Below are 57,671 nucleotides of genomic sequence, written 5' to 3'. Positions count from 1 at the left end.
CACTCAATTTGGCCCGCTTGAGGGCTTCGCCATACCAATGATCGAATTGGAAACGCACAGCAGCGGGGTTGAACTTATCACATTCCAATCCAGCACCAGCTCCACCGGTTACGTTTTTATGTCCGGTGGAAGTGTGGCCTATGCGTAGAATGGTCCAGTCACCTTTGGGAGCTTTCCATTTAAGGTGGCCATGGGTATCAATTCTGGTTGTCAGGTCAATGATCTGATCCTGAGCAATAGCCAGATCGGAATTGGTTATAGCATGGTCTGTATTGACATTAGTAGGAACTGCATTAGTAATTGAATTGCTTGTATTGGTATGAGCAGGAACTGTACTGGTAATTGAATTGCTTGTATTGGTATTAGCAGGAACTTTACTGGTAATAGAATTGCTTGTATTGGTATGAGCAGGAACTTTACTGGTAATAGAATTGCTTGTATTGGTATGAGTAGGAACTTTACTGGTAATAGAATTGCTTGTATTGGTATGAGTAGGAATTTTACTGGTAATAGAATTGCCTATATTGATATTAGCAGGAACTTTACTGGTAATAGAATTGCTTGTATTGGTATTAGAATTGCCTGTATTGATATTAGCAGGAATTTTACTGGTAATAGAATTGCTTGTACTGGTATGAGCAGGAACTGTACTGGCAACTGTGTTGCTAATGCGCCAAACAGCCCCACTTTTTCCTTCATACTGATCAATGCGTGGTTGATTAGATAAATGAATCCCTGTAATCTTCAGACTTTGCTTCCACTTCGCATTATCCAGATCTTCCGCACCGGGTTCTGAACCTGCTTTGTTATAATCAAAACGGAAATAACGACTGGTAGTCACCGGAATAGAATAAGTATGATCTGCATGTGAGTCCAGCCAGCCATGGCGCGGCGCTGTCATTTGCAATACTTCATGGAATTGTGTACCATCTTCACTTACAGAAAGTTTCAGGCGCTGTGCCTGATAGTTATTGCCACGAATAGTAATAGAGCGGCAGGTAAATGGCGCGGCATAAGTATATTGAATCCAACAGGGATCAGTACTTTTCACATTCTCCTTATTCTCTTTACTGGAAAGGATCTGCGCATTTACATTGGGAAGACTTGTAGTAACTACCGGAGTCGATTTATCTTCTTTGATAAAAGGAAAAGCCAGTACGGCAATATCTTCATAATACCCCTCATTCGTAGCAGGTTGCGACAAGATGCCATTGAAATCCCCATTTACCTCAGTAGTTGTCCACACTACTTTTTGCATACTGAGCGCCGGTGTAATCCAGGGTCCCCCTCCTACTGCAAATCCATCACAGAAGTGCATACCTAATTGCAAACCGAGACTATCCGCCTGCTGTGAAGCATAATGCACCAGATCCCACCATGCTGGTGACAATTGCTCTGCTACAGGTGTATAAGTACTTTTTCCATTGATGGGCATAAGATAAGCCCCTCCTAAACCCGCTTCTTTCATAGCTACCAGATCCGCATGAATACCGGGTTGAGATACCGCTGCATACATCCAGTACCAAAATACCCATGGTTTGGCATTTTCCTGTGCATGCACAGATGTGCTCAATAATAAAAGGCAACAAATAAATATCCTACGCATGGAATATTGATTTCAGATAAGCCGCATTTGCGCTAAAGTTCTTTTTTACATTCTTTGGGTCGTTTGCATCACGGGAGCGTTCTATTACTAACCATCCACTCCAGCCCATATCGTCCAGCGTTTTCTTCACTGCCGGCATATTGATCTTTGGATCATTCTCCAGCCATACCCCATCTGTATTGGTACAATGGATCTGGCAGATACGATGCCGGCCCAGCGTAATTAGTTCCTGTGGTAAATCACGCCCCTCCTTTATCGCATTAGAGAAGTTGAAATAGCTTTGAATATGCTTTGAATTGATCTCGTCTAATAACTTCACCTCTTCAGCAGCTGACAACGCTGTTTCTATACCGATAATCACACCCGCCTTTTTTGCTTTTGCACCCGCTTCTTTGAGTCGCTGTATTATTTGTGGGCGTAATGCAGGATGTTGTACCAGGTCACCTTTTACACCAAGTGGCAGAAAGGCGATCTTTACTTTCATCGCCACCATGGTATCAATACAATCCTGCACCAGGTCAGGTGTTTCTGGTCTTTCTGCAAAAGATTGTGCATAAAAACCTGACATAGCAATTGAGCTGATGGCAATGTTCAGTTCTTTTGCTTTGTCCAGGAACTGCTGACGGGTAGCCGCATCCCTGAGTTTATTGTCGAATGCAGGACGGTCACCCAATCCTCCCATGTCGAGCTCCAACCCATCAGCACCAATTTCTTTGGTCAACTGAAAGGCACCCAGTTTCTGGCGTTTCAGGATCATCCAGTCACATACAGAGATACGATAACGTGGTTCTTTCCACACGCCTGCGGGTGAAGGAGACCTTAAGTCTTTTGCTATGAGTGAAGGTGAAATTAAGTCTTCGCCCGCGAGCGAACGAGGCATTAAATCTCCAGCAGGCAATGAATGGGGTACCAGGATTCTTGCCGCGCGTGAACGTGGCATAAAAACGCCTGCTACCAGTAATGCCGATTGCGCTATAAACCTGCGTTTGCTGTTTTCCAAATGTCGCTATTTATGGGTGTAAGTGCCAGTTGCCGGGGATCAATCTTCACATACCTGATCCTTTGCCGGCGCCATGTGTATACAATGTGAATATATCCGTCTGATGATTGGATAACTGCGGGATAAGAGTACTGGCTCACCGGTGAATCTTCCAGCACTAAAGCGGCAGACCAGTGAATACCATCCTCACTCAAAGACACATTCAGCGGTGTACGCTTTCCTTTGCCAGCACCTTTTGGTGTACTGACATGGTTATACACTATCAGCTGACGACCGTCCTGCAATGTGACGGCATCTGTGCCTGAGTTATTATTGGGCAAAGTGTTTAATGAAAGCGGGGACCATGTTTTGCCACTATCCAGTGACCATGATTGCACGATATTACCTCCTTTGTTGCGGCAAAGAATCTGCATTTTGCCATCACCATATTGCAGTATACTGGGCTGAATAGCATTGATGGTACTGTTTTTTTTCAAAGGCCCAATCATCGTCCAGGTTTTACCTGTATCGGTCGTCACTTCAAAGTGAATGTTCCATCCATGACCTTCTGTACTACTGGGGCAAAGGAGTTTTCCATCCGGCAATAAGACGGGTTTATTCTTTACAGGGCCTAAGAAACCATCAGGTAATTGTCTGGCAGCAGACCAACTAATACCACCATCTTTAGAGGTTTTCATGTATCCTTTCCACCCTCCTACATTAGGCCCCACTTTGTAAAACAACAATAGATCTCCACCCGGCATCTGGAATAATACAGGATTCCAGCAGGCATAGCGCAATGTATCGTTTTGTATACCATTCGCTACCTCTACAGGGACCGTCCATTTACAGGCAACCTGACGGCTTACCCAGATGCCGACATCCGGGTTTCGTTCTTTGGTACCACCAAACCATGCAGCTACAAGGCCTTTGCTGGTTTCAGCAATAGTAGCTGCGTGTGATTCAGGGAATGGTGCAGTGGTGAAAATGTCTTCATCTATGACGATGCCTTTCTTCCAGCGATCAGGTTGGGATACATGGATAGTGTAATCACCAGATCCGATTTCATACACGAGGCGGTCATTTTCTGCTTTGATGAATTTTGCATCATTGCCTAAACCATTTATTTGCACCTGTTCATTGGCAGGCAAATAGATCGTAGCAGTGGTATTCGAAGGGATGGTGAATTGCCAGTCAAAAGCTTCAGTAGTTTTTTTCCAATGTGAACGGATGAGACCATGCATTGATTGGTAACTGGCATTTACCTCTTCCAAACCGGGCACAGGTTGCGGATTCATTATTATGTGTTTGAACCCGTTTTCACCTTTTATACCAGCAAGGCTTTGATAGAACCAAACAATTAAATCTCCTAACAGCATGATGTGATTCTGGGAGTTCATGTTTGGAGCAGCTTTATCCCCATTCCATAATTCCCATATGGTAGTGGCGCCCTGATTAATCATGTATCCCCAGCCGGGATAGTCCCTATCAGCAGCAATCAGATAAGCCAGATCAGGACGTCCGTTTTCTGTGAGCGCACGCATCAGGAATTGGGTACCGATCACGCCAGTGGAGAGGTGATCACCTTGCTGATGGATAGTATCGACGATGTTTTTAAATACCTGCTGACGCTCATTTTCTGGCACCATATCGAAATATAGCGGGAGCAAATTGGCAGTCAGGGTATTGTTGGTATTGTTGCCATTTCTAAATTGCCGATTGAATGATTTTTTTACCTGAGCCGCCTGTTGTGCAAATAAAGCCTGATCTGCCGGGTAGTGTAAAATACCTGCAAAGGTATCCATGACCGTGAGCAGGTGATAATACATAGCTGTAGCGATCAGTTTACCATCGGTTGGTGTAGGCGCACACCAGTCACCATACTTATCCTTCGTCATGATGCCATCTACAAAATACTTTTCACGCATGTAGGTGAGCCAGCGTTCCATAGAAGGATAATGTTTACGCATGGGCGCCACATCACCAAACTGGTCGTAGAGATAACCAGCAATAAGAATATAAGCAGCCGGCCATGTCATATTATCAGAATAATACCGCCAATAGGCCGGCGCTACGTCAGGGATTGCACCGGCTTCAGTTTGTGCATCTTCTATATCATCCAGCCATTTCGCATACAACTTACTATTGTCAAAGATGAAACTCTCGCCCAGGGCGCCGGTGGTCCTGTCTCCTAACCATGGCATCCTTTCATTGCGCTGCGGGCAATCGACCGGCATACCTTTGTAGTTGGAACGAATTCCCCATACAGCATTCTGGTATATTTGATTGAGGGTAGGATCAGACGTTTCAAATGTACCAATGGTAGTCAGGTCATCATTGATCACCTGCCCTTCTATACCTTCAGGTAGTACACCACTGATTTCCACATAGCGAAAGCCATGGTACACAAAGGTCGGATGCCATGTTTCAACGCCGCCGCCTTTGAGGGTATAGATATCCGTAACCTTTGCATCACGGAGATTAGCGACGTACAGACTTCCATCTTTCTGCAAACTTTCTGCAAAGCGCATGGTCACCTGTTGGCCGCGCAGCCCCTTTACTTTTATCTGTAACCAACCTGCAAAGTTCTGGCCCATATCTACGATCCATTTATCGCGCAGGGGCTTTATTGAGACGGGTTTAATGATGTCTGTAATACGTTGTGGTTCATTGAGCTGAGCCATGAGTTTGCCACCGGGTGCAGGTACGATATCCACTGCCTGCCAGTTCCGGGCTTTGAACCCGGGTTTACTCCAACCCGGCATTTCCTTTCCTGCATCGTATTCTTCTCCGTCGTATTCATTGTTGGTACGGATAGGACCATCTGCTGTTAACTGCCAGCTTTTATCACTGGCAATGATTTGCTTTTTGCCATTATCATATTCCAATTCTAATTGTAGTAATAAGCGGGGATACCCGAAAGTATTAATCTTGGCAGGTTTGTAGTTTTGACGCATGGTGAAATAACGGCCATTACCAAGGGTTACACCAATCGCATTATCACCTTTATGCACAAGACTTGTTACATCATAGGTATTGTATCGCACTGTCTTTCTATAATCAGTCGGCGATTGTGCTAATACCTGCGTACCAATACGATCACCATTCATAAAGCCCTCATACAAACCGGGACCAGCAATATATAAGGTAGCCTTCCTAACATGCTGCTGACTAGTAAACTCCTTTCTGTAATGCCGGGCAGAAAGCCTTGAAAACTGTGTATGCGCACTATCCCACGCAAAAGAAGTATCCACCCCAATCCATTTCCCCTTCCAGTCATTTGCCAACAACAATCCCATACTCCAATGACCCGGCTTACTCCATTCACTTTCTCCCTTATTTGTCCAGACTTTCACTTTCCAATAGCAGTCCTGACGGCTTCGCAAACGCTTACCCTTGTAAATTACCTGAATAGATCGATCACTCACCACCCGCCCTGAATTCCATAGGTCACCTTCATTCTTCGCTAACTTTTCAGGTGTAGAAGCTACCAATATCTGGTAAGCCGTCTGCATTACAGCATGCTCCTCCCCTTGTATCTCCCAGCTCATCCCCGGCTGCGCAACATCTATCCCAACAGGATTTTCCAGCGTTTCACAACGCAGATGGAATAATAATATCAGCAACAATGCATGCATTACAATACTTTCGTTTTAAGTGAATGGATATGATAAATTGCAGTATTAGATGCTACACTGTTTCCATCCGGCAGATCCGTATCTACATCAGCAGGAGTATCTGCATCCGGGAAATGACGGGGCTCCCCTGTACGGAATACGATTCCGGCTACCGCATCTATCGGTGCAAAACTCAAACTGGTCAATACATCTTTTCCATTTACATTCACGGTGTAAAACCGATTGGCAGTATTGACAGTAAGACGAACATGATATACAGAATCAGGTGCATATTTGAGAAAGTTTTTATAGCGTGCACCCGACTTTGCTTTCAATGTGCTATCTGCATCAAAGATGAGGCGAATGCTCCCTGTACCTTTTTTATCTACTAACTCAATCTGCAACTGACCATAATTATTTTGCTTTGGGGTGACAGTAAAAGAAACCTCTAATTGAGATGCAGGCGTGATCACCTTTTCTGCTTTTGCATAATCAAAAGGATCTTTATCAGAAAGCGTGATATGCTCCCCATCAATAGTCACGGGTGCCCATAAAGGACTGTATGTATTCCACGAGGAATCAGAAGCATCTGTCGTAACCGGCACAGGTATAGCCGTCACCCATATATCCTCCTTGTTCATACTATAAGTCACCCATACTTTGCCATCCTTAGGCGTACCATTACCTTCCTCTATTCCCCGTACATACTGTGGCCCATAAGATTTATAATTCCCTCCATAGCGCATAGGCGGTACTTCTCCATTTACCAGTAATAAGTTTTTATAATCAAGCCCATCATCACTCACAGATACGGCCAGCGGCCATCTGTATTCAGAAGGATTGTATACCGTCACATACCTGCCATCAGCAGTACTTTGTCCCCATATCTTCGCATTACTATTCACAAAACCCGGTGCACGGGCCACTGCAGACCATGTTTTGCCTTCATCTTTACTAATAGCAGAGAGCGCATTTTTCCACAATCCCACCACATCATGGTTAGGCAGGTGGTAATAACAAAATGCTTTATAGTTTTTTTGTAAGGGGATTAACGGATCATCTCTATCAGCTTCCTCATTCCACTGCATCATCATGAGTGGCGTAGCCATCAGCTCATTGCATGCCGCTATAAATGCCTTGTCTTTGCTGGTAGTGTATGCAGGATAAGACGTGTTACCACTATTCCAGCCCTTGTTATAATGTAGGAAACAGATAGGTCCATATTTACCATCAGGCAGTATTTCTCTCACCACTCTGCCTATTCCTTTGCCATCATTAGGATCATCTTTTGCATCCAGGCAAATGCCATAGTAACCCAATACCAGTAAGTGATTGCTCTTTGATACATAGAACCCCATCCGCTGATGCATGACTGCATACAGATTACGAGCGACCCCGGGATGGCCTTCTTTCGAAGTGCCATCCGGGATCTTATAGGGGGGAAATATAACCAATGGTTCCGACCAGGCCTGTCCATCTTTGGAGGTCACGAGCAGCGTACGGCCCGGAGGTACGCTTTCGCCGATACTATCGCTCAGGTATTCCAGGTAAAACTGGTTATTCCAGTAAGCCAGCATGGGGGCATGGTTGTAAGTCCAGCCACCATTACTACGATTGGCCCGCATCACCTGTATGTTGTGCACACCTGTAGCGGGTTGTAACTGCCCGTGGTGGTAATCAACATTCACCAGTGTACTACCGGAATAATGTACTTTGTCTTGTGCCAGCACAGTTGTTGTACACAATAAAATCGCGATCAGTATCCTCATAATCATTAATATTTAATAGCCAGCATTCTGCCCAAATTCAGCTCCATTCGTTAATGCATCTATCTGTGTTTGTGGCACCGGGCGCAGCCGATGGAATTCCTTTACCTGCGTTACATCCGGATTGTAGGTATGAATACGGTCCACCAGTTTACCGGTACGTTTCAGATCAAACCAGCGAACGTGTTCCCCTGCCAGTTCTCTCGCTCTTTCATCGAGAATGAAATCGAGCGTCACATCACTCGCAGTGATCTGCATAGCAGCTGTATAATCCACAGGTGTTTTCTTAGCCGCTCTCGTTCTCAATACATTGATATAAGCAGCAGCAGCGTTATTATCGCCCAACTGTAAAGCGGCTTCCGCACCGATCAGGTACATCTCTGCCAGCCGGATCACCAATACATCCAGGAAGCCCGGTTGCGCATTGGCCGCGGAACGGGTAATAGGGTCCATGAACTTCTTCAATGGCACATAATCATTTCCCACTTTGATGGTTCCATTCGTATTGTACACGCTATCACGATCTATGACGAGGTAAGGACGGGTGCTCTTGTCTGACACTGAATGTTTAGTGATATACATTGCGGTATCCACACCAACGACCATTGTTCGCCCTACCAGCGATGGATCTTTGCCATAATTCTTCACATCTGTTTCTGTCCAGGTATATGCTTTGTTACAAATCCACACTGTCTGAAAAGAACCCTCGAAACGACTATCCTTTTCGTCATCATAGAAATCCAACAGCGCACGGGTAGGCATAAAGTAACGGGTACCATCTCTGCCATAATCCATACTCTGCTGCAAACCGGGTTTAGAGCTGTAAGTTGTGAGGAACCACATATGCAGACGGTTTGCATTTTGATCATAGTCCAATGAATAGGTCAGCGAATTACTGATCGTATACAATGCTTCTTTGTTCTGCTTATTGTTTTTAGGATTGAAAACATCCGCATAGTTATCCCACAATGCTACACCAAATTCACCTTTGCGGGAAATGATCTCATCCACAGCAGCTTTTGCTTTTTTGAAATATTCCTGCTGTTCACCACCTGTGTAATAATACGCGCAGGCAAGGTTTGCACGTGCCAGCATGGCCAGTGCAGATTTTTGTGTAGCCCTGCTGTATTCTGCACCATAACTTACAGGCAGGTGCTTTGCTGCATAGTCCAGGTCACTGAGAATGAGTTTATAAAAGTCTTTGACATCGCTACGGGTAGCAGTTACGATAGCATCGTTTGTTTCAGTTGTAGACAGGATCACACCACCCCATTGTTCTACTACATGGTAGTAATAGAATGCGCGGAGGTAGCGCAACTCCCCTTCCCGCTGATTGCGCATCACCGTGTCTGTAAAACCTGCATTGCCAATACGGTTGATGCCTGCATTACAGATATTGATAGCTTTGTACATGTTTCCCCAGGTAGTAATGTTAGGATTGCCTTTGCTGGGAATAAAGTTCTCATATCGCATCAGCTCATTGGCATAATTAGCACGCCCTGAGTTGAACCAGAGATCCGTTCCCATTTCGCCCATCCATTCTCCATTATCTTTTCCATACCAGGCACGTTGTTCTGAATAGGCGGAATTCACGACAGTGATAAATCCTTCCGGGCTGGACCAGATCGCATCGGCAGTAATGCCCGAAGGATTGTATTCATCGAGGCTACAGGCTGTAATACCTGTGAGCATTAATATGACGAGTAAATAGTTTTTCATTTGTTTTGGTTTAGAAATCCACATTTAACCCAACTACTACCTGTTTGCTCAGTGGAGATGATTCTGCGCCACCTCTTTCCGGGTCATAATATTTCAGCAGGTGGCTACGTGCCTTTGTGAAAATATTAGCGGCAGTGGCATACACACGCAGGTTATCTATAGACAGCCTGCTACTCACGGCATGTGGCAATGTGTATCCAAGTGTGATATTCTTCACCTTGAAATATGACCCGTCTATATAGAGCATGGATTGATAACCGGCATAGTCACTGAATTTGGTGCTTTTCTTAGGACGGGGATAATCGTTGGTTGGGTTTTCCGGTGTCCAGTAGTTCACAAAAGCAGGGCCTCCATTTTCTCCACCTGCATTATAGCGACCCAGGAATTCACCATAGATCATTTGTCCCCAGCGGGCGACAACGAATATTCCCAGGTCAAAGGCGCGGTAGTTAAATGTATGCTGCCAGCCGATAGACCATTTAGGTACAGGAGAGCCTAAGTACTTGCGGTCCGCGTTATTAATAACACTATCCCGGTTCACGTCTGCCAGTTTAATGGAGCCGGGTTTAAAAGCAGTACCACCCATGGTGAGTGCAGCAGCTTTGTCCGCTTCGTTCGTCTGCCAGATACCTAGCTTCTGGTAAGTATAAAATGAATGAACAGGATGGCCCAGCAGCAGGGAATTCGTTTCCTTATCAATTATATCTTTATTCCCTACCAGACTGTTGATTCGTTCCCTGTTCGTTGTGAACGTGATGGTGGATGTCCATTTGAAATGTTTGTGGGCAATATTCACCGTGTTCAATGCGATTTCTATTCCCTTATTGTTTGTAGAACCGATATTCTGGTATACATATGATACACCTGTGGATACAGGCAGGGTTCTGAGTAATAACAGTTTGGTTGTTTTTGTATTGTACGCATCGATGCTGGCATTGATCCGGCTATTGAGAAAAGACATATCCAGTCCTACGTTTGTAGTGGCAGAGAGCTCCCAACCAAGGTTGGTATTGCCAATAGTGGAATTGAACACATATCCGGATGCAGGCACCTCGCCGAACGAGATATTGTTTGCCTGAGTGAGACCTGATTGCGTACCGTATTCAGAGATAGCGGAGTTACCTGCTACACCATATGTCACTCTCAGCTTCAGGTCATCGAGGTTACGTGCATTGCGCATGAATGGTTCATCACTTAGTCTCCAACCTGCAGAGACAGAAGGGAATCCAGCCCACTTATGTCCTACGGCCAACCGGGAAGCACCATCCATTCTTTCACTGAACTGAAACAGGTAGCGACCCTTATAGCTATAATTGATCCTCGCTGCATAAGACATAGTAGCAGAACCCTTGTAAGTAGACTGGAGTTTTCTACTGGTAGCTTCTGTTGCGTCCAGGTTATAAAAGAGTTGTGTGCCCAATACCTGCTTCACACCTGATGCACTGCTGGTGTCGGCATCCTTGTGGGTATAACTGCTCAGGGCTGTGATGGTAATGGCATGGTCGCCTTTATTCAGGTTGTAAGTAAGCACATTGTCCCAGTTGTAGAAACGGGTATTGCCATTGGTGATGGAGGTATAACTGGTGGCATCACCTGCCCTGTTCAGAGAGGTTGCTGCCTGGAAAATACCGTCCCTGTTAAAGCTGAGGAAGGTGCCGAAATTAGAGCGGAAAGTCAGTCCTTTAACCGGCGTGACATCCAGGTAGCCATTCATGAACACCGTCGCACCGATGGTCTGATCCGTAGCCACTTCCGGCCCCCTGTCATCAGTAAGCGGAGAAATCGTATTGGTATTCCCTGCTACCGGATAGACGTTTACATTACCATATGCATCGTAAGGTACACCCAGTGGGGTGGTAGACAAGGCGACGCTCATAGGATCCTTCCGTTTGTTGAGGGAAGTATAATTGATCTGGCTCTGGATACCGGCTTTCGCAAAGCGGGAGATCTCCTGATCCAGGTTCAATCGTACAGAATAGCGGGTGAGATTCGTATACTTCAGTGCACCATTTTCCCTGTAGTAACCGAAAGACATAAAGGCTTTGGTTTTGTCAGTGCCGCCGCTGACGGATACGGAATGACTCTGCTGGGTACTGTTGTGCATCAGGAGGTCTACCCAGTTGACCCATTGCCCCTTCTGAATAGCATCGTACTCACCCTGGTTGGCAAAGATGGTGGCATCGTCAGGTAAGGTTTCACCGGGATTGAGGCTGGCTCTCCATGCTTCTCTTCTCAGCTGCAAATAGCTTTCGCCCATACGGGGAGCCGGGTATTGTGTATATCCGTTCGCACCATAGTAACCATTGTAGGATACTTTTGTTTTGCCGGGTTTTCCTTTTTTAGTAGTGATGATGACTACCCCATTTGCACCCTGTGAACCATAGATGGCAGTGGCAGAGGCGTCTTTTAATACTTCCACGCTTTCGATGTCTGAAGGATTCAGGTAAGACATACTGCCTCCCTGCAATCCATCAATAATGTACAATGGACCATTACCGCCGGCAATAGAGCGGGTGCCCCTGATGAGCACATCTGCACCGGCGCCGGGTGCGCCACTGCTGCGAGTAATGTCCATACCGGGTACCCTACCCTGCAGGGATTCCAGCGGATTGGCCACAGGCGCCTGCATAATCACATCTTTTTTGATGGTGTATACAGCGCCGGTGAGATCTCTTTTCTTAACAACGCCATACCCGATTACGACGGTTTCATTCAGGTCGCGCACCTTCATGGAATCGGGTGGATGATGTGTGGTGTCTTGTGCGTACGTGACCGCACAACAAATGGTCAGGAGGATGGTGAGGGATACTCGCATTTTATTTGGTTTGGGCTAAAAGTCCTTTCAGGACCTTTTTCGTGGTTTTGAATATGGTGCCGTGTTTATGTCCGGTTGGCAGTGAGACTTTGGCTGAGATATCGGTAAATCTTTTGAAATCGATTGTTTTTATTGCGCCGTAATGGTGTGTGCCATAGTTATCGTAATAAATAAGCCATTCCTTCCCTACTTTGGTTGCGGATGGACCTTCAGTCAGTTTATCTGTAAAAGGCGCTGAAATCGCCTGATATGGACCTGTAGCATGCTCACTGAAGGCAACCTTAATATCCCTTTCATGGCGTGTGTTGTCTTTTACCACCAGCACATACCTGTGGTTCGCTTCTTTTACGATCGTACCGTCTATCACACTGTAGCCAGGGTCAAAGAAGAGCTTTGCAGGTGAAAAGGTCACGAAATCCCGGGTGGTGGTATAATACAGCCGGTGGTTGTTGTTTTCTTCTTCGGTGCCTTTGGGAAAACGACTGGGAATGGTGGTACTCCAGATGATGAGGAACTGGTTATTTTCATCATCATAAAAGAGTTCTGGCGCCCAGACATTTACAGCTGTGGGTTCATGTTCCATCACGGGTATATATCGTTCGTCTGACCAATGGATCAGGTCTTTGGAGCTCGCATAGCCAAAGCCTTTGTCACCTTTCCAGGCACTGGTCCAAACAAGGTGAAATATGCCATCAGGGCCTTGCTGAATACTGGGGTCCCGCATGTTCTTTCCTCCTATTGCAGGTGTAAGGAATGAGCCGGGAATGTCCGTCCAGTTATAGCCATTGTGGCTATATAACAAATGAAGTCCATCCAGGCCGGGCTCCCGGAAAGATGTGAAGAGGTACACATCCTTTCCGGAGCGGCAGGCCATACAGATAATAAGTAGTAACAATATAGGTCGCATAACAAGTGGAATCAGATGTAATTTTCAGCTGGAAGCATTGAATTCTTTAAGACCTGTCTAAAATCAATACCCAGTCATTTCCTTCTTCTTCCTTACCGGGTGGGTCAAAGACTTTCACGCCTTTGTTTGGAAATGTGCCTATCCGGGAGGTATACCCGGTGCGTGGATCATACCACGATGCTTTGATATAACCCGCTTCAATCTTTCCTAACTGTACAGGAATACTGCGACCAGTAGCCGTATAATAGAAGGCATATGTCTTTCCTCTTGTTGCCAGAATACGCTGATGCTGCGTACCCGTATCCTTTGCCAGCAATGACTGATCAGGTACACGATCAAAGTAAGAACGGGAGAGCAATAATTGTTTCAGGTATTTCATCTGACCCGCACCCGGTGCATTGAGTGCATCTGTATACACTTCTCTTACACCATATACACCTTTCTCTTTTGCTTTGTGAAACTGTATTACTGAATTATGTCCATAAGTAAACCCGGCACCACCGGCAAATACAGACCAGTAGGCATAACGACGCACATCCTTATCTGACCAGTAAGGTTCTTTCGGATCATGCAATCCCTGTGGAATACTTTCGTAGGATGGTTCTCCATCCAATACTGGTTTTGCAGGCGTACGTTTATAATCTGCCTGTACATACCTGAAATTATCTTCGCCGTATTTTCTTTTTGTCGTATCCTGGTTATAGCGCTGGTGGCCGGACTGAAACATATTAAAATTCAGCCAGGCTGCATGATGGAACCAGTCGGAAGATTGGGCACGGCCTCTCGGATGAAAGGTCATCAGGTGTACGGAGTCTTCTTTGTGCAGGGTATTGCCAATAGCATTCCATACCGCAGAAGAATCACTGCCTTTGATATCGCCACCATTCAGCCAGATAATGTTCTTTTTATCATGAAAACGGGTAGCGAGGAAATGGGCATAAGTAGCAGCAGCGGCTGGTGACACCTTGCCTTCTTTGACAGGCGAACCCCATACCGGCACCAATGCCAGGTAGAGTCCTTTGGCCGCAGCTTTGTCAACGACAGTTGCTACGAAATCGAAGTACTTTTTCTGAGGTTCAGCAATATTGTTTTTCAACAATGCGGAATCTCCTTTTTGATTCACGGCGGCCAGCTTTGGCAACAGCATCACCTGGATCACATTGAATCCTTTATGCTGGCGATCGGCCAGATAATGATCTACCTCCGACTCATTCAGGTTGGTGAACAATAACCAACCAGTATCTCCTAACCAGAAGAAAGGCTGCCCATCAGATGTCTGAAAAAAGTGCCCGTCCTTTGAGACCTTCAGTGTCAGGGTTTTACTTTGCCCGTAAGTGAGGAACGGGAGTAATAATACGTATAACAGTGTATTCCATTTCATGCTTAAACTATTTGTGGCTTATCCATAACACAGCGGGAGACTGTTGTGGGTTATGGAATTTAAAGCTACTGATCTTTTTGTTACTGATCAGGTGTCCATCCTTTGCATTTATCCAGCGGGCAGTGCCCTTTACACCTGCATCTACTGTTATTTCTGCAGTTGTATTACAGTAAATGATGTATTCGTTTGCCGTATTCTTCAGCGCCATTGCACCGGGTATATCTACAGGTTGCATATCAGCAGCGGCTGTTAAGAAACCGGGCACCTCTATTACAGGAATATCCGGCAGGGAGCCTCCTGCCATCAATACCGCCCACCCAAAACGATCGTAACTGTCTGCTGAGTAAATGACTGCTTTCTCAGGATATTTTCCCCTGTATTCACGCACTGCTTTGTACACCATTTCTTCACTGGACTTTTTAGGTTTTAGCAACCGTGCGTGCTGACGGGGGGCCAGGTTCTGCCCACCCTGTGGAGCATATGCATTACCATCCTGCTGATAATGCCAGTAGCGAATATCTATCAGGTCAATAACATGTGAATAAGCAGGATTTTGCAGAATGGAATCCTGTACATCCTTTGTTGTGCTGAGACCTATGATACAGGAGGATGCATGTTCCTTTTTATACGCATCAATGGTATTAGCCCAGAATTGCACAAAGTGCAAAGGCCCGGTAAACTCTGCACCTATCAGTTGTATCACATTGCTGTAGTTACGCAGACTCTCCATACACTGCCGAATGTAGGCCTGATGCAAGGCACGACGTACCGGATGAGTCGTATCATAAAACTGTGCAGCCATGAAGATGCGCTTGCCACCTGCATATGGTGGTGGTTCCGGAAAACCTGTATTATTCACATTATTCCCAGGGCGCCATGGAAAATCTGCATAGTGCGCACCGGCTTCGATAATATTGTGCTGGAAGTAATTTTCGTGAATCAATACCATGCCTTTGGATGCAAACTGTTGTAAACGGGTCCAGTACCAGGTATTGTATTTGGTGATATCATATTTGCTGAGTCCATCCCATGCTGTGCCTTCACCACTGCGTGCAAAAGGCTGTTCATAGAATGGAGGCCATACATCGCCATCTATGCGCAATACCCGTTCATGATCATCTCTTCTTCTCTCATACCAGAGACCGTAATTGTGATCAAAAGCAATGATGTTCTTTTGTTGCATCCAGTTGACTACGCTATCCAGGTCATCTGTAAAACCAGTACCGGTGCGGCCGGGTACAAAACGGGTGAGTGCAGCTACGGCTTCTCTTGCATCTTCAGGACGGATACCACCCCGCCACCAGGGTTCTTCATGACGGCCTCCCGTAAGTAGCTGGTTATTTTTTAGTATTCTTCCATTTTGAATGTGGATAACATCAGCATTGGCACGCACCAATTCATTTTTTTTGACAGGCGCTACCTTAATTCCTTTTGTATTGACTTCGATCGTTTTTTGTTTTGTGATCCATTCCAGTAATGTTAATGCCGGCTCCTTTGACTGCGCAATCAGTTCCGCCGCCTGCTGGGGTGATGGACTACTTGAAGCCTCCGATGTAGCAGGCATTAACCTCGCTCTATCCGATACATCCTTACCCAACCGGTCTGCCAGCTGTGCATAATACAAACTACGTGGATTGATGTATTCATTGGAACTATTCCAATACCCATTGCCCTGAAACTGTGCCCAGGCGCCAAATGACCAGTTCATGGCCCCGGGTGGTGCAGGACAAATGATCTTTGCAGCCGCACATTGCCAGAGCATACTATTCGCTGCTGACCAGCCAGCACCCTGTCCATCCTGCCCTCTATCCGGAAAACCCAATGCCTGCCCTGTCACCTGCACATTATCCAGCAATACGCCGGAGGCCCAGCTATCTAATGTACCGCTATAACTAAACGGCATCCAGGATTCACATTGTACAAATGCATTAGGCCCACCTGCACAATAGCCTACTCCAAAATCATGATAGCCATATTGTGCATAGATGCGCTGAAAAAGCGTTTGCTGACCGGCAGTAAAAAAGGTATTCCTGCGCTGCCCCCCAATTTCACTCACAGGGGCTAATGAGATACAATCTTCTACCGTAATACGACCCGCAGTTTCCCATATGGCCACTGCTGAACCGGCAAAATGTTCAAATGAGACCTGTCTGACCCAGCTATCTGTCGCATTTTCGATGGTAATACCCATCCAGCGATGATCTTCGTCTTTGGGTCGTTTTTCATCAACAGCAGATATACAACGGAGTTTTTCCACCCCCACATGTGTAATCTGCCCCGGCCATTGGTAAGCCGTAATGGTAGCAATCCCGTAGGTCGTATCCAGTGCCGTGGTCAAAGGTGCATCCAGTGTGACCTGATTGCCATGAACAGCCAGTACTTTGCGATCCCAGTGAATCACGCGCTCGTTAGGCTTCCAGCCCAAGGCCGTAATGCCTCCGCCAAAATGTTCCGTACCTAATTGTGCGATCCATGCTTTTGTACAGGGACGGCTGATTTCCACCCTATCTCCTGTTTTGAAAACAGATTGTGCTACCGTAATCGTAGTTGCATTCACAGGCACATAGGCATCGATGATATTTATAGTTGTACTGTAGTGCTTATTATTCACACCAGCGACGCGAATGAGTGGTGCACGGTCTGTACCTGCTCCCAGCAAAATGGTTTCAGGCCCACTGCCTCTCAGTACAACATTCCCAGTATTGATGTGCAAAGAGCCAAACACCTGATAAGTACCTTTTTCAAGTAACACAGCACCACCACCAGCAGCTACCTGATCGATCGCTGCCTGTATATCACCACCTACAGGTACCACTATCCGTGCAGGCACATCCGGAATCGTACTATCCCCACCCATATATCCACAATAGGAATAGTCAGGTATACGATTGCCTAAGGCGTCTGGTGTATACACCAGACGCCCTTCTTTACTCACCGATACCGGTGGTTGTATTTTTTGCTGTGCCGTTGCTGTAAGAGACATACAACATGCCAGCATCCATAAGATCTTATTTTTCATTCCTACGTTTCTTCCAGTCTGCTTCCGCTTTTTTCATATCAATACCGGATGCTGATAAATAGTTATTGATCCTACCTTTGTACTTACCGAATACTGCATGTTTTTGTTCAGATGTACCTGCATCCATTGCATTTTCACGGGCTTCTATCAGCCATGTCATGATCTGTTGCTGTTGCGCAGGTGTCAGGTTAGGCAGCATATCCAGGTAAGCATTGTAAGTGACAGGCAGTATGCTGTAAGTCATACCATCCTTTACTTTTGTGACCTGTTCAGTCGTTAATACGGAAGACAGTCTGGACAGGTAGTGCTGGTGCAGCTCACGCATGAGCACTGTATCTTTTTTACCTTCGTTATCTTTGATATCTATATATTGTTGTGCAATAATTGACTGTACCTGATCATTCTTTGAATCATCATCAATACCCAGTGTAGATACGATCTTTGCGACACGCTCATTGATGATCATGGTATAAGGTTTCTTATCACCTTTAATATCATTTAGAAAATCTTCGATATTGGTATAGCCATCACCATTTTTATCTTTCACTGCATCGCTGGCATCTTTTGGATTCAGCCCATGTTTGATTTCCCACTCATCAGGGATACCATCACCATCGGCATCCTTGTAAGGTTTGCCTTTGTATTCAGGATAACCACCTACCTGTGCAATGTCATAGATAATGCCCTGTTTGTAAGAATCCGGCGCCAGTCTGCGCTTAATGTATTCACTACCAATTTTAGACTCGGTATTGTCTTTGTAAATGATCTTACCGGTACGCACCTGTTCTACCACTCTTTTATCCACAGGATCACGCACAGGCAGCGTAGCGCCTGCATTGTCCAATACATACTGATAAGCATCGTTCGCAGAAAGGATCGTCATCTTTGGCATCGGTGCGGGATGATCTACTTTCATATCTACCATGTATTGGCCTGCATTTGGCAGGTCTTCTACCTGTACACCGCCATCCCAGTTGTTTTTGGTGATATTATCATAACCTTCCATGATATTGCCGGTTACGTATGTTCTGCCAAACTGCTGGTATTTCAGTTTGCTACGGCCGGATTCTGGCTTAATAATACGGTGACCTACATTCTCATCTCCTGGCGTAACAGGACCCGGTTTGAAATAGTTATTGATGATATTGAACTGTGAACGATAATCGCCACCATCTACAGTACGATGTTTCCAGTTGAATACTACGTTATTCACAAAATTGAACACACTGAACCAACCTACTGAAGGGTTACGTCCTGCATTACAAGCCCAGAGGTTGCGGATGAAAGCACAGTTTTCACCACCCAGTGTACTACCAAAAGCATGATTGTATGTATCCAATGCTTCGGAGGATATACAGTTCTGAATAGTGATGTTGATAGTTGGCAATTTTTCTTCCTGATAACCTTCTCCCGGGTTGTACATATGCCGGTACAGGGAGATGTTTTCATCCAGGCCCCAGCTGGCAGAGCAATGGTCAATGATGATGTTGCCCACAGGATTTCCACCCAGTGCATCATCCCGACGGCCTACGGTTGTTTCGCCTCTGCGAAAGCGCATGTAGCGGATCACCACATCATGGGTGTCGATCCAGAAGCTTTCGCCTGCTACACAAACTCCATCACCGGGGGCTGTCTGGCCGGCAATGGTGATATAGGGCGCCCGAAGGATAATGGGGGTCTTCAAGTGGATGATACCAGCTACGTTGAATATCACGGTACGTGCGCCACCCTGCTCACAGGCATCACGCAGTGTACCGGGTCCATCGTCTGCCAGACTTGTTACTACATATACTTTACCGCCACGACCGCCAAAGGTGTATGCACCACCACCCTCAGCTCCGGGGAAAGCGGGGATGCTTGCCTGTGGCAGGTCAGTAGGCCGGGAAGCATATGGAATATAAGGTTTGCCATTGCGCGCTTCCTGTGTCACAATGGGTAATGCTTTCTGCCACATGTCGTCTGCATGTTTCTTTGCACCATCAAGCATGGAATCACTTACCTGCTGTACAGCTTTTGGTATGGTTGGATATTGAGCAAATGCATGATGCCCGAAACAAATTGCTGCCAGTATGAAATACTTTTTCATCGGTTATTTAATTTCAGATTATTCGTAAGGATTAAAGGTGCCGCTGTTCCATCCTTGTGTCTGTTCCAGCGATGGGTTCCGTTGTATATTTGAAGTAGGTATACCGTAAAAATAATAATTCGAAGGATAATTTATAGGCTGCTGAGTATCCAGGTTACCCACTGTTGCTGTAAAATAAGTGGTATAGTCAGTGCCATTGATATCCAGCTTATCGCGCAGCATGATGCCTTCGCTGTCTGTTTTTTCAAGGATCGCTACGGTGTAAGGTGCTTTTACGGCAATCGTGAGTACCTTTCTTGTAGTGCCATTTAGTTTGTCGAAGAGTTTATTGCGGCGCATGTCATCGTAACGTTTGCCTTCGAAGGCCAGTTCTATACGGCGCTCATTCAGGATCACCGTGCGCTGTGCATCCTGTGACAAACCTGTTTGTAAACCATACATGTTATCTGACCCGGGATTGATACCTGCTCTTTTGCGTAGCGCGATCAGCATATCGTAGGCTTCCTGAGTACGACCGGTGGCATTGGCGCATTCTGCAAGGTTCAGCATCACTTCGCCCAGTCGCAATTCTATCCAGTCCGTTTTGCCCAGTTTGGTATTATCCTTTATGGTAGCCGTATTACAATTCTTGCGGCAATAGAAACCCGTTACACAGGGTTTACTTTTATCATCAGTCATACCTGTGTAGTTCCATTGTCTGCGGTTGGTTTTATTACTCAGTGGCCAGGTACAGCCATTGTATGCGATGGTTGCATCAAAGCGGGGATCGCGGTTTTTCCAGAAATATACGGAGTCATACCCGGATGTTGCATCGTCGATAGACTTGCCATCTTTGGTAGGATATGATTTTACCATGTCCCAGGTAGGCTGGTACGAACCACCGCCCCCGTTGGACTCTGAGTAAGGACGGGCGGCATCGTCAAATGTACTGGCTTTGTTGGCGCCATCAAATGAACGCAGCATGATTACTTCTTTGTTGCCAGAGCCTTCATCCAGCCAGATGTTTGCATAACTCGAATATAAAGCATAACCATCTATGAGCAGGGTATCATACGCATTTCTGTTTGCCTGATAAGCACGCTCCCAACGGGTCTGATCACTGTTTGGATTGAACTGCGGACTTGCCCAGTACATGAGCATACGGCCCTTGATACCTAATGCCGCACCTCTGGTAATCCGACCTCTGTCAGCACTACCCCAGCTGGCAGGACAACCCGCTGCCATATCAAAATCTCTTGCGATGGAGTCTATACATTCAGAAGTCTTATTTCTCTTTACATACAGATCTTCTGTGATCCAGTCCTGTGGATGGTTCAGATAAGGTACCCCACCATAGAGTTTCACCAGCTGAAAGTAAATCCAGCCACGGAGAAAGTATGCCTGTGACTTGATTTTGGTTCTGGTATCTATATCCAGGGTACCCTTATCTATTTCAGTCAGCAGGATATTGATCTTGCGGATATATGCCCATGCATTGTTAGACGCATTACCACCGTAAAAGTCAGTGATATTGTCAACTGACAGCGTGCCATACCACAGCTTGGAATCACCACCATTATAGTCGTCTGCCAGATCGTGAATAGCTGTAGGTATAGTAGCGGACCCTTGCAGGTTGGGCCATGTAGGCATGGCGATGTCATAGAGCCTGTTCAGGTACAGCGTAGCTGTAGATTCATTATTCCAGGCCGTTTCATCAATACCTGAGAGGTCGGTTTTATCCAGTATCTTGGAACAGGAGCAAAGCCCCAGCAGCAGGAAGATGTATATATAGATGATCTTACTTTGCATAGTTGTTAATTTTACAAACTCAGGTTCAGGCCAAATGTGTAGGTACGCAATGCCGGGTAGTCAATCGCCAGATTGGTAGCCGGATCCTTGTAAGGCTGATGATTGATCAGCACCCACAGGTTAGTACCCGTTACAAACATGCGCAGTTCAGGAATTTTCCATTTTGCTGACAGTTCTTTTGGCAAACTGTAAGACAGCTGTGCATTGTTCACACGCATGGCAGTAGCGCTACGTATCCAGAAGTCAGATACTTCGCTGATGAGCGGTGAGTTCATGAGAGGGTACTTTGCATTTGTATTGGTGGGTGACCATGAGTGTTTCCAGATACCGAGTGCGCGGGCGTTTTCTGTAGGTGGTGTTCTCGCCGTCTTATCATATGCTTCGTAGCCACCTACCTGCAGACTGATGTTGAAACTCAGCTTCAGGTCTCTCCAACCGGCACCGAGATTAAAGCCTACCCCAAATATGCTGCTGCTTCTGGGGGCAATACGGGTTTTATCGTTTGCATCTATCTTCCCATCACCGTTGATGTCTTCGTAGTTCATGTATCCTGCAATGAGCGGGTTACCATCGATGGTCCATCCGCGGTGTGCAGCCAGGAAGTTTTCCGCATCCTTGGTCGTACGTACAATACCAGTTGATTTATACCCTTCCATCCCATTATCAGTTCTGCGGCCAATAGGGTTCTTCCATGCAGTATCACCTGCGCCATAGTATTTGCGGATAACTTTATTGTCGCTCCACCCGAAGTTCATGGAAGCAAAGTATTTGAAATCTTTATTGATGGTACCATTATAGCCGATGGACGCTTCAACACCCCATGATTTTAGTCTGCCATAGTTCTGGTCTGCAATGGCAGTACCAAAGGTCGTCGGCACTGTGCTGGTAGGCTGTTGCAACATATCGTAGTTGTAACGGTGCCACATGTCTATTGCAAAGTTGAATTTAGAGTTGAAGAAGGTACCATCAAAGCCAAGGTTTTTGTAGAGGGCTTTTTCCCAGGTAATGTGTTCATTGGGCACATCGTTGTTACTCAAACCACTGGTGTAAGTGCTACCGAAGAGCATACCTGTCGTCTGGGTATATCTTTCCTTGTACTGATAGTTCTTCACGGCATCGTTACCGGTCAGCCCCACCTGGAAGCGGATCTTCAGGTCATCGATAAATTTCATGCTGCGATGGAACCATTTTTCCTGAGAAATTCTCCAACCAATTGCTACTGATGGGAAATAGCCCCAGCGGGAGTCTTTAGGGAAGTTAGGAGAAGCATCTGTGCGGAAAGTAGCTTCCAGCAGGTATTTTTCAGAGAAGCCATAGTTCAGACGGCCCAGGTAACTCACACGACCCGTTTCGCCTGCGGAGCCACCGTTGTCATATAAAGATTTATCCTGACTAAAGGCAAACAGTTCATCGATACCAGGGATCACCACCGTTTCACGACGGGTATTGAAAGCGTCACTTTGTGATTCCGCCTGTTCAGCTACGAGTAGCAGGTTGATGTCGTGCTTACCAAAAGTGCGGGCGTAGGTGATCATTTCATCCAGCTGATAGTTGCTGGAACCACCGTAATTCTCCAGCATCACGTTACCATTCTTGATAAATGTAGTTGGGTTGGTAGTGGTAGTTTGATTGGTAAAGATCACGTTCTGTGTGGTCACATGCACGCCTTCCCTGATAAAATTGTAGAGGTAGTAAGGTACATAGTATTCCTTGCCGAAATCAGTACGGGAATTGCGGCCATATTGTACGCGGAAAGACAACCCCTTGATGGCCGGCAGTTTATAATCCAGGGCAGCGTTGATAGTCTGGCCCTGTGATTTTGTTTTGGCATAACTACCCGATTTCACTAGTTCTGAAGGGCTCCAGCCGGGCACTGAGGAATAAACAGGTTTACCATCGATGTACATAGGCACCCATCCGGGTGTGAGCAGCAGCGCACTCACGGTAGCATTCATCTGGTCTGACTGCTCGGTAAGACCTGATTGAACGGTTTTAGGTGTTGGCCTGTTCACGATGGAGTTATCTGTAGCAAAGGATACAGTAGCGGTCAGGTTATCGACGATTTTGGCATTGATACCCAGGCGCACGCCAAATTTGTTGCTATACAGATCACCTACGTTTCCGTCTTCTTTATAGTAGTTAGCACCGGTGAAGAAAGTCACTCTTTCGCTACCACCGCTTACATTGATGGTATGGCGGGTAAGATGTGATTTTTTCCAGACATCATCGATCCAGTTGTAGTTATGGGATCTGAGATAAGTCAGTTCATCGTCGGTATAATATTTTGCAGTGTTGGCATCTTTGAGACTGGTATACTTGTTATTGAGCATGGTTGCCTGATCAAATCCGGAGAGCATTTCAGGGATGTAAGTCGCATTAGACAAGCCATAGGAACCAGCATAGCTGATACGTGGTTTGCCGGGTTTACCCATCCTCGTTTTCACCAGTACCACACCGTTTGCTCCTCTGGCGCCGTAGATAGAGGCGGCAGCATCTTTGAGGAAGGAAATACTTTCCACCATAGTTGCATCCAGGTTGTCAAAGTCGGCCTTCGTCATCTGGAAACCGTCAATTACATAAAGCGGATCTGTAGAAGCGCCGGTAGCAGCCCAGGTGACAGGGTTTCGGATGGTGAGGCTAGTTGTAGAACCGGGGCGGCCGGATGATTGGCTGATAGATACACCGGGCACCCTGTTTTGCAGGGCAGTAGCCAGGTTGGCTACTGGCAGGTCTTCTACTTCGGCAGTATTTACGACTGCCACTGAGCCCAGTACGTTCGCACGTTTTTGCGTACCATAACCAATGATGACAGTTTCATTCAGGGACTTCACGTCTTTTCCGAGAAAAGCATCGATCGATTCCTGTTTGTTGACAGCGATTTCCTGGGGAACATAACCGATGAGGGAAATAATGATGGTAGAGTTTTCGTGGACTTTCAAAGTGTAAGAACCATCGGGAGCAGTAGTGGTTCCTTTATTACCTACTTTTACGCGAACCGTTACTCCCGGGAGTCCTGATCTTTCATCTGCGTCATAGATCTTCCCTTTTAAGATAATTTCTTTTGCCGGCGTAGCAGGTGTGGTTGGCTGCTGTGCAAAGGCCGTGGAACATAGAAATAGCAATCCTGTTATCCTTATCAGGATACATGGTAGATTTTTAAACATTGCCCGCATTATTTAAGGCATATACAATGAGGGATAGTCAGCGCATGGTGGTATGTCTATAGCAGGCATACGGCCCACAATTTCAATGGGAGAGTCCCCGGTTTTTATCCCTGTGTGAGAACTTTAATCCAGTAAGGTTTTCGTGATACTACGATTTTGTAGTAGTAAAATTCAACAATGAGAACCTTACCCTTAGGTGGTGATATTCATACTTTTTCATACCTGATGGAATTTTATACAATTTTTCAAATTGGATAGCAGGGCGCGGTCTGCTATTGGTTTATGGGCCAGTCTACAGTAAAAAAAACGCCACTCATAATCATGGAAATTACACAAACTGCAGTTGTCGTCTTCGGTGTCTTACTGACACTAATAGGTGCCAAGCTACACAAAGTTTTAAGCAAAAGAATAGATCGGGGAAATTTTATTTACGCAATCGTTGCCGGAAATGATTAGTGCAGAAATCGCTTCTCCCAGAAGCACAAAACGTTGCTACCGGGGGCAGCAACGTTTTGTTGTAGGCGAGGCAGCCTGGATCAGGCTTGTCGTCACTCTTTGAAGGCACGGGCTATGGATGCTGTAGTAGGATTGGGAGATGAATAGCCGTAGGCACACAGGGCTCCGTTTCCTTTACAACCCGTTGGCGGATTATCTTTATCGAAAGTCGATCCCAGATATTCATACGTGTACGGGTCATACCAATAGACGAGAGACCGGAAAGATTTAGCAGCCTGCGTGGCACTAATGGTTACAATGGTTAATACTGCCGCTAGTGCAGTAAGACGGATGTGTTTCATTGCTTTGGTTTCTTAATTTACGATGTTAAAGTTTGGCGTATGTGATTTAATTAGTTGTTGCGCTTCAGATACATTCGTTGTGCTGTTAGTATTAATGCTGATTTAATATCCGATATGTATTATTCAACAGGTAAATGCCGGCAATGCACAATAATAAAAATGCGGCATCAAACCACACATGTGCATTCCAGCTCATACTGCTGATGATTCCCCCGCAGGTACAGGGTAAGTTTGCACCACTACTCAGCAGAATACCCAGGTATACCAGGAATCCGGCAAAGAGGATGGCGCTTGCAATGAAAGCCGTCATGCGAAATGCAGTGATCAGTAACATTGCTGCGAGCAATACTTCTCCTATTGGCAGTGCCCAGGACACAACACCAGACCAGGCTGCGAGCAGCGACCAGGGTGAAATACTCAGCTGGTGCCTGAAAGTGGCATGCTCTATTAGCTTGTTTAATCCGGTGTACAAAAACAATATGACGAGTAATGACGCAATGATTTCAATAAGCAGCTTCTTCATTTTTCATAACATTTCATGAGTATATGGTGGACATACTTTTCTTGGGCATACCTTCTCTGGTATCATTAAATTAAATGACTTCTATGGCATCGTCACGGGCAATACCTTTTCGGGTATCGATAGAGGCACGATTCAATACCCTCCCGGGTATCTGGACAGGCACGATTTTATCAGTACATAATATTTACCTGTTCTACATGTAGAACAGCAAAGAAAAAAGAAACAATACCAAGGGAATTAAATTTACTATTGAGACTCTTTGGCTAATAATTAACTAAATGCTGATACTAGATTCTGTTGTAGTCATATTACATTCTACCGGGTATTTTGAGTTCTTATGTTAAGCAGCAGACCTACGGTTCGGATTCTCATAAAGTGGGGTCTACTAACTGTTTAACATAACAGAGTAAAAGTAGGTAATTATTTGGATTTAGCGATAAATTTTCTATGTAAAATAACAGTCATTTTGCGCCTGTCATTTTGGTTATTATCAAGCTGCAAATTGCAATGGATTGCGGAAAATGTATTTACTAATGAACCACCATTACATTTGTATAAAAACTATAATCTTTTGACTTTGTAAACAACATGTACATACCTGCAGGGAAATTGCTCACATCAATAGTTACTGTCAATCCATCCAGTGTCATTTCTTTTTCAAATACGGTAACTCCGTTGTAACTCATTAATGTGATCACTGCTTTTTCATTCACTGCTGGCAAATATTTTACTGTGAGATTGCTGCTAGCCGGATTGGGATAGATCTTATCAAACATACCTGTGGATACAGCTGTCCTGGTGAGTACTACTGATGCCGTATTGGGGTTTCCTGCCTGGTCTGTGGCCGTGCTATCAGGAATTTGAACTGACAACCTACCATCATGTATCGGAGTTACAATTGCTGTAATGAGGTTATTACGTACACGATCAAAGTCAGACAATGTAGCATTGACAGTTATGATCTTATTCACATCAAAAGTGCTGATCGCCTCACTGAAACTTATACTTATACTAAACGGCGCAGATACCGGATTAGCTGCTGTTGATAATAAACCGGATGTAGGCCGGGTCATATCAAAATATACCTTGCTATTGTCCGTCGTCTCGCTCACGACGTTCAATGTATCGCCGGCATTGTTGATGTAAGAAATGTTGAATAATATCTCCCCTTCTGTATCTGTATCCGTCATTGTCCATGAAACGGTATATTGCAGATATGACACGGCAGTAGGTGATACATTGTGCCCCGCAATGGTGACATGGGGTGAAGCAAGGTCACTGCTGGCAATGAAAGATAGGGTCACTACATCCCCCAGTTTTGCAAAGGATGTATTCTCATTGTTAGACACTATATTGACGTTGGTTACTTCTCCCGAGGCACTTGTTTTAGCAAAGCCTTGTGCGTTAGCATTAGCAAATACAAAGGAAAGTATACAGCATGATATAATGAGCCCTTGAGCTATGGTTTTTCGTATTAAAAAGCGGTCCATTAGGATAGGGATATCCGGTTTTTCTTTTAGTAGGTTAAAATTATAAATAATTATTTAAAGAAAATAATAATATGTCGATAATAAAAATAGTAAAACGCGATACAGGTAAGGGTTAGGGAGTGAAAAAGTTTCTTAATATCTGGCTTTCAATTGATAACAATAAAATGAGGGCTAAAACCTTTTTTCATAGAAAGTTGATGAATCTTTGCGCAGCAAAGCCTAAAACAACCCTGATTTACTAATGATTGTCTATTAATAAATAAATTCATGTTTTCAACATCCCTCCGACTATCTATCTTAATTGGGTATTATAATTGTTTAATTGGTACTTTTGCGCACATGACGAACAAGGTTATTTTACTGGTGGATGATGATAGAGATGATCAGGAACTATTTGGTGAAGCGATGTCTATCGTAGACAGCGCCGCAGTTTGTCACTTTGCATCAGATGGTGAAGAGGGACTGGAACTGCTGAAAGATAATTCAAACGATGTGCAACTGATCTTCCTTGACCTGAACATGCCAAAGATGAATGGCAAACAGTTCCTGGAAATTATCAAGCGAAATGAACAACTGGAAAAAATACCGGTCGTGATCTTTACCACTTCTTTGAGAGAAAAAGACGGTATTGAAACTGCTGCGCTGGGTGCTGCCCACTTTATGACCAAACCTTCCAGCTTCGGAGAACTCGTCAAGCAATTGGAAGGCGTATTGGAAAAAGCCCTCGGATAATCTACACTTACCTGTAAGTAACTCAATTTTTTTGGGTAGTTTACCTGCTTAAGTTTGCCTCACTAAACATAAGCAATAATGAAAGTATTGAATCCCATCCTTTGGATCTTTCAGATCTTAGTGAGTGCACTGTTTATTTATTCCGGCTACATGAAATTGTTTATGCCTATTGACCAACAGGCGGCATATACCCATGGACGGGACAGGTAGCGCCAGGTTTTCTGCGTTTTATGGGTGTCATTGACCTGCTGGGTGGTATAGGGTTACTCATCCCCTTTCTGGCTACGTATGTCGCCAGTGGAATTGTATTGCTCATGGTGTGTGCCTCCGTTTTCCACATTGCCCGTGGCGAAGCCAGTGTGATAGGATTCAATATTGTAGTTGCGACCATTGCTGCTTTCATTGCATGGGGAAGGAAGAGAATGGCATAAAGCCAATCTCTTCAGATCTTTGCTGCAACAGTAATGTGAAATGTAATTTCATAAATACCATCTGTCAGGAACTTGATAGAATGCGTAAGACGAAGGGTCTTGTTAATATCTGTCGCCTTTGGCAATATGCGGTAATAGGACAAACAGGACTCATCTGTCCAGGCCGTTCCTCCTACTGTCAGCGATGAGAACAAAGGCATGCCTATGCCCAGTTTCGGAAATTCCATTTCCATCGTAGAGTCTGTCGTCACCACCGGATAATACGGATCCCAGTCATGGAATGTAGGATAAGTCAGTGCTAATCGCTGCATATCTGTCGATGGATTGAACGGCTTCCCGTTTTTATCCAACCACTTAATAATCACCTTACTCACATCTGATGGTGTATATTTTATATCTACCGGATAGGTATCGTTTTCCTGCACAGTAGTTCGGTCTGCATCATTATCCGGAGGAGTAGTCTGTACACGACGATACACTACAGTATAAGTAGAACTCAATGGCGTTACAATAATTTCACAGGCATTCTTCAGCATCTTCTGTCCTTTTATGTTCGATACATTGACATCTATGGTATACCGGCCTGTATCCAGATATAAAGAGGCTCTGGTAAACTGTAAGCGGCCACCGATCGGGTTGATGCTGAACGGCGCCACCGTACTATCCTGCATCTTGGCATTGAGCATAGCCAACGTAGAATCTGATTGTGTCACGGCGTCTTTGAAGATCGTGATCGTTTGCGGGCGCAGAAACATACTGTCTGCGCTCTCGCCTGTATACGCATTTCTGACTGACAGGAGCTTTACATTAATGGGATTGGTAGATCCATCGGCTACCAGTGTAGAAGAGGTAGTAGTCGTGCCCTGTTGTACTGTAAATGGATTCTCCAGGTAGTATACACTGTCACTCAGAAATCCTTTCTCTATCTTTTCACAACTCAGCAATACGACTGATAATAATAGGATGCGTGTTATTTTCATCTTACTGAATATTATTGATGGATGCATTATTTACCAGTACATGCAGTGTAGTACCAGTCGATGTCTTGATGCCAGTTGTCTGACAGCTGATGGCCAGATCAGTAGGATCATTTTCCGGGGCATTTGTTGAGCCATCCAGTACACCATTTATTTTCACATATTGCAGGTAGTAATAAGAATAGGTTGCACTGCTATTAGTCAGGTATACCGTATAGGTACCAAGCAGCTTCTTCACACCACAGGGTGCAATTTCGCCCGCCCAGTTTTCTTCCGGTTGTACATTGGTCGTCGTATTGTACAAACTGATGCTGTCCGTAAACAGGTATTGGGTAATGATCTTAGCGGTGGTATTGTTATACAGATCTTCCAGACTGGCATAGCCTTCCTTGTTCATGAGCAGGTTGATGGCGTAATCAGTAAAGGCGAAGAATGTACCTGCTTTATTCACAGAGTCCCTGAGACCAAAGTGATCGATGAGTAAGATGGTGGTATCGAAATAATGGGCAGAATGCTGTGCCAGGTAGTCGTATGTGGATAACCCGGTGTTTGCATTGTGTATACCGCCATCTGTAAGGTAGCTATCTTTCTTGCAGGCGGTGGCCAGCAGCATGCAGATACAACAGGTGATATATAATGATTTCATGTATTGCTGTTTTTTTGGTTATTGAATTTTCCCCTGCCAGTAAGGTGTTTGTGTCAACTTATTATTCAGCAGGAACAGGGATGGATCCAGCGGCCAGTAATACTTACCCTGCGCAAATTCTGTGGCATTGATGTAAGAGAATTTAATATGCCCTGTATTTCTGGCTAACCTTACAAAGTCATAAAAGCGGGCCCCTTCGAGGAAGAGTTCACGTCCCCGTTCGGCTACGATAGAGTCCTGCAATGCCGCACCGGTGATGCTACTATAGGTAGGTATACCTGCTCTTGTTCTGATCTCATTCACCTGTGCGAGCGCTCCTGCTTCGTCAGGTGAGGGCTTGGCTGCCAACGCTTCTGCTTTGAGGAGTTTAATATCTGCCAGACGGAAGATGAGGAGATTATTTTTAGCGATGGAATAAGATGTGTTATTATTGACATATGCTACCTGTGCATATTTGATACAACTGTAGAAATCCGCAGAACCACTCGAAACAGTGGTAAAAGCCTGCTTATACCGGGTGTCACCTTCATCATAATACAACCCTGCTATTGTCGCATTGTTAAACTGCCATTGGGGTACTGTGGTTCCTTGCAAATAAGGCGCACAGACAGTGTAACCTGTAATGCTGGATGATGTCAGCAAAGATTCTGAAGTACTGTTATTGGAGATTTCAAAGATACTTTCGTCTGACTGCCCTTTGTATAAATTCATGTAAGAAGCCGCTGGCAATAAAGAATAAGTACCTGAAGCAATGAGGCTATCGCAGGCAGCATTACATTTATCATAATCACCTTTCCAGGCATAGATATGTGCTAACAGTGCGAATACGGCGCCTTTGTCTCCACGCACCACTCTATCAGTACTGGAGGCATCTTTCCAATCCAGGTATTGTCTGGCCAGATCCAGATCCGCTATACATTGTGTTAATACTTCTGCTTGTGGTGTTCTTGCCAATTGTGGCGCCGCAGAATTATCGGCATAGTAAGTCGTATCCAAGGGTATATCGCCCCATACGCGTGCCATATAGAAGTAGGTGAATGCTCGTGTGAAATAAGCTTCTCCCAGGTATTTGTTACGAGTGCCACCTGTGAATACAGACTCCGGCATTGTCCTGATAAAGTGCAGACAACGGTTGCTCTGTGCTATAGCAGAATAAAAGTTAGTATACACCCGTAACTTCAGGCGTACATCGTATGTATTGGCTACAGGCACACTCACGCCCCAGTTCACTTTGGCAGCATTCATATAAGCACTGCCATCACCGCCATATACAAAGTCAGGCGTGAATTCATCTGTAGGCAGATCGCCATATACATAAAATTGTATAGAAGCATTGAAAGCTGTGCGTAATAAGGAATAGCAGGCAGCGACGGAGGCATTTGCATCGGACTCTGACTTCCAGGTAGTTTGGTCCGTAGCTGTACTCAGCGGATCCTTGTCCAGGAATTTATTACAGGCACTACACAGGATCAGGGCGGTTAAGATATATGTAAGTTTCATGTATTGGCTGTTTAAAGTTCTACACGTACGCCCAAAGTAAATTTGAGCGCTGATGGATAAGCGATATTAGATGACCCGGTGGTCGGATCTACCAGCTCAGGATCTGGTATGGTGGCAGCTTTCTTGAAGGTCACCAGGTTTTCACCCATACCATATACACTCAATCCTCTGACTTTAATATGCTTAATGATTGATTGAGGTAAGGTATAACTCAGCGTAGCCTGCTTCATTTTCAGGAAACTACCATCTTCCACGAAGTAAGAACTGGCAATATTATACCGGTCGTTATCCACATTGGTTACCAGCGTAGGATATTTCGTCTGATCACCTTCATGCATCCAGAACTGATTCAACAGCGATGTTAATGCTGCCGGTCCGGCATTACTGCCCCAAGAATATTGATACCGCTTACTACCATTCAATGCATCGGAGAGATAACCATTGAAGATCTTTCTGCCTGTGAGGAAGGAACAGAAGATATTTAAACTAAGACCTTTGTATGTAAATGTATTCCCAAATCCACCGGTTATTTTCGGCATCGGATTTCCTGCTATTACCTTATCATCATAATCGATGTTGTAGTCCCCATTCATGTCGATATAGCGGGGATCGCCTCCATGCAGGGTCGTACCCATATAAGTGAGTTTCCTGCCCGTAATCGGGTCCGTAGGTACACTGGCATCGTTGGCGAAGGAACCGTCTATCTTATATACTTTGTAATTAAACAAAGGCTCTCCCACAGTAAATGTTTGCTGGAACCAGGTTTCGCCGAACATGAAGTCGCGGTTGTTGTTCGGCAGCTTTGTTACATAGTTTTTATTGAAGGAGATATTAAAACTGGTACTCCACTGGAAGGCTGATTTGGGAGAAAGATTATTCGTATTAATGCCTATTTCCAATCCTTCATTGCGCACATCCACAAAGTTGCCGGAGTAGTACTGATAACCTGTAGTAGCCTGTGCCGGGATGTTGTAGAAGTATTTATCTTTCGCATCCTTTCGGTACCAGTCCATGGTCAGATTAATCCTGTTATTCAGGAGTGTGACATCTATACCCAGATCAGGCTGAATATATTTCTCCCATCTTACGCTGGTACTGGCACTTACTCCATTGTTCAGGTAATTGCCGGTATTACCATAAGGTGATATTACTGTAGTACCATTGTAGGTAGAAGGAATGCCGCCTACAGTAGTATAAGTACCATAGTTGTACAACACACCGGTTGTACCGCCTACGTAAGAAGCATTGGTGGATAGTGCCTGGTACTTGGCATAAAAGCTACCCGGATCATTTCCGGTAATACCCCAGCTGGCTCTGAATTTGAGGAAACTCACCACTTTTTTAACAGGCTCAAAGAATGGTTCATCTGATGCGATCCAGCCTGCTGATACTGATGGGAAAGTACCCCAGCGATACTGCGGACTATAAATAGAGCTGGCATCACGACGAACCGTACCCGAAATGATGTAACGATTCTTATAATCATAAGATAAGCGACCGTAGTAAGATACGGTTGTCTTTTCCTGGTTCGTAGTCGATACATAGAGGCTCGTACCTGCCGGCACCGTCTGTAGCGTAGTAATACCTGTTACATTGATACCAGCAGCCGATGCATAGCTGTAATAATTTTTGAAATCATACGCGGAGGCCCCTGCTACCACATTGAAATGATGGTCCTTGACATGCAGATCGTAATCCAGGTAATTTTCAAAAGACCACGAAGGATTATTACTGTAAATGGAATAAGCGGTATTCTGTAATCCATTCAGTGTAGCAGGTGAAAAATAATCCCATTTATCCATAAAGTTATTCGCAGCATATGTGCTATGCAGTACGAGGTTGCGCACAATCGTATCCGTCAGACCAATTGATCCATTGAAACTAAAGATCCGGTTATCATCATACGGATTAGCCTGTCCTGTATACAATGCATATTGTTCCTCTGTGAGGTGTGCAAAAGAGGTAGGCAGGTTCCAGGAGTTAAAGAGCTGGCCTGCCTGTCCGCCAGTGCCATGCTTACGGCGTTCAGAGCTCAGAATGATGTTTGCAGTGATCCCTAAATTCTTCAGGGGATTGGTGGATATGTTGAAAGAAGGGGCCATCCTGTCTATTGAAAAACCTTTGAGCATACCCTGTTCATTATAGTGGTTCAGTGACAGGCGATAATTGGAAGAACCTAAATAACCAGCTACTGATACATCTTCGCTATTCACAATTGCATTATCCCGGATCAGTAATCCCTGCCAGTCTACATCATTATTGAAAGCTACATTCAGGCTGTCTGTCAATTGAACGGGAATTGTATTCTGTTGTGTGAGCAGATAACTCAGGTTATCATTGAGCAACTGCATTTTCAATCGTCTCTCTGCGGCGCCGGTCGTTACGTCTCTAAATGAAGGGCGGGTGGTCATGCCCACATAACCGCCCATGTTCACCTGTGGCTTACCCATCTTAGCGCGTTTCGTTTTCACGATAATAACGCCATTTCCCCCACGGGCGCCATAGATAGCGGAAGCAGAAGCATCTTTCAATACGTCAATAGATTCGATGTCGTTGGGGTTGATCATACTCAGCGGATTGGTACCTGAGTAAGAACTACCAATGGTATTGACATCGAAGATCACACCGTCTATTACATACAACGGTCCGGTGTTGCCCCCATTCGCATTGCCGTAATCCACATTAGTGGCGCCACGTATCACGATGGTTGGTCGTTGTCCTATCTCACCGGTACTTGATAAGACGCTTACACCTGCCAGTCTGCCCTGCAGCATCTGGTCAAAACTGGCTTCAGGAATATCCTGAATTTCCTTTCCTGAAATAGAGGATACGGCAGCAGTAACGTTTCGTCTTTTCACGCTCTGGTAGCCGATGATAACCACATCATTCACTGACTGGCTTTCGCGTTTCAGTACGATGCTGAGGTCACCTTTTCCAACTTTTACTTCTTCTCTTTTGTACCCTACAAATGTAACAAGCAGGGTATTTGAATTGCCTTTCAGGGTGAGCTGAAAGTGGCCATCAACATTTGTTTGTGCACCGTTTGCCGGCTGGCCTTTTTCCTGTACACTGGCTCCAATCAGTGGTGTGCCGGTATCATCTTTTATTACACCCTTTACTACGACAGGGTTTTGTGCATTGGACAACAGGCATAAATAGCCTAGCAGCCACAATAGTAGTGGCGCAGATTTTATGAGTCCCCTCATGGCGATTAAATTTTGGTCTTTGATAAATGGCAGTACTTCTCCTGTCCGTCAGTTACACGGAAAACACATTTATTATTTCATATGATTTTTATTGGGTTGCTTGCTACATTGTCGTCAGGAAATAAAAATATTATAAAGAGGATTATAAAGATTCAATGATAATGACTGATGATAACCATATTTTACCCATGCCGCTCAATACACTTCCAGTGCATCTTTTGACGGCAATGTGGGGAATGGCTGATGTGGCTCTGTCTGATACCAGTATACAACGGAAGATATATCAGACTGTCTGACCGGGTTTGATGATGATGAAGGGATTTACTTTCCAGCCCTGACCCAGATCGCGGGCAGCATCAGATGCATTGGCTGTGTTAGGGGGTGCATTTTTGGAGGGCGATGCCATACCTCCTTTACCTTTCTCGCCTGTCAGGTTTTCAGGACTGATACTACGGGTTTTGGCATTGGAGAGTCGGTATAGATTGTCAAGACCTTGTGAAGAGACCTGTAGGCTAAAAACTACTATTAAGAGTAATAATAACGGGAACTTTCTCATACATAAATATTTGTATGAGAAAGTTACTGTTTTTATTGACGGATGTCAAGCTGTGCGATTTGTATACGTAAGCTGTCTAATTCGTCTTCTTCTTCATCTTCTTCCAGACGGCCACCTTGTAAAAAGGTCAGCTTCGTACTGCCGGCCTCTCCTTTTGGATAGAAAGACAACTGACCATAGCTGGATACAAGATAAGCAGTAGTGTTATTCTCCGCCAGTGGTACAAGAATACCATACACAAGATTGGTAAACATGCCGGAAGCCCATTCGTTGGTACCGGAGAGTATCACATATTGCTGTCCGTTGATAGTGCAGGTCTCCATTGGTGATCCACCCCAGCTGAAATATCCGCAATCATTCACAGTGCTGCCACTTTCGTCGATGATGCGGGTGATCTGCTTTTTATTGACAGTAATGGTGCTGCTACCGCATTCAAACTCTTCTTTAAATTCGAACTTGTAGGTAATATCATAACCCGGAATGTGGAAAACTGATACGCGGGTGGTCGTACTATCACCAGTGATGTCTTCATCGTTGTGTGTGAAAGGAATGCCGGGTGTATTGTAAGGATACTTAGCCCTGATAAAGGCATCCGTTTGTTTGGTAGCGATCACTGTATCGAACAGTACCTTTACCCCTTCCTGTACTTTTTTCCCTTCGAATCCGGCTGGCGAAGTCGCTGAGCCGGGTGTAGTCGTGCTGGTTGCTGTGGCGGTGTCTTCTCGTTGTGATGTCTTGTTTTCCTGATGACATCCTGCTATTGCAAGGGCCATTAGGATGCTGATTCTTCTCATAGATTTTATTATAATAGGGATTTATACAGGTCGTAATTTTCCCGGTCGAAACATACAAAGATTACCTTTTCTATTGTATTATTTTTTTCGGAGAATTCTCTTACTGTAGTGATAGCTATTTGTGCTGCTTTATCTTTTGGAAAGTGGTAAATACCTGTGCTGATATTAGGAAACGTGATGATTTTCACATCGTGTGCCACAGCCTGTTCCAAACTATTGCGATAAGCATTGGCCAGTAATTCTTCTTCTTTCGGTTTGCCATTCCATACAGGCCCTACTGTGTGGATAAGATATTTGGCTGGCAGGTTCCCGGCAGTGGTCGTCACCGCCTGGCCGGTAGCACATTTGCCCTGGCGGGCAATGATCTTCCGGCAGTCTTCTAGTATGGCAGCGCCGCCGGCGCGATGAATGGCGCCATCTACACCTCCACCTCCCATGAGGGAAGTATTGGCAGCATTTACGATTGCATCTGCTTCAATTTTAGTGATATCTCCCTGAATGAGTTCGAGTTTCATTGGGTCAAAAATAGGACGAAAAAAGCTTCTGCCAAAGGCAGAAGCTTTTTTAATTTCTCAGGGTCGTTTTATCAGCCGCCATTCTGCCTGTTGATAAAGAGAGCTACCATTTGTCGCAGTTACATACAGGCGGTAGAACTTATAAGCTGCCTGATTGGAGAATGTGTATTTCACTGTCAGGAACCGGGAGCCAAAGTTCTGATCTACCCGCTTATCTACTACCACCCAGTCTATACCATTGCTGGAACCTTCTATCGTCCAATCTTTAGGGTCACGATCGGGCGCATCGTTCGCTGAAGTCATGGTGTAAGCGCCAGTGGTCTGTGGTGTATCAAATTCCAGCATCGCCCATACAGTAGAGAAACTACCTAACAGGAACTTTGTATTGATATTATTGTCGATCAATTTTGGAGAATTCTCATTGGCATTGCCATTTTCGTACTGTGTTGTGTATTTGATATTCTGGTTGGTAATATCAGTCTCTATCAGTTTGGAAGGATCCAGTTCCAACACAATGATACTTTTGGAAGAGTCCAGCAGGTGACGGGTAGGATCACTGAGTTGAATCGCCAATACAGGTTTGTTGTTAACATTATTGATGATAGAAGCCGTCTTCACTGTGAGATTGAATTTTGCCACATTGGTATTGGCTGGAAAATTCACCGTGGCTGGCAATGTATAATCTGTTCCTGATGCCAATAGTACTGATCCTGCCAGCGTACCATTGTCAATAAGCGCCTGTGCCGTATCGGGTGCAGCAGAGAGGTTGATGGAGAATGCGCCACCAGCCGTACCACCCAGCGTAACACTGACTGGCAATGTCACTTCTGTATTCCCCAGTGTATGATCCGTACCATCTGGTTCTGATAATACAGATCCTGCTTTGGTGAAATAAAGATAGTGGATCTCCGATTCGGCAATCACCTTATCTGTATGAATGAGAATGATCGCCATTTGTCCTGTTGCATCCAGTGTATTCTCCTTAGTAACGTCAGACAAACGAACCGCCAGTGCCAGATCATGACCATAATACCGTTCTATCGCCTGCATACTTACCTTTAACGGAATACTGAATGTATCCAGCCCAAAGCGGATTTCAGCAGTACCTGGCAGTGTGTAATAAGATTCATCCAGTAATACAGCATTACCCAGTTGCTGGTGATCGATCAGGGTATTGACAGTATCGTTATCCACTCCAATATTCACTGTAAAGATCTTAGGTGTGGCAGCAGAAAACACGAGCTTAACCGGAATGGTAATATCATCTGTCGTCTTGGTATAGCTATCCGATCCCGGTATATTCACAATCCCATTCTCACTACTGATAGCGACACTGACAGGGCTTAACTGTTCATCCTTAAACCGGTCATTTTTTTTACAGGCAAACAAAATTAACAGTAGAAATATATAAGGGCGCATAGCAGCAGGTTTATTTGTTAATATCTACATAGGAAGTGACCCATACTTTTCCATCCAGGTCCCATTTAGTATCAGCAGCTATCTGCAACCAGTTCAGGATCTGACGCACAGGATCTACCGGTTGTGGCACCAGCTGGGCAAGGTTGTTGGCACTACTTGGGCACATCAGGTCACTGAAGTCATCCCACTGATAACCACCTTTGATCTGGAAGTCATGCGACCATTCACTCTGGTCTCTGAATACATTGCCATACCCATCTTTGCAGGACCAGTAACCCACAAGATAATCGTGGTAAGGATGGGAGGAAGGCAGTTCTGCCGCACATACATATTCACTGATGATATTGTCTGGAATCGCCGCTTTCCAGAACTTCACCTCTGTGATATAAGCATCCAGCCAGCGGTTATTCACAATATTACCGGGCATATAGCCTAATGTAAGCGGTGCATCTGTATCAAAATTGCCATAGCTGGTAATGTCTGCTTCTGTGTTGAAGTTACCATCTGTGAACAGGCGGAGGTACCGCTTATTATCCCTGTTTACAAACACGGCGGCAATGTCATGCCATTTACCATCACTGATATTGCTGGCTGTCGCCATATTAAATCCTGCACCGTTTTGACCAAAGTGTACTCCCCAGGCATTTACTTCCAGCGAAATGTTCCACCCGGTATTGTTCCACCAGTCCAGCGACATATTGTTACCAATGACGGAAGGATAGGTATAGGAATAATCACCTGCGGACGTCTTGTTCTTTTTGATCTTTAATTCTATCGTCGCTTCTGCATCTTTACCTAAGTTATAATCTTCCTTTCCGCTGTCAACAATGGCATACACTGCACTGGCCGAAGTATTACCATACAGCCGCACTGCCTTGCCGGCATAACGGTTACCAGTATATGGGCGGTCTAAGAAACCTGGCGCATAGCGGGGAGAGTAATAGATTGTGAAGGTATTCACCTTTGTATTGCTCAGGATTGTACCATCATCATTTGAAGGATCGATGGTATAAGCCCCGCCATTACCGGCAGTAATGATCACCAGCCAGTCTTCGGCAGCATACGTCTTACGTTGCCGGAGGGCAGTGATGATCTTTCCGATATTTTCATCTGCCTGTAAGATAGCCGCTTTATATTCGGGTACACTCACATCGTATCCATACTGGCGCCCTGCCAGTTCTACCTGCGAAAACTGACCAAATACCATACTGGCAGTATCGATCGTTAACTCCTGCAGGATAGCCTGGGTAGCGGCGGCATCATCGTCCGCAAAGGTTTGATTAACGTCAGCATCTGTGATTAGATATTGACCCAGGCTATCTGAGGAGCTGTATGCTGCAATACGGAACTTAGGCTCTCTATCTTTGATATATTTGAAAAATACAGGGTATGCCTGCAGGTGGTTGTTGCTGAAATCATCTTTTATCACACCATGTTTTTCTTTGTGTACACCGGTGAGCAGATCTGCCCATCCCGTCCTGCGCAGGGCAATGGTATCACTGATGCTGTTCCAGGAATAGATGGCATGCTCTGATAGTGCCAGCAGGTTGGGTGCACCGGCATCTCTCACAGATTCTCCCCGCGCGCCGTCGATGGTGAGGAACAATATTTTGGGGGTACGCGCTATGACCCCGGTACTGTCATTATAATCTTTCTTATCCAGTATACGGTCGTAGCCTTTATTGCAGGCCATGAAGCCGACCAGTAGCAGGAGGATATATATTCTGTGCTGCATAATTGACATTTACTTAAAGAGTAACCTTACTACATTGGTGATCTGTACCCTGTTGAACGTACTAAAAAGCCCTGTGATGAGGGTCTGCGTCTGACCAGAAGAATTGGTAGTTTCAAATACTTTGGTCAGACTGCCACTAAAATCAGCGGTATTGTTATAGCCTGCCGCCAGCGAGCCATCAGGGTTTAATACCATGAACCCACTACGGTGAACATTGCCATACTTATTGAAATAACCACTTACTACAATCAATCCATTGTTCAGTTGCTGCGCCAGCCTGTAACTCACATCAGTTGCCATGGGCAACGGCGTCAATTGCGGATCGACCGTACCATCTGTTTTCAGCATGACCAATCCATGATGATCAACTCCGTCGAATTTGCGGAACACACCCGCCAGTACAAATCGTTGGGTAGTGGCATTGTAGCGGATACTGGCGATGGTATTGTCTGCACCGGCACCACCAAACCCCTGATCAAGACTACCATCTGTATTGATACGGGCAATGTAGGGAGCATCCATACCATTGTAACGGGTAAAGCGCCCTACGATAATCAGTTTGCCATCGTCCTGCATGCATGCATCGGCAATAGGTCCGTTTGCACCATCATTACTTCTGTGCAAGGCTGTATTGTAGTTGAAGGAAGAATCAAGCGACCCATCCGGGAAAAAGCGTATCAGGTTCCTGACTGGAATACTGTCTACCACCAGCGAATCCCGCTCATGCAAATAGTCAGATATTCCATACACGTACTGCTCATAATAACTGAATGATCCAACTGCAGTGATCTTATTTTCATGTACAAATACCCTTGAGATATTTCCATCTGTTCCACCATTGAATGCAGGCACTGTATCTTTCCCTTCAAATGTGTTTACGACTGTAGAATCTATTGAACCATTCGCATTCAATACCGTGATGTTGTGCATCTCTGCCAGGTGTATATCGTACGATGCAAAGCTGCCACCCACTACCAGCTTGCCACTGGGCAGGGCTCCGATCGTGCTGAGTGAACCATCTGACCCTCTGCCTGATTGCAGCGAACGATCTATTTCACCATCTTTGGAGATGAGCACTATACGACCTATAGGTTTTACCACACCTTTGTGTTCATAATCCAGGAAGTCGCCAATAAGGAGGATGCGGCCGTCTGAAAAACGGTATAAATCATTCACCCAGCTGCTGCTACCTACTACCCCTTTCCACGTATTATCAATATCCAGGTTGCCCTTAACTTTGAATACCGGTCCGATAAATACCTGATCCCCAATCGATACACTGGTCACCCCCGTACTTGCAGTAGCAGGTACTTTTACCTGGATGCCGGTAGAATCAACAGCGACTATTTCACCAGCTTCGCCATTGAAATTGAAATGAATACTATCCTTGTGTGGCAGCAATCCGCTGCCTTTGAAAGTAATGACGGTGCCAACCGCTGCTTCTGACGGAGCAGGTGCATCTGTACTGAGTGTCACACCCAGTGGCGCACGTCCGCCCGCATAGGGATCCGGGTAGACTTTATCTTTTTTGCTACAGGCAATAAGTGCTATGCTGACAGCCAGTATATAAGCGAGTATTTTCATATTGTGTGCTATTTTTTATCATCCACCGGTTTGCATTACTGATATCATATCGGACAGGAAATTATCGATATCAAAACCGAAATAATTGTGATCTTTATCCAGCGTATGTACGACTCCATTGTCTGTGAGAATATTGGAGGAAGATACCATCGCTGTGTTCCAGTTATCATATGGGTAAGTCAGATCCGGTATGTAGGAAATGGTGAGCTGCCGGTAGCCTACATACTTCACGCCATTATCATCTGTATAAATCGCACCTATATTCATCGTGGTATTGTTCCAGGATAGATAGTCCTGTCCGGGATAAATAGATTTTAGACTGAAGTCAATCTGTGGATAATCCTTTAATTGATTCGCACCATGGAACATATATCGCTGCAGATATTTTTGCCACACGACCTGTGGTACATCTGAAAGAGTTTTGATCGTATCATATCCATACATATAGAGGTTGTCGTTCATTAACTCTACGAGGTTTTTGATACTACGGTCAGTGGGTGCAAAGAAGGTGAGTGTATCTTTTGTAAATACATCTTCCATGCCTGACAGGCGCACTATCTGCGCCAGTGAATCAAAGAAAAATGGTACAGCATCCAGATAAACCAGGGTATTGCCATTGAAATGCGGATCCTGTGTACCGGAGTCCTGGTAGTATTCATCCTTTTTACAGGCGAATAAACTCATCAATATCAGGGTCGAAAATAAAATCATTCGCAGCATAAGACATATTTTATCTTAACCAGTAATTATTTAATTGCATGTAAGGGTTGTTATCCAGCGAAGCTGTGGATACAGGCCAGGTCCATCCGCCATTGTCAAACTGGGATTGTGTCAGGGCGTAATAACACCAGTTTGTATTCGTCACTCTGCCTGTTCTTATCAGATCGAAGTAATAGTGCCCTTCCATCATCAGTTCCTTGGACCTTTCTGTGAAGATGGCCTCCTTCAGTGCGGTACCACCAGCCCCCTGATAAAGCGTAGTCCTGGCTCTATCCCTGATCAGGTTCATCATGCGTATTGCTTCTGCATCTTCGCCCATCTCTGCAAGTGCTTCTGCCCTGAGCAGAATCGCACCTGCATAGCGGAGTACAATGAGGTTGTTATCCACATTCACATCGTCATTCCCCTGCTCATACACACTGTTGTATTTCAGGAACAGGAAGGTGCCGTCGTTGGCAAACATCTGGGAGTCAAACCACATTTCTATACGGGCATCCGGTACGCCTGTAGGATATAGCCGACGCAGGTATTCGGCCCTGAAATAGCAAAAGCTGTATTGGTGATTGGCAGCCGGACGCTTATATGGATAGTGCACCACCAGCTCTGAGAGGTCATTCCATTTCTCTGACAAGGTTTCTCCATAGTTACTACTGATCACGATATCAAACAGGCTTTCTTTACTACGACCTTTGAAGATGGTGAAGGACTGATCTATGGGCAACAATTCGTACGCCGCACTCTGGATCAGGTCATTTCCCAGATCGGCAGTGGATTTATAGTATTGTTGTGCATTGGCCTTATCAAACCCTGCATTCCACATATTCATTTCCATGATAAGACCAATGGCGGCACCTTTGCTGGCGCGAGCACCACGGTTGGCAGGGTCTGAAAATGTCCATGGCAGGTTATCCATTACACCACTCAGGTCAGCAATGCAATTCTTCATTACGGTGACCATTTTTTCTCTGGGTAGTGGTGCTTCATGATACGCATCTGTATAGTAAGCGACATCGCCCCACAGGCGTACCATGGTCCAGTAAGAGAGGCAACGCATAAAGGTGGCTTCTGCCTGGTATTCCAGTTTCTGTTCATTAGAGAGGTCCGGTATACTACGGCGCCCTATTTCGTACTGAAGGATATTACAGGCTTGTATCACCCGGTAAAACGGTTTCCAGTCCGACAGGTTTGCCAGGTCAAATATGTTCCAGAAATCCTTGCCTGAAGGGGTATAGATCAATGGTATCAAATCGTTTTTTGCAGCATATTCTACAAAGCTGCGATCATTGCCATCGTTCTTCTGTGGTGAATAACCCAGCATACCGCCCCTCACCTCTCCTGCTACTGCATACAAGGGACAGGAGCCGACTACATCTCTGAAGAGGCCATAGATATCCCACATATTATCTTCTACATCGCTGGCACTCTGGAAGAAAGCATTACCAGACAGTTTGTCCAGTGCCTTTACATCCAGGAACTTTTTACAGCTTCCCTGGGTAATCAATAGTAAACAAGCGATGAGATATATCCTGCGATACATAATCGTTCTCATTTTAGTGTGTTAGAATTCTATATTCATCCCGAAATTATAACTGCGTGGTACGGGGTAACCACTGGACTGATCACGACCCAGCGCGGATACGTTTTCCGGGTTCGGACCGCTATAGGGCGAAAACGTGATCAGGTTATTGCAGGAGAAATATGTCCTCACTGAATTCACACCATAGCGGTTGGTGAACTTCCTGTTGAGTAAATAAGCCAGTGTAATGGTGTTTATTTTCCAGTAAGAGCCATCCTCCTCTATCAATGTCTGATCATACCTGTATGGCTTTATGGAAGAATAACGGGTATAATCAAATGGGTTCGGGTACTTCGCATTTGTATGATCCGGTTTCCAGTAATCCACATCGCTCACATCTACTACCGCCTTCGCATTGTAAGGATCACCCAGGTACTGCATTCTTTCTGCAAATGCGTTGTTGAGAATTTTACGGATCAGTGTATAAGATGTACTGAGGTTCAGTGACCAGTTCTTATAGTTCACATAAGATTGCAGACCACCAGTAATGAGCGGTTGTGAATTGCCCGCAGCTACATAGTCATTATTATCCAGTATATAGTTATGATCTACGTCTTTGAAAATAGGATCACCTGCTTTAAAGTACGTACCATCTGCCGTGCGATAACGCTGTCCCGTAGCGGGATCTACCGGCACGTCATTATCTGTGGCATATACTCCCTCTGTTTTGAACAGGTAGTTTGTAAGACTATTTCTACCTACACGGAATAAGGTATGCTGACTGTTGGTATAATCATATTCAATGAGTTGTCTGGCGCCATTGGGTAAATGGGTCAGGATGTCCTTATTGAGAGCAGCATTCACAGACACGGTCCATTGTACCTTGCTGGTACGCGGCAGTGGACGGAAGGTCAGGGTCAGCTCATAACCATAGTCAATGAGCGAAGTTTCGTTCGTGGTGATCTGATCAAAACCGGTGATGTTAGATAGGTTCTTTGTTCTTAACAGGTTCTTCACCGTTTTGTAATAAGCATCGAAGATCACTTCTAACCGACTGTCAAAGAACCCCGCTTCAAAACCAAAGTTGTATTGCGTGGTTGCAGTGGGTTGTAAGGTTGTATTCGGCAGGAGTGAATAGTTGATACCCAGTCGCTGATTGGCATTGTACGTACCACGGGGATCGAATGTGCCATAGATAGAAAAGATATCGCCGGATGGTACAATGTTCTGTCCCCAGCTACCTCTCAGTGAGCCGTAGGTGAGCCATTTCTTTTCACTGAGGAAACCTTCTTTGTTAAAGTTCCATCTCACACCCACTGCCGGATTTTTAGAATAAGGATCTTCAAAACCGCTGCTGGATGTACCATCCATACGGTAGCTAAGATCCATCACATACTTCTGCTTGTAGTTGTAAGAGAATGTACCTGCAAAGCTGGCAATGTGCTGCTTGCTGTAGTTGTCCAGCAAACCACCACCCAGTGACGCATAGCCGTCATAACCCAATGGTCCCTGGTACTGGTCATTTGGTGTTTTCTCCTGCTGTATTACCTGCGCCTGAAATCCTTTGCTGTAGATTTCATTGAAAGCAGAGATGAAGAAGTTGTGGTTATTTTTGATAGAGGTGAAGTAAGACAATGTATTCCTGTTGTACAAAGTAAACTTGCGGTCATTGTATGCATATACCTGTGAAAAGTCTCCATGAGCAGCCGCTGGCGTGAACCTGTCTTCTGTATTACTGGCGTAATCATAGCTCACACTTGAACCCAGGCTCAGCCCTTTTAACAACTGGTAACTGGCATCGATACTTGCTCTCACATTGGCAGTCTTGTTATCATTCTTCGTATCTAATGATGACAATACGCCGGAAGTACTTTGATAAAATGAAGGACCCGGCAGCAAAGAAGAGGCAGATGCATTGGCAGCTACACCACTTTGTGTAAGTCCATTACCATCACCTTTGTTCCTTTTACCAACCTGTGTGGATAAGCTGGTGAATACCCTGAACTTTGGATTAGGCTGGTACAGCATATTCGTATTCACAGAGTAGCGGTCAAAGCCCGTATTGCGGATTACACCATTCTCGTGGTAATATCCCAGATCCACCTTGTAGTTGAATTTAGGATCCCCACCACTGATGTTGACATTGTGTGTCTGGTTGTAAGTAGCAGCATAAAATACATCCTGCCAGTTAGTAGAATTGTTATAATAAGGATTGAGACTATCTGCCAGGAAGTGGGTAGTAGTGATGTTGTAGATATCATTGATATTGCCACTATTGTATATCTGCTGCAGGCGTAATTTCCGCTCTGCTGCGCCACCAATAGTCTTGCGCAACTGTGGCGGTGTATTCACAAAGAAGTTACCTGTATAGCGCACCAATGGTATAGGCGAGCTACCTCTGCGGGTAGTGAGCAGGATCACACCATATGCCCCACGGGAGCCATACAGCGCTGTGGCCTGTGCATCTTTCAGGATCTCCATGCTTTCAATATCTTCAGGAGGAATCAAAGACATGGGACTTACACCGGGACCTGCTGACTGATATCCATATTCAAAGTTTGCATCTGCATCAATTGGTACCCCATCTATCACATACAAAGGAGAAGTAGGCGACAGGAAGGCATCATTCCCGCTACCTGTCACTGTGATGTTAGACAGGCCTCTGATCTGGATCATACCACGGGCACCAGGTGCACCGGTATTATTCTGGATATTCAAACCTGCTACACGGCCTTGTAACAATTGTTCTACGTTCGACACTGGTACATCCTGCAATTCCTTTCCACTCACGATCACAGCAGAACCGGTGGTGATCTCACGCGTCTTTTTCTGGTAACCGATGATCACTGTTTCATTCAGTTTATTTTCTGTAACCACCAGCCGGATCACCAGTTCTTTCTTATCCTTCAGGGTAAAGCGATAATCGGAATAACCAATATAGCGGAACACCAGCGGGGAATTAGGCAACACACTCGCAGAGAAATGCCCATTGGCATCGGTGATACCTACTGCTTTGAGCGGTGCACCAGCCATGATACTTACCCCTACCAAAGGTTCATTGGTAGCTGCATCCCTGACCTGCCCGGTGATGGGAACCTTGTCCTGTGCCTGTAGGAAAACAACGGTCAGCAGGCAAAAAAGCAACAGTATAGTTTGTTTCATAATTTTCTTTGTTTATTCATCCCTGAACCGGGGGTTGTTCCTGAAATAGAAGATAATTTCCCAATCTCCTTCCTGATAGATATTGAAGGAAAGATCTATGGTGCCTGTCTGCCTGAGATTGCCAAAGCCCACTCTTGTAAAACTGAATTTCACATATGCCTGAGAACCATCTCCATTGGTAAAGCGGGTCTTGTACCGCATCAATGGAATGGGATAGGCGACCTGATAGGTCACGCCTGTCGTGGTGCGCTGTATATCAAATCCGTGCATCAGGCTATCCCAGGGTGTGAGGTTGAATTGAGCCGGATCTATAGGCAGGGAATCCTTGTCCATAAACTTAAATGTGACGCTGTGGCCATTGCCTGCTTTGTGAAACAATACACGTACACTATCTGATTTCAGGTCCAGGTTATTATCATCGTTAGTGATGTTGCTAATGCCGGGGTGATTGTATTGCAATACGAATATGGAAGAATCATTCGTGTTGGGATAAGTCGCCTTTTGTAAACCAGTGACAGGGTCGTATTCATACGGTGAATATGGCTGTTCCCTAAAGGGCATCAGGCTCATATCCTTATACACATTTTTACCACCGGAGTTCGTCGCTTCCACATCAAAGAGGTAACCTGAATCAGGTTGCGCCCGCAACCCGGTCGCTGACCACAATACAAAATCACCGGATTCAGGTCTGATTTCCCATACAGTATGTTTTTCTATCGTACGCTTGGCATTGATCTCATCCAGCGAGGTCTCATAGCCTGTATAGGCTTGTTTCCATACCAGCGCATCTACAGTCTGATCCAGGTCGGTAACTGCCTCCCCGGTTTTCTTTATACGTACGTTCAGTATTTTAAACTGGATAGGCGTACTGGAATTGTCGGTATTGAAGATCTGGGAATACAACGTGGTCCTGCCCATTACAGGTGCAAATACGGTCTGATTGTACACAGCCCTGGCACTCAGATAATCCAGGTCATCTGGTGCCCATTTGCGGCAGGAAATGAATAATAGCAATATTAATATCAGTCGTTTCATGGTCATTAGTTCAAGGGTCTGAAAGTGACGGACTTTACATCGTACCCACCGGTTTCTTCATAAAAGCGCATCACGTGGACGCCTTTGGTGAGATAGATGGTGGCAGTGGCATTCTGCCGTTTGTGATAATCGGTCGTATTGGGTACAGCTACGGAACCAGTGACGTTCACCCCATCGAATTCTATATGGAATTTTCCGCCGTCGTTAGGGCTACCCATTAAGGTAGATACCACATAGTAGCCGGTTTGCTTTACATCTACCGTGTAGTTCATCCATTCGCCGGTATCTGTCCAACCTACCTGATAACCGCCACCTTCATTTCTAGAATAATCGATATCCACACTTTCATTGGGTCGGTATTTACCACCTGAGTTTTCGGTAGTCACATCGTGGTAACCTACGCCTTCGCCTCCCGGATCATAGTCTTCCAGTGTAATCACACCGGGTATGGGGAGAGGGCGGCCTTCGGGTATGAGTTTTATAAATCGTAAGTCGTAGATTGCAAAGTCAAAGTAGAGGCGCAACAGGTGCTTACCGGCTTTCAGCTGCACACCGCTGGCATATATATCAGTATAATTGCTGTAGCCACCGGTAGATTTTGTTGTCATGGCACTACCTGTTACTGTCACCCCATCGAGCAGCAGGTGCAGTTTCCCATTGTCGGCAGAGGTACCATAACGCAGCATCATTTGATAACTACCGGTTTCTGTCACATCTACACTGTAATCCATCCATTCATCTGTTTCTGTCCAGCCTATTTTGAAACCGCCTTCAGCAGCAGCGATGTCTACGTTTTCCGCAGGGCGGTACTGGCCTCCTCTATTGTCAATAGAGAAATCGAGGTAAGCGACTTTGTTACCGCCACGATTGAATTGCTCTAAGCCAATGACACCTGGAATAAAGAAGGGGTAGTCATTCCAGGGGGTAGAGGTAGTCGGGTTCATACGACCAATGAATTCGTCGAAGCCGAACTGGTGATCTTTTTCAAGTATGTTCACAATACCATTGTTGGTCACAATGTCAATAGCCACCGTTGTTGCATTGGACCAGCGATCTGTATAGATCACACCTTTGGTATCGCTGTAGGTAATGATGCCGGGTCCACCGTTCACATGCCCTTCCGCATCTGTACGACTAAATTTTCCATGCATAGGATAACCATAACGGATGGCAGGCAGATCCAGCCCATCCTGTAACTGCATTCTACCTGCTGAAATGGTATCCCTTGTTATGTAGCGACAGACCAGTGTATCCAGTTGTTCCTGGGGGAGTGTACTGATGTACATAGGGCCACGTCCCTGAATAGTACGCAGGGTATTCATGTTTTCGATCGCCTGTTTAAAGCTGGCATCAGATGGTGCGAATACCGTGTAACTACCTGACTTGAGACTATCCGTTAATCCAACGCGGTCTACAGCCAGCAGGAATGAATCGTATTGCTGCTGACTATGCAGAAAGTCGTAGGTATTACCATCATATTTCTTCAACTCGTTGGTATAGTCATAATATCCTTTATCCTTTTTACAGGCAGCAAAGGCGAGCAGCAGAAAAAACAAGGTGTATTTACTCATTGCCAGTAAGGATTTTGTGTGATCAATGGATTTTGTGTGATGACTTCATCCGCTACCGGCCAGTAAATACCACCATTATTGATGAGTGCCATAAACGATGGATCGTTTTGTTTGATTTTGTTGTAACGAATCAGGTCAAACCAGCGCCAGCCCTCTCCCATCAGTTCTTTACGTCTTTCTCTGAAAATGGCGTCGATCAGGTCGCCTTCGGTGGAGGCATCGTAACGTTTTATTCTTCGCAGATCGCGAATGGTGTTCAACAGGTCAATTGCCTTTTGTTGCTGACCGATCACCGCCTGCGATTCTGCCTGTAGCAGTGTGATATTTTCAAGACGGGTAATGATGATGGTGCTGGAAAATATTCTGAATGAAGGATCAGATGTATTGCCATCCTGAATCACCTTCACTTTATTGAAGATGGGGATCTGGGTATTGAAGCTGGTGAAGTAATGCTCAGAGGTAGGTATGCCTGTCAGGGTATCCAGACTGAAACGCTCGTCCAGGGGTTGATCAAATACAGAGAGAATAGTATCCTTGGGTACATAGATATCAGGCAATGCTTTGTCTACAACAGGTTTGGCGAGTGTAAGTTCTTCCAGGTGACCGGAGAAAGTAGCGTCCACATGGCCCCAGTCGAAGTTGAAACCAAGGATGTGGTTGTCCTGTTTCCAGTGGAAGAAACCGGTGCCTCTCACCAGTTCGTCAGTGCCTACATAATAGCTACCCCCTTTGGAATAGTTGTCCAGTACAAACTGTCCGTACACAGTGGCATCCACATATTTTCCCTGATAGGCGGCTACGTGTGCCAGAATAGCGTAGGCAGTGAGTTTGCGGGCCAGTACACCTGCCCAGCGGGTGCTGGTTTCATTGTAGTATTGACCCAGCTGCTGCGGATCGTCTACGCTGTATTTATAAGGCAGGTCGGGAGCAACTTCCAGCAATTCTTTTTCTACAAAAGCCAGTATAGTTGCTTTGTCATCTCTTGCTTTATTCTCAAATTCCCCATCGTGGGAGGAGGTAATTAAAGGCACATCGCCCCATACAGATACGAGGAAAAAATAGGTATACGCCCGCATAAAGCGCATCTGAGCAATATCCACTTTCATATTCTGATCTGAATACTTAGGGTCACGTTCCTTTACTTCACCTACGTGCTCCATGAACATATTGGCGGCATTGATCACGGCATAAAAGCGGCGCCAGTTAGACAATGTCTGCAATAACGGGTAAGCGGCCCGGAGATTGCCTTTGACAATGGCTTTCAGGTCCTGACGCTGTACGGATTGAAAGTCGCCCATGCGTAGTTCTCCATACATCCACCAGGCATCGTTATCTGCCATGGCGGCACGGAGTAAACCATAAACACCGATAAGGGCCGTGCGGGTATCTTCGTGTGAGTTCCAGAAGTTTTCTTCCGAAACAGCATGCGTGGAATCTATATCCAGTAGTTTTTTACAACTGGTACTACAGAACAGGAGCAGCAGTATAAATAGTCGTTTCATTACAAATCCATTTTTATGCCGATGGTGTAGGTTTTAGAGAAAGGAAGTGAGTAGCCAGTATCAAAGCCGCTATAGTCTACGAGTTCAGGATCACCACCTGTGTAAGGGGTAAGGGTAAACAGGTTGCTGGCAGTGGCGTATACCGCGAGGTTATGAATCGGGCTCTTTTTTTTCCACCACTTAGCGGTCGTAACATCGTAGGTGAGCGACAGCGTACGTAGTTTCAGGAAAGCGCCGTTTTCCAGGAAGAGGTCCTGGTCGGTGCGATAGGGATCTACTGTACTCCATGGATTATAACGTGGGTATTTATCATAGTCGCCGGCTTTGGTCCAGAAGGTGATTTCCTTTACAGCACTCATGTCTATCTTCCCTTCTCTGTTTACGAAGTCAAAGTGGTTCGCTATTTCTGCATTCATCACTTTCCTGAAAGCGGTGAAGTAAAAGTTAACACCCAGGGTCAGGCCTTTCCACCTGATATCGTTGGTGAAACCACCGGAGATGACAGGGAGTACATGTCCTTTCAAGACCTTGTCTTTATCGTCGATCACGCCGTCTTCATTCTGATCTTTCCATTTAGGATCACCTGCCTGCAGGGGAATTCCTTTATAGTTCAATGTCTTGCCGGTAGCGTGATTGGTAGGAATATCGGTATCGCGGTTGTAGATCCCGTTATTTTCCAATACCCAGAACTGGTCGATGCTACTACCTACTTTCAGCAGGCGGGTACCATCTGCTACTACGAGTTGCTGCAAGCCACCGGGCAATGCCATGAGGGTATTGCGATTGTAATTCAGGTTGATGCCTGGTTGCCAGCTGATGTGGTTTGTAGCGATGATGGCATTGGCGCTCAGGTCTACGCCCATGTTGCGGACTTTCATCCCATTCTTAAACTGGTAGGCATAGCCATATTCAGCAGAGAAAGGCACTTCCAGCAGCATGTTGTGATCCGTTTTGTGATACACATCGACGGCGAGGTTGATCCTGTCATGTAATAAACTTGTGTTCCAGCCAATGTCCAGTTGGTCGGTAAATGGCCAGCGGATGCCGTAGCCGATGTAACCGGAAGAATAGGCACGGCTGATGCCCGGAAACCCGTTGTACGAAAAGCGAACAGGGTTATTGCTGAATGAAAGGTCGGAGGTATACTGTGGACCTTCACCAAAGCGGTCATCCGGCATCAACCGGCCTACCCTTCCCCAGCTGGCGTGAAGCCTGGATGTGGTACTCAGTTGCCATCCGGCGGTAAAGGTGGGTGAATAGAACCACCAGTTGTCCGGTTGTGCACTGGAAGAGCCATCTGCTCTCATCATGAGGGAAAAGTCAAAAAGGTTGTTGTATTGATAAGCCATGCGGCCATAGAATGACAGCAGGCGATGTTTTTCTTTGTCCAGAAAAGTGAACATCAGTGCGTGGTTGAATGACTTGGGCGACAGGTAATTGTCTTTAGTATTATCAGAATACAGGAGATTTACCCTGATCAGGTCATTGGGTCCTTTGTAGGCGTAGGCGTAGTTGTAACGGTTGAAGTCTGCCTGAAAGTTTTCGCCGGCTTCGATTTTCACACCGTGTTTACCCCACTGGTGTTGAAACTGAAGGGTGTTATTCACAAACACACGTTGATTATACCCGAAGTAGTTAGAGAGATAATTTACTGTTTCCAGCAGGGTGCTGGGGTAGAATACATCACGCAGCCCTTCGTTGTAATCAAATCCAGAGAGAGAGGTAAACTGCCAGCTGTCAGAGATTTTTAAATTAATGGAGAAGTAGCCATTCACTTCATTGGTCTTATTATCATCGAAAGATTTGTCCCATTCTTTCAGGTATTGTGCATAGAATGTTTTATTGGGTGGTAGTGGACTACTCAGATCCGGCAGGTATTGCATTTCGGCAAAGCGGTCGCGGAGCCAGCGATTGCGTTTTCGTTCCAGGCGGGTGGCGCTGAGCATAGCGCTGACTGTAAAGTTTTTGAGCGGCACCATGTTGATCTTAAACATGGCATTGTAGCGATCTGATTTTGTCGCATCGGCGGCATTTGCGGAACGCTGGTTGCCGGCGGCAAAGAGGAAATTCGCCCTGTCAGTGCCGCTGGAAAGGCTGACATTGATACCGTAGACAGGTGTATTTTTGAAATAAAGATCAGTCCAGTTACCTGGCCCGTAATAGGCATTATTAGTCGAATCCCGGAGGTATAATGGATAATTCTGACCTTCTTCTTCCGTAGCATATTTATCGTAAAATACCTGCCTGAAATCGTTTTCAAATTTAGCATTGGTGGTATAGAGGTGTGGGCGCTGTACCATCCCAAACCAGGTGTTGAAACTTATTTTTCTTTTACCGGTTACAGGCTTTTTTGTATTTATCAGAATAACCCCGCCGTTCGCGGCCCTTGGGCCGTAAATAGCTGCCTGTCCAAAGTCTTTGAGCACCTCAATACTCTCTATATTATTCAGATCAATGGCTGCAAATATATTGCTGGCCGGGCCTAAATGATTGTACTGAAACTCCTGTATATCGAAAGTAAAAGGATGATCAGCGATCAATGGAATACCATCTAAAAAGATGGTAGGCTGTGCTTCGTAATTATTGCGTGCACTGATATAAGGAACCGCAGTACCGCGCAATACAATGCTGCTCATCGATGCCGGTTCGGCAGATGGCTCCTGGATATAAACACCGGCAGTATTGCCTTTGAGCAATTGTTGCAGGCTATTATAAGGGTAGAGGACTTCCCTTTCCATGCGCATGCTGTCGGCGCTGAGAGGCAGGGAATCCTTCCGTAATGACTGTGAGTGTACGTTATGGCCATACAATACCAGGCACGTGATGATGATCCGTACAGATAGATGCATATGAGAATATGTTTAAAGAAGATGTAATCGATTACACCTGGCGCTAAATGTTATACGTGGAGTATAATAGGGTGAACAACACGAACCTGACCCGTGAATACAAAAACGTGGAAAAGATTGTAAAACGATTTAGCGTTTTAGTTTAAATACATTTTTTAAAGGTTATTTAGGTTTGCTGAAATGGACTTATGATTCGGCTACAGTTTAAATGTTTTAGATTAAGGTTGAAATACAAACGCTCATAGCACTTAACGGGAACACTGAATAACAGCTCAAATATAGTTAGCTGTATGATAAAAAATATACCATTTTTCCACCTGTTCAGACATTCCCAAAATCGTTTTTGGTGGCCACCACAGGCTTATATCTATTTGATATTCAGTATCAAATTATATTTTACACCTATACAATTCAGACAATGCTATGTGAAAGAAGGCTGCATTATTATTGCCTTAGGAAAATCTAACTTATTTTGTCTCCGACATCAACCTTGATCACGTTAATGATGCTGTAGTGACGAATCATCTACCCTCTTATAATCACGTTGAGCAACCGTTAAAAATGCCCTGAACATTAAAAAACATCTTGAATTATGGCTAAAGCGGATATGCTTGGCAGGCTTGTTAGTACACTTACCAAAGCGGAAAAAAGGTATTTCCGTTTATATTCATCCATGCAACAGGGGAACAAAGATTATGTCAATCTATTTGACCTGCTGGACAGACATTCTTTTTCCGGGCCTGCTGCAGCAAAAGTTGCCTTTCAGCAACAATATACTGGTAGTAGTTATGACGTAGCAGGAAAGTATTTGTATAAGGTATTGCTGGATTGTCTGCTTCACATGCGGCTACAGCGGGAACCACTGATAGCTGGTCTGTTGAAAGCAGAGATACTGGTAGAACGATCCTTATATGAAGATGCATTGAAGCAATTACAAAAGACGACAGAACAGGCAGACATGAAAGCACAATGGATATTATCACTATGGAGCCGGCAACAGGAAATGCAGTTGCTGCAGTTATTAAATTTTCCTGAGATCAATGAAATTGAACTGAAAGAAAAACAGGCAGAGATTGCTACTACCATCAAACAGTTGGACAACTATCAGGAACAACAGGCGCTTTATGAACAACTACGATATCAATGGCTCTACAACGGCCCTGCACGTACGCCTGCAGAAAGACAGGTATTAGATGAAATGGCTGCGCGGGAAGCACTGGTGAATACAGATCAGAAATTACATCTGCTCTTTCAGGCAAATTATTTCTTGCTGGCGGGAGAGTTTACGACAGCGTTGCAATACTTTTATGAATCGGCGCCTTTGTATGAAGCACCGGGAGAGCAGCTGATGGTGATAGAAGGAATTTTATATAGTCTGCGGGCGGCAAGAAGATATAAAGAATTGTCGCTGTTTTTGGATAAGGTATTAAGATTCAAAGCTACTTCCGGTTATTTCAGTGTGATGATTGTACGGTTGTTATTTATCTATTCACCAGCTATACATATTGATAGTGGAGAGTTTAACCACGCACTCACTTTACAACAGGAGCTATTACCTTCCTTACACTTTCAATTACTCACCCTCGTACAACGTGCAGAAATTTATTTATCACGTGCACTGGTATATCTTGGTAATGGAGATATCAACAATGCACACAATGCACTGGACCATGTACTACAACAAAGCAGTTTGTACAGTACACTCCCCCTCTACCGCACTTTCCGGCTGGTACATCTGCTCATTCAATATGAACTGGGCAACTATGAATACATCCGCTACGAAACACGGGCTTTCAGGCGGTATCTGCGACCAGATAATAAACGTGCGTTTTTGTTAGAACGGACGATGATCAAATTTCTCAGTGCAGGAGAGTTATCTCCTGTGATGGTACATAGAATTACATTATGGAAAAAGCTGCAGACAGTGTTTCAGCAGATCAGGCAAGATCCTTATGAAAAACACCAGCTACAGCTTTTTGATTTTTCGGCATGGACAGAATCTAGGATCCTGAGAAAGCCATTAAAGGAGATATTGAAAGATAAATTTGAACGGGAGGCCGACGGTTAACGCCAATGGCCTCTCATGCCCCGGGCCGCAACTATTTAGCAGTATAGAATGATAATCTGTTTCATAGTTTCAATTTTACAGTTTTTTCATTATCTTTAGTTCAACCCCTTTTAACCGCTCAGAATTTTAGTTTTCCTCAATATGCTCCATACCTGATAAACTATTCTAACAATATGACCACTATTGCGAAAGACTTGAACGTTTACGGTGCTTCCTCACCATTCTTACAGTATGTATTCAAAAACAGTATTCACAAAAAATACATACTCGTTGCTTTTATTGCCGGGCTCATACAGCTCACCCTCTTTAAAATACTATATCCCTATCCGGATTTTATTTCAGATTCCTATAGTTATATAGATACGAATCTCTACCACATGAATGTGAATCTTTGGCCGATAGGATATTCTAAATTCATCGCCTTTATTCACCTGTTCTCATCATCGCATGTATTTCTCGTATATGTACAGTATATCATACTAATCGTTACATTTCTATACTTCTTCTTCTCAATACTATATTTATATGGGTTACCCCGTCGATATGCACTCATATTGTATATCTCTTTGTTCTTCAACCCAATGTTTCTTGTACTGGCGAATTGCGTACTGAGCGATGCTATCTTTTGTTCCATCAGCCTCATCCTGTTTACCCAGTACTTATGGATGTATTACAAGCCTACCTTCTCCAATATCGTTTTTCAGGCATTATTGATTGGGGCTGCATTTGTGATCAGATATACGGCGATATATTACCCTATAGTCAGTGTATTTGCGATTTTACTCGCCGGGTATAAATGGCCCCTAAAACTTATAGGAATGGTATTGCCATGGTTGTTGATTTTCCCATTCATCTGGTATACACAGCAGGAGACAAAAAAGCTGACAGGTACAGCGGAGTTCTCGGTATTTGGAGGATGGCAGATCGCCAACAATGCATTGTATATGTACGGCAGCATTGACGTAGATAGCACCAAACTACCCGCCGGCACACTGGAACTGGATAGGGAAGCCCGGGCTTTCTGGAAAAAGACACCCCCTACTGCCGATGATCTGGCAGAATTGCCCGGTACATTTTTCATCAAAGTACCTACCGCTATTTTAAAACCCTACTTAAGCAAACATGGCTGGGCCAATCTGCCAGGTGCTCCCGGTGGATTCCAGGCATGGGGATCGGTTTCACCGATATATAATGCATATGGAAAATGGCTGATACAACATTATCCCCTTGAATTTGCGCGTCACTACATGTGGCTCAATGTGAAGAACTATTTCATTCCTCACCTTGAAAAATTCGGCTCTTATAATATTGGAATGCGCGAAGTATGGGATCCTGCCAAAATCTGGTTCAATATGAAGAGTAACCAGATTACGCTGATTCCATCTATTCAATTCCAGGGGTATATCTTCTTCATTTTCCCGCTCTTCTTTATGGCATTGAATATCTTCTTTGCAGGATGTGTCATTTTCTTTTTGACTGAAGTTGTTTATACTTTT

Annotated in this window: 37 protein-coding genes (1 of these 37 running past the window's edge); 5 read left to right on the top strand and 32 right to left on the bottom strand. The window is 45.0% G+C overall.

Annotated features, from left to right (window positions below; translation table 11 throughout):
• From BW716_RS37470 to BW716_RS04305, 15 genes are all read right to left on the bottom strand, one after another.
• Positions 1-1,606, bottom strand: the 5' end (the start) of a protein-coding gene (locus BW716_RS37470; RefSeq protein WP_083721303.1) for a glycosyl hydrolase. It extends 2,795 nt beyond the left edge of the window; only the first 1,606 of its 4,401 coding nucleotides appear in the window; the start codon lies at positions 1,604-1,606; its stop codon lies off the left edge, out of view.
• Positions 1,599-2,606, bottom strand: coding sequence for a sugar phosphate isomerase/epimerase (locus tag BW716_RS04365; protein ID WP_235643473.1), 1,008 nt, complete (start codon positions 2,604-2,606; stop codon positions 1,599-1,601). The genes BW716_RS37470 and BW716_RS04365 overlap by 8 nt, the downstream gene beginning before the upstream one ends.
• Positions 2,579-6,223, bottom strand: coding sequence for a family 78 glycoside hydrolase catalytic domain (locus tag BW716_RS04360; RefSeq protein ID WP_083721301.1), 3,645 nt, complete (start codon positions 6,221-6,223; stop codon positions 2,579-2,581). Before BW716_RS04360 ends, BW716_RS04365 begins: the two co-directional genes overlap by 28 nt.
• On the bottom strand, positions 6,223-7,971 hold the full coding sequence (locus BW716_RS04355) for an exo-alpha-sialidase (protein ID WP_235643471.1): 1,749 nt from the start codon (positions 7,969-7,971) through the stop codon (positions 6,223-6,225). Before BW716_RS04355 ends, BW716_RS04360 begins: the two co-directional genes overlap by 1 nt.
• A 12-nt stretch (positions 7,972-7,983) precedes the next feature.
• Positions 7,984-9,687 carry a RagB/SusD family nutrient uptake outer membrane protein gene (locus BW716_RS04350; protein WP_083721424.1) on the bottom strand — a complete coding sequence of 568 codons (1,704 nt, stop codon included), beginning with the start codon at positions 9,685-9,687 and terminating at the stop codon, positions 7,984-7,986.
• Between the two features lie 10 nt (positions 9,688-9,697).
• On the bottom strand, positions 9,698-12,502 hold the full coding sequence (locus BW716_RS04345; protein WP_083721299.1) for a SusC/RagA family TonB-linked outer membrane protein: 2,805 nt from the start codon (positions 12,500-12,502) through the stop codon (positions 9,698-9,700).
• A 1-nt stretch (position 12,503) separates the two neighbouring features.
• Positions 12,504-13,409: a glycoside hydrolase family 43 protein gene (locus tag BW716_RS04340; RefSeq protein ID WP_083721298.1), complete on the bottom strand. Its 906-nt coding sequence runs from the start codon at positions 13,407-13,409 to the stop codon at positions 12,504-12,506.
• A gap of 46 nt (positions 13,410-13,455) precedes the next feature.
• Entirely contained in the window at positions 13,456-14,790 is a 1,335-nt protein-coding gene (locus BW716_RS04335; RefSeq protein ID WP_083721297.1) for a glycoside hydrolase family 140 protein, read from the bottom strand.
• A gap of 7 nt (positions 14,791-14,797) precedes the next feature.
• Entirely contained in the window at positions 14,798-17,809 is a 3,012-nt protein-coding gene (locus tag BW716_RS04330) for a DUF6298 domain-containing protein (RefSeq protein ID WP_143708718.1), read from the bottom strand.
• Positions 17,799-19,895 carry a DUF3826 domain-containing protein gene (locus BW716_RS04325; protein WP_083721295.1) on the bottom strand — a complete coding sequence of 699 codons (2,097 nt, stop codon included), beginning with the start codon at positions 19,893-19,895 and terminating at the stop codon, positions 17,799-17,801. Before BW716_RS04325 ends, BW716_RS04330 begins: the two co-directional genes overlap by 11 nt.
• 18 nt (positions 19,896-19,913) lie before the next feature.
• Positions 19,914-21,683: a RagB/SusD family nutrient uptake outer membrane protein gene (locus BW716_RS04320; protein ID WP_083721294.1), complete on the bottom strand. Its 1,770-nt coding sequence runs from the start codon at positions 21,681-21,683 to the stop codon at positions 19,914-19,916.
• A gap of 11 nt (positions 21,684-21,694) precedes the next feature.
• Positions 21,695-24,847, bottom strand: a complete 3,153-nt coding sequence (locus BW716_RS04315; protein ID WP_179090989.1) for a TonB-dependent receptor — start codon at positions 24,845-24,847, stop codon at positions 21,695-21,697.
• 548 nt (positions 24,848-25,395) lie between these two features.
• A complete protein-coding gene (locus BW716_RS36035) occupies positions 25,396-25,644 on the bottom strand; it encodes a hypothetical protein (protein WP_143708717.1) in 249 nt (82 codons plus the stop codon).
• Positions 25,645-25,735: 91 nt separating this feature from the next.
• The gene (locus BW716_RS04310; RefSeq protein ID WP_083721292.1) at positions 25,736-26,167 is read right to left on the bottom strand and encodes a MauE/DoxX family redox-associated membrane protein; all 432 of its coding nucleotides are present in this window, start codon (positions 26,165-26,167) and stop codon (positions 25,736-25,738) included.
• A 530-nt stretch (positions 26,168-26,697) separates the two neighbouring features.
• The gene (locus BW716_RS04305) at positions 26,698-27,516 is read right to left on the bottom strand and encodes an Ig-like domain-containing protein (protein WP_179090988.1); all 819 of its coding nucleotides are present in this window, start codon (positions 27,514-27,516) and stop codon (positions 26,698-26,700) included.
• Positions 27,517-27,996: 480 nt separating this feature from the next.
• On the opposite strand from BW716_RS04305, the gene BW716_RS04300 reads away from it, so the two are divergent.
• The 3 genes from BW716_RS04300 (at position 27,997) to BW716_RS38015 (ending at position 28,820) form a co-directional block, all read left to right on the top strand.
• Positions 27,997-28,389, top strand: a complete 393-nt coding sequence (locus tag BW716_RS04300) for a response regulator (protein WP_179090987.1) — start codon at positions 27,997-27,999, stop codon at positions 28,387-28,389.
• 78 nt (positions 28,390-28,467) lie between these two features.
• Complete coding sequence (locus BW716_RS38420; protein WP_255373856.1) at positions 28,468-28,599, top strand: hypothetical protein; 132 nt, start codon at positions 28,468-28,470, stop codon at positions 28,597-28,599.
• Positions 28,600-28,619: 20 nt separating this feature from the next.
• Positions 28,620-28,820, top strand: a complete 201-nt coding sequence (locus BW716_RS38015; RefSeq protein ID WP_235643469.1) for a DoxX family protein — start codon at positions 28,620-28,622, stop codon at positions 28,818-28,820.
• Between the two features lie 11 nt (positions 28,821-28,831).
• Here the strand turns inward: BW716_RS38015 and BW716_RS04290 are convergent, their stop codons facing one another.
• The 17 genes from BW716_RS04290 to BW716_RS04210 form a co-directional block, all read right to left on the bottom strand.
• A complete protein-coding gene (locus BW716_RS04290) occupies positions 28,832-29,800 on the bottom strand; it encodes a hypothetical protein (protein ID WP_143708716.1) in 969 nt (322 codons plus the stop codon).
• Between the two features lies 1 nt (position 29,801).
• On the bottom strand, positions 29,802-30,443 hold the full coding sequence (locus BW716_RS04285; protein WP_143708715.1) for a hypothetical protein: 642 nt from the start codon (positions 30,441-30,443) through the stop codon (positions 29,802-29,804).
• Between the two features lie 18 nt (positions 30,444-30,461).
• Positions 30,462-31,943 (bottom strand): RagB/SusD family nutrient uptake outer membrane protein, encoded by a 1,482-nt coding sequence (locus tag BW716_RS04280; protein WP_083721287.1) that lies wholly within the window; start codon positions 31,941-31,943, stop codon positions 30,462-30,464.
• A gap of 11 nt (positions 31,944-31,954) precedes the next feature.
• Positions 31,955-35,149: a SusC/RagA family TonB-linked outer membrane protein gene (locus BW716_RS04275; protein WP_083721286.1), complete on the bottom strand. Its 3,195-nt coding sequence runs from the start codon at positions 35,147-35,149 to the stop codon at positions 31,955-31,957.
• 283 nt (positions 35,150-35,432) lie between these two features.
• A complete protein-coding gene (locus tag BW716_RS04270; RefSeq protein WP_235643467.1) occupies positions 35,433-35,705 on the bottom strand; it encodes a hypothetical protein in 273 nt (90 codons plus the stop codon).
• A 32-nt stretch (positions 35,706-35,737) separates the two neighbouring features.
• Positions 35,738-36,499 (bottom strand): hypothetical protein, encoded by a 762-nt coding sequence (locus BW716_RS04265; protein WP_143708714.1) that lies wholly within the window; start codon positions 36,497-36,499, stop codon positions 35,738-35,740.
• 8 nt (positions 36,500-36,507) lie between these two features.
• A complete protein-coding gene (locus BW716_RS04260; protein WP_083721284.1) occupies positions 36,508-37,014 on the bottom strand; it encodes an O-acetyl-ADP-ribose deacetylase in 507 nt (168 codons plus the stop codon).
• Between the two features lie 57 nt (positions 37,015-37,071).
• Positions 37,072-38,433, bottom strand: a complete 1,362-nt coding sequence (locus BW716_RS04255; RefSeq protein ID WP_083721283.1) for a DUF1735 domain-containing protein — start codon at positions 38,431-38,433, stop codon at positions 37,072-37,074.
• A 10-nt stretch (positions 38,434-38,443) separates the two neighbouring features.
• On the bottom strand, positions 38,444-40,168 hold the full coding sequence (locus tag BW716_RS04250) for an alkaline phosphatase family protein (RefSeq protein ID WP_179090986.1): 1,725 nt from the start codon (positions 40,166-40,168) through the stop codon (positions 38,444-38,446).
• A 9-nt stretch (positions 40,169-40,177) separates the two neighbouring features.
• The gene (locus tag BW716_RS04245; protein WP_083721281.1) at positions 40,178-41,752 is read right to left on the bottom strand and encodes a DUF5008 domain-containing protein; all 1,575 of its coding nucleotides are present in this window, start codon (positions 41,750-41,752) and stop codon (positions 40,178-40,180) included.
• A gap of 18 nt (positions 41,753-41,770) precedes the next feature.
• The gene (locus BW716_RS04240) at positions 41,771-42,472 is read right to left on the bottom strand and encodes a fasciclin domain-containing protein (protein WP_083721280.1); all 702 of its coding nucleotides are present in this window, start codon (positions 42,470-42,472) and stop codon (positions 41,771-41,773) included.
• A 10-nt stretch (positions 42,473-42,482) separates the two neighbouring features.
• Positions 42,483-44,021 (bottom strand): RagB/SusD family nutrient uptake outer membrane protein, encoded by a 1,539-nt coding sequence (locus BW716_RS04235; protein WP_083721279.1) that lies wholly within the window; start codon positions 44,019-44,021, stop codon positions 42,483-42,485.
• 9 nt (positions 44,022-44,030) lie between these two features.
• A complete protein-coding gene (locus BW716_RS04230) occupies positions 44,031-47,150 on the bottom strand; it encodes a SusC/RagA family TonB-linked outer membrane protein (protein WP_083721278.1) in 3,120 nt (1,039 codons plus the stop codon).
• A gap of 12 nt (positions 47,151-47,162) precedes the next feature.
• Positions 47,163-48,185 (bottom strand): DUF5007 domain-containing protein, encoded by a 1,023-nt coding sequence (locus BW716_RS04225; RefSeq protein WP_179090985.1) that lies wholly within the window; start codon positions 48,183-48,185, stop codon positions 47,163-47,165.
• A 5-nt stretch (positions 48,186-48,190) separates the two neighbouring features.
• A complete protein-coding gene (locus BW716_RS04220; protein ID WP_083721276.1) occupies positions 48,191-49,756 on the bottom strand; it encodes a carbohydrate-binding protein in 1,566 nt (521 codons plus the stop codon).
• The gene (locus tag BW716_RS04215) at positions 49,753-51,258 is read right to left on the bottom strand and encodes a RagB/SusD family nutrient uptake outer membrane protein (protein ID WP_083721275.1); all 1,506 of its coding nucleotides are present in this window, start codon (positions 51,256-51,258) and stop codon (positions 49,753-49,755) included. Before BW716_RS04215 ends, BW716_RS04220 begins: the two co-directional genes overlap by 4 nt.
• The gene (locus BW716_RS04210) at positions 51,258-54,107 is read right to left on the bottom strand and encodes a SusC/RagA family TonB-linked outer membrane protein (RefSeq protein ID WP_083721274.1); all 2,850 of its coding nucleotides are present in this window, start codon (positions 54,105-54,107) and stop codon (positions 51,258-51,260) included. Before BW716_RS04210 ends, BW716_RS04215 begins: the two co-directional genes overlap by 1 nt.
• A gap of 592 nt (positions 54,108-54,699) precedes the next feature.
• Here BW716_RS04210 and BW716_RS04205 point away from each other — a divergent pair.
• On the top strand, positions 54,700-56,175 hold the full coding sequence (locus BW716_RS04205; protein WP_083721273.1) for a hypothetical protein: 1,476 nt from the start codon (positions 54,700-54,702) through the stop codon (positions 56,173-56,175).
• A 173-nt stretch (positions 56,176-56,348) separates the two neighbouring features.
• The coding region (locus tag BW716_RS04200; protein WP_143708713.1) for a hypothetical protein at positions 56,349-57,671 on the top strand (1,323 nt) is incomplete at its 3' end.

It is taken from the genome of [Flexibacter] sp. ATCC 35208, assembly GCF_001975825.1.
Classification (GTDB): Bacteria; Bacteroidota; Bacteroidia; order Chitinophagales; family Chitinophagaceae; genus Chitinophaga.
Note: the sequence above shows the minus strand (reverse complement) of the source record. Positions and strands in the feature narration are given on the sequence as shown.

What these genes read in the sequence shown, in the direction of transcription:
- BW716_RS04360 (WP_083721301.1), bottom strand. Translation starts at nt 6,223, where the DNA reads ATGCATGCATTGTTGCTGATATTATTATTCCATCTGCGTTGTGAAACG.
- BW716_RS04355 (WP_235643471.1), bottom strand. Translation starts at nt 7,971, where the DNA reads ATGAGGATACTGATCGCGATTTTATTGTGTACAACAACTGTGCTGGCA.
- BW716_RS04350 (WP_083721424.1), bottom strand. Translation starts at nt 9,687, where the DNA reads ATGAAAAACTATTTACTCGTCATATTAATGCTCACAGGTATTACAGCC.
- BW716_RS04345 (WP_083721299.1), bottom strand. Translation starts at nt 12,502, where the DNA reads ATGCGAGTATCCCTCACCATCCTCCTGACCATTTGTTGTGCGGTCACG.
- BW716_RS04340 (WP_083721298.1), bottom strand. Translation starts at nt 13,409, where the DNA reads ATGCGACCTATATTGTTACTACTTATTATCTGTATGGCCTGCCGCTCC.
- BW716_RS04335 (WP_083721297.1), bottom strand. Translation starts at nt 14,790, where the DNA reads ATGAAATGGAATACACTGTTATACGTATTATTACTCCCGTTCCTCACT.
- BW716_RS04330 (WP_143708718.1), bottom strand. Translation starts at nt 17,809, where the DNA reads ATGAAAAATAAGATCTTATGGATGCTGGCATGTTGTATGTCTCTTACA.
- BW716_RS04325 (WP_083721295.1), bottom strand. Translation starts at nt 19,895, where the DNA reads ATGAAAAAGTATTTCATACTGGCAGCAATTTGTTTCGGGCATCATGCA.
- BW716_RS04320 (WP_083721294.1), bottom strand. Translation starts at nt 21,683, where the DNA reads ATGCAAAGTAAGATCATCTATATATACATCTTCCTGCTGCTGGGGCTT.
- BW716_RS04315 (WP_179090989.1), bottom strand. Translation starts at nt 24,847, where the DNA reads ATGTTTAAAAATCTACCATGTATCCTGATAAGGATAACAGGATTGCTA.
- BW716_RS36035 (WP_143708717.1), bottom strand. Translation starts at nt 25,644, where the DNA reads ATGAAACACATCCGTCTTACTGCACTAGCGGCAGTATTAACCATTGTA.
- BW716_RS04310 (WP_083721292.1), bottom strand. Translation starts at nt 26,167, where the DNA reads ATGAAGAAGCTGCTTATTGAAATCATTGCGTCATTACTCGTCATATTG.
- BW716_RS04300 (WP_179090987.1), top strand. Translation starts at nt 27,997, where the DNA reads ATGACGAACAAGGTTATTTTACTGGTGGATGATGATAGAGATGATCAG.
- BW716_RS38420 (WP_255373856.1), top strand. Translation starts at nt 28,468, where the DNA reads ATGAAAGTATTGAATCCCATCCTTTGGATCTTTCAGATCTTAGTGAGT.
- BW716_RS38015 (WP_235643469.1), top strand. Translation starts at nt 28,620, where the DNA reads ATGGGTGTCATTGACCTGCTGGGTGGTATAGGGTTACTCATCCCCTTT.
- BW716_RS04290 (WP_143708716.1), bottom strand. Translation starts at nt 29,800, where the DNA reads ATGAAAATAACACGCATCCTATTATTATCAGTCGTATTGCTGAGTTGT.
- BW716_RS04285 (WP_143708715.1), bottom strand. Translation starts at nt 30,443, where the DNA reads ATGAAATCATTATATATCACCTGTTGTATCTGCATGCTGCTGGCCACC.
- BW716_RS04280 (WP_083721287.1), bottom strand. Translation starts at nt 31,943, where the DNA reads ATGAAACTTACATATATCTTAACCGCCCTGATCCTGTGTAGTGCCTGT.
- BW716_RS04275 (WP_083721286.1), bottom strand. Translation starts at nt 35,149, where the DNA reads ATGAGGGGACTCATAAAATCTGCGCCACTACTATTGTGGCTGCTAGGC.
- BW716_RS04270 (WP_235643467.1), bottom strand. Translation starts at nt 35,705, where the DNA reads ATGAGAAAGTTCCCGTTATTATTACTCTTAATAGTAGTTTTTAGCCTA.
- BW716_RS04265 (WP_143708714.1), bottom strand. Translation starts at nt 36,499, where the DNA reads ATGAGAAGAATCAGCATCCTAATGGCCCTTGCAATAGCAGGATGTCAT.
- BW716_RS04260 (WP_083721284.1), bottom strand. Translation starts at nt 37,014, where the DNA reads ATGAAACTCGAACTCATTCAGGGAGATATCACTAAAATTGAAGCAGAT.
- BW716_RS04255 (WP_083721283.1), bottom strand. Translation starts at nt 38,433, where the DNA reads ATGCGCCCTTATATATTTCTACTGTTAATTTTGTTTGCCTGTAAAAAA.
- BW716_RS04250 (WP_179090986.1), bottom strand. Translation starts at nt 40,168, where the DNA reads ATGCAGCACAGAATATATATCCTCCTGCTACTGGTCGGCTTCATGGCC.
- BW716_RS04245 (WP_083721281.1), bottom strand. Translation starts at nt 41,752, where the DNA reads ATGAAAATACTCGCTTATATACTGGCTGTCAGCATAGCACTTATTGCC.
- BW716_RS04240 (WP_083721280.1), bottom strand. Translation starts at nt 42,472, where the DNA reads ATGCTGCGAATGATTTTATTTTCGACCCTGATATTGATGAGTTTATTC.
- BW716_RS04235 (WP_083721279.1), bottom strand. Translation starts at nt 44,021, where the DNA reads ATGAGAACGATTATGTATCGCAGGATATATCTCATCGCTTGTTTACTA.
- BW716_RS04230 (WP_083721278.1), bottom strand. Translation starts at nt 47,150, where the DNA reads ATGAAACAAACTATACTGTTGCTTTTTTGCCTGCTGACCGTTGTTTTC.
- BW716_RS04225 (WP_179090985.1), bottom strand. Translation starts at nt 48,185, where the DNA reads ATGAAACGACTGATATTAATATTGCTATTATTCATTTCCTGCCGCAAA.
- BW716_RS04220 (WP_083721276.1), bottom strand. Translation starts at nt 49,756, where the DNA reads ATGAGTAAATACACCTTGTTTTTTCTGCTGCTCGCCTTTGCTGCCTGT.
- BW716_RS04215 (WP_083721275.1), bottom strand. Translation starts at nt 51,258, where the DNA reads ATGAAACGACTATTTATACTGCTGCTCCTGTTCTGTAGTACCAGTTGT.
- BW716_RS04210 (WP_083721274.1), bottom strand. Translation starts at nt 54,107, where the DNA reads ATGCATCTATCTGTACGGATCATCATCACGTGCCTGGTATTGTATGGC.
- BW716_RS04205 (WP_083721273.1), top strand. Translation starts at nt 54,700, where the DNA reads ATGGCTAAAGCGGATATGCTTGGCAGGCTTGTTAGTACACTTACCAAA.